Source organism: Streptomyces sp. E11-3, assembly GCF_046540415.1.
Lineage (GTDB): Bacteria > Actinomycetota > Actinomycetes > Streptomycetales > Streptomycetaceae > Streptomyces.
The window spans coordinates 484,029-541,699 of sequence record NZ_JAZGRL010000003.1; the positions used below are offsets into that span (position 1 = coordinate 484,029).

Consider the following 57,671-nt stretch of genomic DNA (forward strand, 5'->3'; position numbering starts at 1 on the left):
GCCGGCCCCGCCCCCGAACTCTTCACCTGGGAGTTCGCCACCGACCCGTACCCCGCCTACGCCTGGCTGCGCGAGCACGCCCCCGTGCACCGCACCCGGCTCCCCAGCGGCGTGGAGGCCTGGCTGGTCACCCGGTACGCGGACGCCAAGCAGGCCCTTGCCGACCAGCGGCTCAGCAAGAACCCCGCGCATCACGACGAGCCCGCGCACGCCAAGGGCAAGACCGGCATCCCCGGCGAGCGCAAGGCCGAGCTGATGACGCATCTGCTCAACATCGACCCACCGGACCACACCCGGCTGCGACGCCTGGTGTCGAAGGCGTTCACTCCGCGCCGGGTCGCCGAGTTCGCCCCGCGCGTGCAGGAGCTGACGGACCAGTTCATCGACGGCTTCGCCGCGAAGGGCGAGGCGGACCTGATCCACGACTTCGCCTTCCCGCTCCCCATCTACGCGATCTGCGACCTGCTCGGCGTCCCGCGCGAGGACCAGGACGACTTCCGCGACTGGGCCGGGATGATGATCCGGCACGGCGGCGGGCCGCGCGGCGGCGTCGCCCGCTCGGTCAAGAAGATCCGCGGCTACCTCGCCGAACTGATCCACCGCAAGCGGGAGAACCCGGGCGACGACCTCATCTCCGGGCTGATCAAGGCCAGCGACCACGGCGAGCACCTCACCGAGAACGAGGCCGCCGCGATGTGTTTCGTCCTGCTCTTCGCCGGTTTCGAGACCACCATCAACCTCATCGGGAACGGCGTGTACGCGCTCTTCCAGAACCCCGAGCAGCGCACCCTGCTCCAGGAGTCACTGGCACGCGGCGAACAGGGCCTGTTGGAGACCGGAGTCGAGGAGCTGCTGCGGTACGACGGGCCGGTCGAGCTGGCCACCTGGCGGTTCGCCACCGAGCCGCTCGCCATCGGCGGGCAGCGGATCGCCTCCGGCGACCCGGTGCTCGTCGTCCTCGCCGCCGCTGACCGCGACCCGGCGCGCTTCACCGATCCCGACACCCTTGACCTCTCCCGCCGCGACAACCAGCACCTCGGGTACGGCCACGGCATCCACTACTGCCTCGGTGCCCCGCTCGCCCGCCTGGAGGGCCAGATCGCCCTGGCGACCCTGCTGACCCGCCTGCCCGACCTTCAGCTCGCGGTCCCTGCCGAGGAGTTGCGGTGGCGCGGCGGGCTCATCATGCGCGGGCTGCGGACCCTGCCCGTCTCGTTCACCGCTCGGTGACGGTTTCGGGGCGTTCGTCTTCACCGCTCAGTGACCGTGTCGGGTCGCTCGTCGCCGCGTACCGCGTCGAGGTACTCGGCCATGGCGTCCCGGTTACGGGTCAGGCAGTTGATGCGCGCGGTCATACGGTCGCGTTCGCGGGTCAGGGTGTCGAGCATCTCCGGGGTCGCGTCGGGGAAGTGGATGACCCGGGGCTTGTCCAGGCAGGGGAGGATCTGCTTGATGAGCCGGGTGGGCAGTCCGGCGTTGAGCAGGTCCCGGATCTGCAGGACCCGGTCCACGAAGCGCTCGTCGTACTCGCGGTAGCCGTTCGGGGTGCGGGCGGCGGTGATCAGCCCCTGCTCCTCGTAGTAGCGCAGCAGCCGACGCGACGTGCCGGTACGGTCCGACAGCTCCCCGATGCGCATGTGCCCCACCTCACAGTTGACCACGTTGACCTTCACATCTATGTGAGGGTTCGAGCATACGGGCATGCGCAACGACACCACACAACTCCCCGTACCCCCCGCGGACTTCCGCGTCGATGCCGGGGGCGCGGGTCAAAAGCTCCCGCTGCCCGCGCTGTTGGCGCTGGCCACCGCCGTCTTTCTCACGGTGCTGACCGAGACGCTGCCTGCGGGTCTGCTGCCCGCGATGAGCGCCGATCTGTCGGTCTCCGAGTCCGCGATGGGGCAGTCCGTGACCATCTACGCCATCGGGACCGCGCTCACCGCGATTCCGCTGACCGCGGCCACCGCGGGGTGGCGGCGCAAGCGGCTGCTGGCGACGGCGATGACGGGGTTCGCTCTTGCCAACACGGTCACCGCGTTCTCCGCGAGTTATGGGCTGACCATGGTGGCCCGGTTCGTCGCCGGTGTGGCCGCGGGGGTGGCCTGGGCGATGCTGGTCGGCTACGCCCGCCGGATGGCGCCGGCCCACCTGCGGGGCCGGGCGATCGCGATCGTGCTGGCGGCCATCCCGATCGCGCTGGCGCTCGGGGTGCCCGCGGGGACGTTCCTGGGCGAAGCGGTCGGCTGGCGGGCGATGTTCGCCCTGATGACCGTGCTCGCGCTCGCCGTGATCGCCGCGGTCGCCGTACTGGCCCCGGACTATCCCGGACAGCGCCCCGAGGGCCGTACCCCGGTGCTGCGTACCCTCGCCCTCCCCGGCGTGATCCCGGTCCTGGTCGTCACGCTGCTTTTCGTCCTGGCCCACACGATCCTGTACACCTATATCGCCACTTTCCTGGGCGAGTTCGGTATGGGCGGCTCAACCGGGCTCGTGCTGCTGCTCTTCGGCGGGGCCTCGATGGTGAGCATCTGGATCGTGGGCGCTCAGATCGACCGTCGACTGCGTTCCCTCACCATCGCCTCCGCCCTGCTGGTCGCTGTGGCGGCCGCCGCGCTGGCCGTCCTGGCCGGCAGTCCCGTACTGGTCTATCTCGCCGCGATCCTGTGGGGACTTGGCTGGGGAGGCGTGCCCACGCTGCTGACCACCGCCGTGGGGGACGCGGGCAGCGAAGCGGCCGACGCGGCCCAGGCGATCCTTGTCACCCTGTGGAACGCGGCCATGGCCGGAGGCGGAGTCGCGGGCGGCGTCCTGCTCGGTATCCTCGGCGCCGCCGCCCTTCCCTGGAGCGTCCTGGCGCTCCTGGTGCCGGTCCTGGTCGTCGTACTCGCCGCCCGTGCGCACGCGTTCCCGGCCAGGCGTCCCAGCAGCAAATCTGACGCACCGTCAAATCTGTGACTTTCGTGTGATCTCCGCTGTATCGACTTGTGACAAGCGTTCGAGTGCGGCTACGTTCGCCGTTCGACTCAACTGTCACTCAGCTGTGTAGTCGCGCGAAAGGCAATCGCATGCTCTCCGGGAACGGCCGTCACCGACGCCCCCGTCAAGCTCCGGCTCTCGTTGTCGCGGCGGGGGTGACCGGATCGGCCATCGCCATCCCGCTGCTCGGCGCCTCCGGCGCGAGCGCCGCCGACGCCTCCACCTGGGACAAGCTCGCCGCGTGCGAGAGCGGTGGCGTGTGGAGCGCCGACATGGGCAACGGGTACTACGGCGGGCTGCAGTTCTCGCAGGACGACTGGGAGGCGTACGGCGGCCTGGACTACGCGCCGCGTGCCGACCTGGCCAGCCGCTCGCAGCAGATAGCCGTCGCCGAGAAGGTACTTGCCGCGCAGGGGCCCGACGCCTGGGCGACGTGTGCGCCGATCGCCGGGCTGGAGAAGGGTGGCGAGACGCCCGACGTGAACCCGGGCCCGACCGCGGACCCCACGCCGTCGCCGTCGGAGTCGGAGTCGGATTCACCGAAGGCGTCCAAGCCGTCGAAGGGCGAGTCCGCGGAGCCCTCGCCGTCCGCCGATCCTTCGGAGGACGCCGCGGATGAGCCGTCAGGTAAGACGCCGGAGGACGAGTCGGGCGAAGAAGGCGAAAGCGGCGTAGGTGGCGTAGGCGACGAAAGCGGCGCCAGTGGCGATGAGGGCAAGTCGGACAACTCCTCGAAGGGTGAGTCGCCTTCGTCTGATTCTTCTGCTTCGCCCACCGAGACCACCATTCCTGACTCCTCCGCCGACCCCTCCGCCGACCCCTCCGCGCCGGAGGAGACCCCTGCCGAGGGCTCAGGGCGCCACCGTGGCGACCGCGCCCCCGAGGAGCTGCCCGACGAGCGCGAGGTCGACGGCTCGGGCCGGCATGCCTCCCGTGGTGGCGACACGGACCGCGATGCCGTCGACGGCGCGTACGTCGTGCGCCCCGGCGACAACCTCTCGGTGATCGCCGACACCCATGGGCTCGACGGCGGATGGACCGGGCTCTACACGGGAAACAAGAAGACCGTCGGCGAGGACCCGGACCTCATTCGCCCTGGCCAAAGCCTCGATCTGGGCGAAAAGTAGCGGCAGTTCGGGCTGAATGTCCGAGTTAAAGGGGCATTGCCGTAAGTGAGAGATGGGTCTCAACGGCCCCGATCGCCTTGGTGTTGAGGGTGGGAGCGTGTTTACCGTCGTGACCGCTCGCCACTGGTGAGCCCCGATGGCCGTCACGCCGAATCCTGCCGGCGGCCGCAGGGAACAGTCGTCGCGTAACGCGCCGTAGGCAGGAGCGGGGGACCCAAGGTTTGCGCCGGGCCCGGCCCTTGAGAGAGGGCGGGGACCGGCTTGGGGTGAAGTTCGTACGGAGACGCGGAAGCTCCGTACGGACCGGGCAACTCACTTGGCCCGAACCCGACAGCTCACCTCGTAGGCGTCGGTGAGGGGATCACTCATGCTGTTTTCCGGCAAGGGCAAGCACCGTCGTCCGTCCAAGACCACCCGGATCGCCACCGCCGCCGGTGTCACCGGCGCCGCCGTGGCCGTCCCGCTGATGGGCGCGACCGGCGCGCAGGCCGCCACCGCGTCCCAGTGGGACCAGGTCGCCCAGTGCGAGTCCGGTGGCAACTGGTCGATCAACACCGGCAACGGCTACTACGGCGGTCTGCAGTTCTCGTCCTCCACCTGGGCCGCGTACGGCGGCACGCAGTACGCCTCGACCGCCGACCAGGCCTCCAAGACGCAGCAGATCGAGATCGCCGAGAAGGTCCTCGCGGGCCAGGGCAAGGGTGCCTGGCCGAGCTGCGGCGTCGGCCTGACCAACGCCTCGTACGACGGTGGCGGCGAGCAGTCCACGCAGCAGAGCGCCCCGAGCACCCCGCAGCAGTCGGCGCCCCAGCCGAAGCAGGAGCAGCCGAAGCCGCAGCCGAAGCAGGAGCAGCCGAAGCAGGCCGCCCCGAAGGCAGAGACCCCCAAGGCCGCGCCCAGCACCAAGAGCGCCAAGACCGTCGAGACCCCGGCCGGTCAGACGGTCAAGAAGGGCGACGGCGAGTACGAGGTGAAGTCCGGGGACACCCTCTCCGAGATCGCCGAGGCGCATGACGTCAAGGGCGGCTGGCTCAGCCTGCACGAGCTGAACAAGGACATCGTCGAGGACGCCGACTTCATCTACCCGGGTCAGCAGCTGCACCTCAGCTGACCCTGACCCGCAGGTCACCGCTTGACCCGCGGGTCACTGACAGGCCCGCAGGTCACCGCCAGACCCGCAGGTCATCCCCAGACCGCCCCGCCCCTGCGCGCTTACCCCCGTGCGCGCCGGGGCGGGGCTCTTTTTGTTCCGTCAAGAAACAATCTATGCTCGGGGTGTCCACGGTCCGGTCGGTCGGCTGGCCGATGCCGCCGAGGCGGTTAGGCTCGTGTCGCAAGGCCATAGAGACCTCGCACTTCTAGCGTCACATCCCAGAAGGAGATGCTCGTGCCGTCCATCGACGTCGTCGTAGCCCGGGAAATCCTGGACTCCCGAGGCAACCCCACGGTCGAGGTCGAGGTTGGCCTCGACGACGGCAGCACGGGTCGTGCCGCCGTCCCCTCCGGTGCCTCCACCGGTGCTTTCGAGGCCATCGAACTCCGTGACGGCGACCCCAGCCGTTACCTGGGCAAGGGCGTGGAGAAGGCCGTCCTCGCCGTCATCGAGCAGATCGGCCCGGAGCTCGTCGGGTACGACGCCACCGAGCAGCGCCTGATCGACCAGGCCATGTTCGACCTGGACGCCACCGACAACAAGGGCTCGCTCGGCGCCAACGCCATCCTCGGCGTCTCGCTCGCCGTCGCGCACGCCGCTTCCGAGGCGTCCGACCTGCCGCTCTTCCGCTACCTGGGCGGCCCCAACGCGCACCTGCTGCCGGTGCCGATGATGAACATCCTGAACGGCGGCTCGCACGCCGACTCCAACGTGGACATCCAGGAGTTCATGATCGCCCCGATCGGGGCGGAGTCCTTCTCCGAGGCCCTGCGCTGGGGCGCCGAGGTCTACCACACCCTCAAGAAGGTCCTGAAGGCCAAGGGTCTGGCCACCGGCCTCGGCGACGAGGGCGGCTTCGCCCCGAACCTGGGCTCCAACCGCGAGGCCCTGGACCTGATCCTCGAGGCCATCAAGGAAGCCGGTTACGCCCCCGGCCAGCAGATCGCGCTCGCCCTGGACGTCGCCGCCTCCGAGTTCTACAAGGACGGCACGTACCAGTTCGAGGGCAAGGAGCGCTCCGCCGCCGAGATGACCGAGTACTACGAGGAGCTCGTCGCCTCGTACCCGCTCGTCTCCATCGAGGACCCGCTGTTCGAGGACGACTGGGCCGGCTGGAACGTCCTGACCGACAAGCTGGGCGGCAAGGTCCAGATCGTCGGCGACGACCTCTTCGTCACCAACCCGGAGCGCCTGGGCCGCGGCATCGAGGAGAACTCGGCCAACGCCCTGCTGGTCAAGGTCAACCAGATCGGCTCGCTGACCGAGACCCTGGACGCCGTCGAGCTCGCCCAGCGCAACGGCTTCAAGTGCATGATGTCCCACCGCTCCGGCGAGACCGAGGACGTCACCATCGCCGACCTGGCCGTCGCCACCAACTGCGGCCAGATCAAGACCGGCGCCCCGGCCCGCTCCGAGCGCGTCGCCAAGTACAACCAGCTGCTGCGCATCGAGGAGATCCTCGACGACGCCGCGGTGTACGCGGGCCGCTCCGCCTTCCCGCGCTTCAAGGGCTGACGCCTCCCAGGCCGACGCCTTCAGGGCCCGAGGGCCCGTCGTACGTACGTCCCCGTACTCGGTCCCGTACCGTGTGCGGGGACGTACGCGCGTGATGGGAAGGCGGGACCATGGCAGGGAACCGGGACCGGTTCTCCACCACGACCAGACTGCGGCTGCTCGGCGAGCAGACCGCGGCCCGTGTCTACCGTTCGCAGACCAAGCGCCAGGCCCGCCGCTCCCGGCTCACCGGCCGGGCCGCGCTGCTCGCGCTGGTCGTCTGCTCGCTGATCGTCGCGCTCGCCTATCCGATGCGGCAGTACGTCGCCCAGCGGGCCGACATCGCCGAGCAGGAGCGGCTGTTGCGCGACGCCAGGGACCAGGCCGAGGACCTGCGGGACGCCAAGGCGCGCTGGCAGGACGACGCGTACGTGGAACGCCAGGCCCGCGAGCGGCTGCACATGGTGCGGCCGGGCGAGACCGCGTTCACGGTGCCCGACCCGGACGGCGCGACCAAGCGCCGCGCGGAGGTGGGCAAGGCGGACCGCCCCTGGTACAGCAACCTCTTCGACGGCGTCGACAAGGCCGACCGCGTACACCGCACCACGGCCGAGTAACCTCCGTAACCCACTTCCCCAGAAAGACACACCCCAGGCATGCACACGCCCCCGCCGCCCACCCCGCGTACCGAGCCGACCGACGCCGACGTGGCGGCCTTCAAGGAGCAGCTCGGCCGCCCGCCGCGCGGTCTGCGGGCCATCGCGCACCGCTGCCCCTGCGGTCAGCCGGACGTCGTGGAGACGGCCCCGCGGCTGCCGGACGGCACCCCCTTCCCGACGCTGTACTACCTGACCTGCCCGCGGGCCGCGTCGGCGATCGGCACGCTGGAGGCCAACGGCGTCATGAAGGAGATGACGGACCGGCTGGCCACGGACCCCGAACTGGCCGCCGCGTACCGCGCGGCCCACGAGGACTACATCCGCCGCCGTGACGAGATCGAGGAGCTGACGGGCTTCCCGAGCGCCGGCGGTATGCCGGACCGGGTGAAGTGCCTGCACGTCCTGGTCGGGCACTCGCTGGCCGCGGGACCCGGTGTGAACCCGCTGGGCGACGAGGCGATCGCGATGCTGCCTGAGTGGTGGGCCAAGGGCCCGTGCGTCACGCCGTGCGCGCCGGAGAGCCAGGACGAGGGCCAGGACGAGGGCGAGGCCCGATGACCCGCGTCGCCGCGATCGACTGCGGTACGAACTCGATCCGGCTGCTCGTCGCCGACGCCGCCCCCGGCACCGGTGAACTGACCGACCTGGACCGCCGGATGCGGATCGTCCGGCTCGGCCAGGGCGTGGACAAGACCGGACGGCTCGCCGCCGACGCGCTGGACCGTACCTTCGAGGCCTGCCGCGAGTACGCCGCCGTGATCAAGGAACACGGCGTCGAGCGGCTCCGCTTCGTCGCCACCTCGGCGTCCCGCGACGCCGAGAACCGCGAGGAGTTCGTCAGCGGCGTCCTGGAGATCCTGGGCGTGGAGCCCGAGGTGATCACCGGCGACCAGGAGGCCGAGTTCTCCTTCACCGGGGCCACCCGGGGTCTCGCCGGCCGGCTGCACCTGCCCAAGCCGTATCTGGTCGTGGACATCGGCGGTGGCTCGACCGAACTGGTCGTGGGCGAGGACCATGTACGGGCCGCCCGCTCCATCGACATCGGCTGTGTCCGTATGACCGAGCGTCACCTCGTACGCGACGGAGTCGTCACTGACCCGCCGACCCCGGCCCAGATCGCCGCCATCCGCGCCGACATCGACGCCGCCCTCGACGAGGCCGAGCGCACGGTCCCGCTCGCCGACGCGCGGACGCTGGTCGGCCTGGCCGGGTCGGTCACCACGGTGGCCGGAATCGCGCTGGGGCTCCCTGAGTACGACTCCACCGCGATCCACCATTCCCGTATCCCGTACGAGAAGGTCGCCGAGATCGCGGCGCACCTGCTGAACGCCACGCACGCCGAGCGCGCCGCGATCGGCGTGATGCACCCGGGCCGGGTCGACGTGATCGCCGCGGGCACGCTCGTACTGCTCGCGATCATGGAGCGCACGGGCGCCGCGGAGGTCGTCGTGAGCGAGCACGACATCCTCGACGGGATCGCCTACCAAGTGGCGGCGGAGATCGAAGAGGACAAGAGGAGCCGCTGACCAACTCTCCTCGACCCTCCTCGATCCTCCTTGCCATCCCGCGTCCGATTGGGTGCGATTTACCGAAGTCCCTCCCGCAATACGCGCAATATCTGATTAATCCGATATGACTGTCGCGTATTCATTCGGGCCGCTTCGCGTGGCTGAACGGGAGGACTAGCGTGGAACGATTGAGAGGCCGGGCTGCGCGAGTGGCACTGGCTGTCGGGGTGCTCTCCAGCATGGCCGTCACGGTCGGGGCGGGGCTGGCAACGGCCTCCCCGACCGCCAACGCCGGTACGGACGACCGGGGTTACGTCTTCGCCACCGACCCCTGCGAGGCGCCGTGGCCCTTCGGGCACGGGCACGACGAGGGGTACGGGCAGGAGGGGCCGGCGCACGAGGGGCCGAAGGACTGCGACAAGCCCACGCCGTCGCATACGCCGACCCCGTCGCATACGCCGACGCCGTCGCACACCCCGACGCCGTCCCACACGCCGACCCCGTCGCATACCCCGACTCCCTCGCATACGCCGACTCCGTCGCATACGCCGACGCCGTCCCACACGCCGACCCCCTCGCATACGCCGACTCCGTCGCATACGCCGACGCCGTCCCACACGCCGACCCCCTCGCACACGCCGACCCCCTCGCATACGCCGACTCCGTCGCATACGCCGACGCCGTCGCATACCCCCACCCCGACCTCCACCCCCACAAAGCCCCCCAAGCTGCCGGACACCGGTGCCTCCTCCGGGCAGCTGCTGGCGATGGGTGCGGTCAGTGCGGGGATGATCCTCGCCGGTGCCGGGATCCCGCTGGTCGTACGGCGGCGGCGCGGCACTATCTAAGGGCATAGAAGGCAGGTCCCTTCGGATCGTCGCTACGGGCGGCTTCTCCGGCGCTTAATGCGTGGAGAAGCCGCCCGCGGCGCGTCGCCCGCAGGAAACTTCGTGAAGTTCTTCACAAGGAAAAGGGGCCCGAAGGGCGAATCTGAGGCCCCGAGGGCCCGAATCGGAGGCCCAAAGGGCCCTGATGCCCGGATCGCAGACGGTTTCGGGGGCCGTCTCGCGGAGGCGGCAAGCGGCAGGACCGGACCCGTGGTCCACCCACGGCGCCGCCCAGACAGGCAGCTCAACGGGGGTCTCAACGGCTCCGCGCACCCCGATGGTTCCCTCACTCGACCATGATCTGGGTCACGCGGGCCGCGGAGTGTAGCAGAGGACCCCGCGACCCTTGTGAAGGGGCTCACGAGCGACCCCCGGCAGGGGGGTGGATACTCGATGGCATGAGCACCACGGAGCGTCCCAGGATCCTCGTTGTAGGCGGTGGGTACGTAGGCCTGTACGCAGCTCGACGCATTCTGAAGAAGATGCGTTACGCGGAAGCGACCGTCACGGTCGTCGACCCGCGCTCGTACATGACGTACCAGCCCTTCCTCCCCGAAGCCGCCGCCGGAAGCATTTCGCCGCGCCACGTCGTCGTCCCGCTGCGACGCGTGCTGCCCAAGGCGGAGGTGCTCACCGGTCGGGTCACCACGATTGACCAGGACCGCAAGGTCGCCTCGATCACCCCGCTCGTGGGCGAGGCGTACGAACTGCCCTTCGACTACCTGGTCATCGCGCTCGGCGCCGTCTCCCGTACCTTCCCGATCCCCGGCCTCGCCGAGCAGGGCATCGGTATGAAGGGCATCGAGGAGGCCATCGGCCTGCGCAACCACGTACTCGAGCAGCTCGACAAGGCCGACTCGACGACCGACGAGGAGGTCCGCCGCAAGGCGCTGACCTTCGTCTTCGTCGGCGGTGGCTTCGCCGGTGCGGAGACCATCGGCGAGGTCGAGGACATGGCCCGCGACGCCACGAAGTACTACAGCAACGTGAAGCGCGAGGACATGCGCTTCATCCTCGTGGACGCCGCGGACAAGATCCTCCCCGAGGTGGGCCCGAAGCTCGGCCAGTACGGCAAGGAGCACCTGGAGGGCCGTGGGGTCGAGGTCTACCTCTCCACCTCCATGGACTCCTGCGTCGACGGCCACGTCGTGCTGAAGAACGGCCTTGAGGTCGACTCCAACACGATCGTGTGGACCGCCGGTGTGAAGCCGAACCCGGCGCTGGCCCGCTACGGCCTGCCGCTCGGCCCGCGCGGCCACGTCGACACCCAGGCCACGCTGCAGGTGCAGGGCACCGACTACATCTGGGCCGCGGGCGACAACGCCCAGGTTCCGGACCTGGTCGGCCGCGCCGCGGGCAACGAGAACGCCTGGTGCCCGCCGAACGCCCAGCACGCGCTGCGCCAGGCCAAGGTGCTCGGTGACAACGTCATCTCCGGCATGCGCGGCTTCCCGCAGCAGGAGTACAAGCACGCCAACAAGGGTGCGGTCGCCGGGCTCGGCCTGCACAAGGGCGTGGCGATGATCGTCATGGGCAAGATGAAGATCAAGCTCAAGGGCCGTCTCGCCTGGTACATGCACCGCAGCTACCACGGCATGGCCATGCCGACCTTCAACCGCAAGATCCGCGTCTTCGCCGACTGGACCCTCGCGATGTTCCTGAAGCGCGAGGTCGTCTCGCTCGGCGCGATGGAGTCGCCGCGCGAGGAGTTCTACGAGGCCGCGAAGCCCGCCCCGGCGGCCCCGGCCCCGGTGGAGGCCAAGGACAAGGCCGCCGCCAAGTCGGCCGAGAAGGCCAAGGCCTGACCCCGGCACCCCGCTGAACCCCGAAGGGGCCGTCCGCCATCCGTGGTGCGGGCGGCCCCTTCGGCGTTCCGCCACCCGGGTCTCGGCGTGCCGCTCGCCCTGCTGGGCGTCGCGGCGCTCCACCGGGTCACCTCCGCGATGGACGCCGACGCGTACGGCCTGGGCTCCCGGACGCTGCTGCGCGGCGGAGGCACGCGGACCTGCCCCTGCCGTGCAGCTGGACCGCGACGACCCGGACTTGACCGGAAGCTGGACGCCCTGCGCGCGCTGACACCGTCCCCAGAAGCTGGCACATCGCCGAACTGGACGACGCGGGCACCCCGGTCCGCCTCGCGGCCGCCCCGGCCGACCTGACCCGCATCATCCGCGAGCTGGGTCACGCGTGGACCGCGGTCACTCGCGGCCGCCGTTCGGAGGGATCTCGTCCGGAATCGGACGTCTGACCGTCAGTGGGACTGCGTGGCGGTCTTGTTGGTGTTTACGTGGGTGTCGGACACTCCGAGAACAGCCGGCCCTCACGGAGGTGCACCATGGCAGACGCCGCGTCGCGGTTGCGGACCCTCGCCGAGCAGTTGCTGGGAGCGCGGCTCCCGATCCGGATCCGCGCCTGGGACGGGAGCGTGTCCGGGCCGCCGAACGGCCCCACCCTCGTCGTGCGCCGTCGGCGCGCCCTGCGCCGCCTGATGTGGAAGCCCGGGGAACTGGGCCTGGCCCGCGCCTGGGTCGCCGGGGACCTCGACATCGAGGGCGACCTGTACCGGGCGCTCGGCCTGATGTCCGGGCTGCTGTGGGAGAACGACGAACCGGGCCGCAGCAAGCGGGAGCTCGCCGCCGACCCCCGTATCCGTACCGCCGCCCGCTCCCTGCTCAGGCTGGCGCGCCCGTTGCCTGCGCCGCCCCCGCCCCGCGAGGAGGTCGGCCGCCGCAGCGGGCCGCTGCACACCAAGATCCGCGACCGGCAGTCCATCAGCCACCACTACGACGTGGGCAACGACTTCTACGCCCTGGTGCTCGGCCCGTCGATGGTCTACTCGTGCGCGTACTGGGAGTCCGAGGACGCCACTCTGGAAGACGCCCAGCGCGACAAGCTCGAACTGGTCTGCCGGAAACTGGCCCTGCGGCCGGGTATGCGGCTGCTCGACGTCGGCTGCGGCTGGGGCTCCATGGCCGTGCACGCCGCACGCGCGCACGGCGTACACGTCGTCGGCATCACCCTCTCCGCCGAGCAGGCCGCGTACGCCCGCAAGCGGGTCGCCGACGAGGGCCTCACCGACCGGATCGAGATCCGCGTCCAGGACTACCGCGACGTCACCGACGGTCCGTACGACGCGATCTCCTCGATCGGGATGGCCGAACACGTCGGCTCCGAGGGTTATCTGGAGTACGCCCGGACCCTGTACGCCCTCCTCAAACCGGGCGGCCGCCTGCTGAACCACCAGATTGCCCGCCGCCCCCAGGACGACGAATTGGCCTACCGCGTCAACGCGTTCATCGACGCCTACGTCTTCCCCGACGGGGAACTCGCCCCCGTCGGCCGCACCACGGCCCAGCTGGAACAGGCCGGTTTCGAGATCCGCGACCTCGAAGCGCTGCGCGAGCACTATGCCCTGACGCTGCGTCAGTGGGTCGCCAACCTGGAGGCACGGTGGCCGGAGGCGGTACGCCTCTCCTCACCCGGCCGCGCCCGCGTCTGGCGCCTGTACATGGCCGCGTCCGCCCTCGCCTTCGAGGGCAACCGCATCGGAGTCAACCAGATCCTGGCCGTCAAACCCCGGGCGACGGGCGCCTCGGGCCTGCCGCTGCGCGCCCGCGACTGGCGCGCGTGAGGGGGGCTCGCGACCGGTCTGCCTCGTGACCGATCCACCCCGGTAGACCGGTATACCTCGCGGCCGGTCTACCGGAGGTCGCCGTACTCGCTCAGCACCCCGGGTGGGGCCAGCGACGTCACGTAGTGGCTCGGCCCGTGGTCCTCGAACGAGTACCGGAACGGCAGGGACCGGGTCAGCGCCAGCTTGACCGCGATGAACGCCAGCGGCGCCATCACGGTCAGCCCGGCCAGACTCGCCATCTGCGGGTAGAGCGCGGGGCGCGTCACCTCCCGCCACGCCTCCTCGTCCGGGCGCAGCAGCCGCCCGGCGGACTCCCCGGTCCGCCGGGCGGCCTCGCGCAGATGGGCCGGTAGCCGGGCCGGGGTGTGCACCAGGACGCTGGGCAGCGTGAGCGCCTCCAGGACGGTGTCGCCGAACAGCGAGAGGGCCCGCTCCACGGTCCCGCGCCTGCGGCGGAAGTGGAACTCCCGCCCGAACGGCGCGAAGGGGCCGATGGGCAGTGGCGGCAGCGCGGGCACCACGTCGCGGTCGTAGATGTACCGGATCACCCGGTCGCGCAGTACCCGTACCCCCTGGCTGTCGGCCGCGCCCTCGCAGGCCAGGGCGAAGTCGGCGCCGCCGAGCATCGGCTGGCCGAAGGTGTAGACGCCCCTGAGCCGTGCGGCGATGCGCTGGTAGCGGGGCTCCTGCGCGAGGACCACGCCCATCAGCGCGGCCATCGCGCCGCCGAGGCTGTGGCCGGTGACGTACAGGGCCTCCAGGCCGCCGCGCGGTTCGGGGTCGGCATCGTCGTCGAGTATCGACTCGCCCCGCAGCGCCCGTTCCAGTGCCCCGATGATGGCGTAGCGGGTGGCCCGCATGTTGCGGTAGAAGCCCGCGTGGACGTCGTAGCGCTGCCCCGACAGATCGACGGCCAGTGTCTCGGGGCGGACGTCGGCGTCGGTGAGGAGACTGATGATGTCCTCGGGCTGGGTGCCCCGGTAGCCGAGGATGACGACCCGTCGGTCGCGGTCCTGCACCAGGTACGCGGCGGAGGTGATGAACATGGCGTCCACCCGCTGCTCGAACACGCGGCAGCGGTTCTCCGCCAGACCCAGCCGGGCCATGATCGTGGCGACGGTCGCCGCGTCGCCCTGCTGTCCGTACCCGGAGTACGCGTACGCGGCGCAGGTCGCCAGCGCGTGCGGGATCACCCCGTCGCGGTCCGGCTGCTCCCTGGCCTCGGCGAGCCGCTCCACGAGGTCGGGATAGACGGGAAAGCCGTCCCGCGCCGGGCGCAGCGGCATCTTGTCGGGCCGGAGCGTGTCGAAGTCGGGGGCCACGGCGCTGTCGTCACGCATGCCGAGACCGTAACGCCGCCGTGCCGCGGTGTACCCGCCGCGCACCGGCCACAACACGATGGCCGGGTGGGGCGGCAGGGGGTGCGGAGAGCCGCCCGAGCGGCTCGCGGCGAGCGCCGCGGCGTCCCGCAGGGCCCTGAAAGGCGAGGTTGCCGACGGACCGACGCCCGACCGCACAGCACCCAAGAGCACATAAACAGTCCGGAAACACGCGCTCCGGACGTCCGGACCGGCCGGTAGCGTCGCTGCCCCTGCCCCGGAAGGACCGGAGGAACGACCGATGGTCGAGACCAGGATTCGTGTGCAGCAGGCATCCCCTCCCTACGAGCGGTACGAGGGCGGAAGCCCCGAGGCGGAGCGGCGGGTCTTCGAGAAGCTGGCCGCTGACATGCTCCACGTGCAGCTGAAGAACATGCGGAGTTCCGGTGCCGCCGGGCCCGCCCGCGCCTTCCACGCGAAGGCCGCGCTGGGCGTGGAGAACGCGCGCCTCAGGTTCCACGACGACCTCCCGCCCGATCTGCGGGTTGGCTACGCCCAGCCGGGCGCCGACTACCCGGCGATCGTGCGGCTCTCGAACGCCGCCGGCACCCGGGACCACGACGCGTCCCCCGATCTGCGCGGCGCGGCCGTACGCGTGGAGGTGTCGGCCGAGGAGACCCACGACCTCCTCGCCACCAACTTCGCGGCCTCGCACGCGAAGGACGCGCATGAGTTCGTCGCCTTCGCCAAGGCCATGGCCGGTGCCGGAAACCCGCTGCAGAAGGCCTTCGGACTGTTCGTCAAGCTTCCGCTGTCGGTCGGCTGGTCGACCGCGGCCCGGATGCGGAACAACGTGCTGAGCGCCACCCGCCGCACGGTCACCAGCCTCGCCCGCGAGACGTACTTCAGCCGCGGCGCGATGCTGTGGGGCGAGGCCGGACCGGTCCGCTACCTGCTGCGGCCCGCCCCCGGCGGGGCCCCCGCACCCGCGCCCGGACGGCACGACCCGGACGTGCTGCGCCATGAGCTCGCCGCCCGGCTCGCCGAGTCCGACATCGCCTTCGACCTGTGCGTACAGCGGTACGTGGACGAGCCGCGCACCCCCGTCGAGGACGCGTCCGTGGAGTGGAAGGAGTCCGTCTCGGCGGCCGTATCGGTGGCCAGGCTCACCGTTCCGCGCCAGGACCTGGACTCCGCCGAGGCGCGCGCCGTGGCCGCCCGGATCGAGGAGCTCTCCTTCAACCCCTGGCACACCACCGACGAGTTCCGCCCCCTGGGCCATATCAACCGCGCCCGCAAGGCGGCGTACGAGGCGAGCAGCGCGTACCGCCAGGGGCTGCGCTTCCTCACGCCCGAGCCGCGCCGCAACACGCTGTTAGGGGGCCCGCTGCGGGCCTTGTTCCGGCTCGTGAACCGGGTGGTGCCCTGGCACCGGCTGCCGGTCTCGATCGGCCTGCTCAACCTGGTGGCACTGCGCCAGCAGCTGCGCCGCGAGAACCTGATCGACACCGAGCCCGGTGAGGCGCCGCCCAAGCCGGGGCCGGTGCAGACGCCCCCGGACGAACACCTGCGTACCGCCCGGTCCTACGACGGGACGTACAACGATCTGTCCGACCCTCAGATGGGTGCCGTCGGTGCCGCCTTCGGACGCAACCTGAAGCCGGAGTACCGGCCCGACCTGTTCGACGAGCCCAACCCCGTCACGGTCAGCCGCCAACTGCTGCACCGCGACCGGTTCCTGCCGGCCACCTCGCTCAACATCCTGGCCGCGGCCTGGATTCAGTTCCAGGTCCACGACTGGGTCAACCATCGGCGCCACCCGAAGGGCGGCCCGTCCGTCGAGGTCCCCATGCCGCCCGGCAGTAGCTGGCACAACACCCCGGACGGACCCGCCGAGAACGTCATGCGCTTCGCCGACGACGACGGCATCCAACTGCCGGGCAACCAGCCGCCGATCCTCTTCGGGAACACCGCGTCGCACTGGTGGGACGGGTCCGAGGTGTACGGCGAGAACGAGGAGACCGCGAAGTTCCTGCGCGAGTGGGACGGCGGCGCCGCCCTGCGCCTGGAGGACGGCCATCTGCCGATGGGCCACGACGGCATTCCGCTGACCGGCTTCAACGACAACTGGTGGCTCGGACTGAGCGCCATGCACACGCTCTTCGCCCGCGAACACAACGCGGTCTGCGCGGCCCTGCGCCAGGAGTACCCGTCGATGAGCGAGGAGCGGGTCTACCACACGGCCCGGCTGGTGGTCTCCGCGCTCATCGCCAAGATCCACACGGTGGAGTGGACCCCGGCGATCCTGGCCACCGAGGCGATCGACATCGGCCTGCACACCAACTGGGAGGGCCCGCCGGACAACTGGCTCACCAAGCTCGGCCTGTGGCTGTTCGAGGCGCACTCCCTCAAGGGCATCCCCGAGACCCTGCCCGACCACCACGGCACCCCGTACTCGCTCACCGAGGACTTCGTCACCGTCTACCGGATGCACCCGCTGATTCCGGACGAGTTCGAGCTGCGCGAGCACCACTTCGGGCGGCGCCTGGAGACCGTGGGCTTCCACGACATCCAGGGCGTGGCGGCCGAGGCCGCGATCCGCAAGACCGGCCTGTCCAACACGCTGTACTCGTTCGGCATCGCCCACCCCGGCGCGATCACGCTGCACAACTTCCCGCGCTCGCTGCAGGCCTTCGAGCGGGACGGCGAGGTCATCGACCTGTCGGTGGTCGACCTGGTACGGACCCGGCGGCGCGGTGTGCCGCGCTACAACGACTTCCGGGCCGGGCTGCACAAGCCGCGTATCCGCAGCTTCGATGAGCTGTCCGACGACCCGGAGACGGTGGCGCGGCTGACGGACGTGTACCGCTCGGTGGACGAGATCGACACCATGGTCGGGCTGTTCGCGGAGAACCCGCCGCGCGGGTTCGGCTTCAGCGACACGGCGTTCCGCATCTTCATCCTGATGGCCACCCGGCGGCTGCAGAGCGACCGGTTCCTGACCGTCGACTACCGGCCCGAGGTCTACACCCCGCTGGGCATCGACTGGGTGGAGCGGGGCGGCATGAACTCCGTGATCCTGCGGCACTGCCCGGAACTCGCCGCCATGCTGCCGCGTGACCGCAGCGCCTTCGCGCCGTGGCGGACCGTGCAGCCGGTACGCGACACCTCTTCGGACGGCTGAGCACCTGCCGGCAGCGCGAAGGGGCCCCGGACGATGGCGAATTCCGGGGTCCCTTCGCACTGACGCGGTGTGCGCTACTCGCTGACGCGGTGTGCGCTACTCGGCCTTGATCGCCGCCAGCATGTTCAGCTTCGCCGCCCGCCGCGCGGGCCACAGCGCCGCGAGCACACCGACCACCGCGGCCATCGCCAGGAACACGCCCATCCGGCCCCACGGCAGGACCAGCTCGTACGTCGAGAGCGTGCCCGCGATCACCTCACCGACCGCCCAGCCGAAGAACACTCCGAGCCCGATCCCCAGCACCCCGCCGAACAGCGAGATCACCAGGGACTCCATGCGCACCATCCGCTTGATGCCGCCGCGGTCCAGACCGATGGCCCGCAGCATCCCGATCTCCTGGGACCGCTCGAACACCGACATCGCGAGGGTGTTGATCACGCCGAGCACCGCGACGATGACCGCCATCGCCAGCAGGCCGTACAGCATGTTCAGCAGCAGTGTGAAGACCTGGGCGATGGACTCCGAGACGTCCTTCTTGTCCTGGACGAGGACGGCCGGGTTGTCCCCCAGCTCCTTCTTCAGCGTGTCCTTGACCGCGGAGCTCGCGCCGTCCGCCGTCTTGACCAGCACCTGGGTGTCGGTGATCTCGCGCTGGTGCGGGGCAAGGGTGTCCTTGTCGAGCATGATCCCGCTCATCATCTCGTTGCCCACGTAGATGCCCGCGACCCCCAGCGTGCCCTTCTTGCCGTCCTCGTAGGTGACGGTGAACCTCGAACCGGCCTTCCAGCCGTGCTCCTCGGCGGTGCCGTCATCCACGATGATCTTGTCGCCGCCCATGGCGTCGAACGAGCCCTGCTCGAAGTCCAGCTGGGTCAACTTGGGGAGGTTCTCGGCGTCGACACCGAAGAGCGACTCGTTCTTGCCCTTGATGTGCGAGGGCGACTCCCGCAGCGGGCTGGTGGCCGTGACCCCGTCGACGCCCGCCAGCTTCTTCTCCACATCCGTGGACAGCGGCGTGAAGTTCGCCATCGAGACGACGTAGTCCGCCGTGAGCGCGTCCGTGGCCATCTTGTCGATGGACTTCTGCACACTGCCCGCGATCACCGTCATCCCGGTGATCAGGGTCAGACCGATCATCAGCGCGGACGCGGTCGCGGCGGTGCGCCGCGGGTTGCGTACGGAGTTCTGCCGGGCGAGCTTGCCGGAGACCCCGAACAGGCGCAGCACCGGGGCCGCGGCCGCGATGATCGGCCGGGACAGCAGCGGGGTGAGGATGAAGACGCCGATCAGCAGCAGTACGGCGCCGAGGCCCATCAGCTGCTTGCCGTCGCCGCCCATGCTGGTGCCGCCCAGGACCGCGGCGGTGCCGCCGGCCGCGAACACGGCGCCGATGGAGTTCCGTACGACCAGCGACTTGGTGCTCGCCGTGGCGTGCACGCTGCTCATCGCCGCCACCGGCGGGATCTTCGCGGCGCGGCGGCCCGGCAGCCAGGCGGCCAGCATGGTGACCACGACACCGACGAGGAGTGCGGTGATGACCGTGCCGGTCGTGAAGACCAGCGGCCCGTCCGGGACGGTGGCGCCGAGGGTGCCCATCAGGCCGCGCAGCCCGGCGCCGATGCCGACACCGGCGGCCAGACCGGTGACGGCCGCGACCGTACCGACCACGAACGCCTCGAACAGCACGGAGCGGGTCACCTGGCGGCGGCTGGCACCGACGGCGCGCAGCAGCGCCAGCTCCTTGGTGCGCTGGGCGACCAGCATGGTGAAGGTGTTGGCGATGATGAAGATGCCGACGAACAGCGAGATGCCGGCGAAGGCGAGCAGCGTGGTGCGGATGCCGCTCATGCCATCGGAGATCTGCTCGGCCTGGTCGTCGGCGAGCTTCTTGCCGGTGGTGGCCTCGGCCTCGTTCTTCGGCAGGATCTTGTCGATCTCCGTCTTGAGCGCGGCCTGGGTGGTCGCGCCCTTGGCCTGGACCTCGATCTCGCTGAACTCGCCCGGCTTGGCGTAGAGCTGCTGCGCGGTCGCGGTGTCGAAGAGCGCGAGGCTGCCGCCGGCCGCGACGTTGCCGTCGTCGGTGGTGAAGACGCCGGAGAGCTTCTGCTCCAGGACCGGCCCGTCCACCGACATCCGTACGGTGTCGCCGACCTTGTATCCGGCGCGGTCGGCGGTCTTGGCGTCCAGGGCGACCTCGTTCGCGCCCTGCGGGGCCTTGCCGTCCTTCATCGGGTAGCGGGCGTCGTCGCCGCCCTTGCCCGGGTAGTAGTTGGCGCCCCGGCTGTCCCAGCCCTCGCCGACGAGCTTGCCGTCCTTGTCGGCGACCGCCGCGAAGCCGGACACGGTACCGGTCGCGGAAGCGGCCCCGGGGACCTGCTCGGCCTTGTCGAGCAGCTCCTGGGTGAGCTTGGGCGCGGCCCCCGGCCTGCCGGTGGCGTCGTCGTCGTTCTCGGGCTTGATGACCACGTCGACGTGGTCGAAGCCCTTGGCTGAACTGTTCTGGTAGGCCTGGGAGATCGTGTTGGTGAACACCAGGGTGCCGGAGACGAAGGCCACGCCGAGCATCACGGCGATCACGGTCATCAGCAGCCTGGCCTTGTGCGCGAGCACATTGCGCAAGGCGGTACGGAACATGGGAAGTCCTGGGGAGAGTTCGGCGAAGCAGGGCGCCCGGACGCGGGCAGGACGGGGTGGGCCGAGGCGGCGCGGCCGGTCGGCGGTGTGACGGGCGGTCAGGTCGGCCGGTGGGCCGGAACCGACGTCAGCCGGTCAGCGGTCAGCTGGTGCGGCCCTTCGCGTCGAAGCGCTTCATCCGGTCGAGTACACCGTCGGCGGTCGGCTCGTGCAGCTCGTCGACGATGCGGCCGTCGGCGAGGAACACGACGCGGTCCGCGTACGAGGCGGCCACCGGGTCGTGGGTGACCATGACGACGGTCTGGCCCAGCTCCCGTACCGAGTTCCGCAGGAATCCCAGGACTTCGGCGCCGGAGCGGGAGTCCAGGTTTCCGGTCGGCTCGTCGCCGAAGATGATGTCGGGCTTGGAGGCCAGCGCGCGGGCCACGGCGACGCGCTGCTGCTGGCCGCCGGAGAGCTCGCTCGGCCGGTGGCTGAGGCGCCCGGAGAGCCCCACCATCTCGATGACCTGCTCCATCCACTGCTTGTCGGGCTTACGTCCGGCGATGTCCATCGGCAGCGTGATGTTCTCCGCCGCGGTGAGCGTCGGCAGCAGGTTGAACGCCTGGAAGATGAAGCCGATCTTGTCCCGGCGCAACTTGGTGAGCTGCTTGTCCTTCAGCGAACCCAGCTCGGTCTCGCCGATCCGTACGGACCCGCTGCTGAACGAGTCGAGCCCCGCCACACAGTGCATCAGCGTCGACTTGCCGGATCCGGAGGGGCCCATGATCGCCGTCAGCCTGGCCTGCTCGAAGTCGACGGTGACCCGGTCCAGGGCGACCACCTGGGTCTCGCCCTCTCCGTAGACCTTCGACAGGTCCGTGGCACGTGCGGCTACGGCAGTTGCCTGGTGGGCAAGGGGGGTGGTGGTCACGGGAGATGTCTCCTGTCAGGGCGACGGCTGTGCGGACCCTTCCATCGTCGGTCCCGATTTCCGCCGCGGAGTCAGCCGCAGCTCCCGTTCTGCGCTTCCTCCCAAGGTTGACGTGGGCCCGCTGGCCTCATACCTGGGTAGGAGACACACCCTGAGACGCGGCCCGGCCCTCCACCGGGCCTCCCGTAGGGGCCTGTGTCGGCCCTGCGCCGGCCCGGTGCCGTTCCGGTCAGGACGGTGGAATCCCGTCAATCCTGGCGCGCGTCCGTGCGACCGGGGAAGGGCCTCTGGCAAGTGCCGATGCCCGTTTCCGATGACTGATGCACCCTCAGGCGCCAATAAAATAAGACAACATCGGGCTGTCCTGCCGCTGTTCGGGGGATCTGCCCGGATAGGCTCTGATCCCATAACGCGGAGCCTACGGCCTGCCCGGATGGTGGAATGCAGACACGGCGAGCTTAAACCTCGCTGCCCCTCGGGGGCGTACCGGTTCAAGTCCGGTTCCGGGCACATCTCCCTCGGCCGACGCGGCGCGCGCGGCCTCGGCGAGGACCATGGCGACTCCGTCGCCGGGCGACCTGTGGTCGCTAACCCCGTATCCCTCGACCTTCCCCTTATCCCCCCCTCGCGGTCGTGTTCCCGCAAACGGTGTGGGAAAGATCCTCCCAGAGCAGTAGGGTGCAACTTTTGCGAAGCCATTACCCTTGAGCCAAGGCCGCACTGGGTGGCCACGGAGGAGTGAAATGAGGAGCAGCAACCCGGTCTTCTCGCGACGGGGGTTCAGCCGCGACAACGGCCACGCGGGCTTCAACGCCGGGCCGCAGGCCGGGGGCCCCGCTTTCGGAACCCAGGGCAACCCGTACGCCCAGGCGCCCCAGGCGCCGACGAACCCGTACGCGCAGCAGGGCGCCCCGCAGGCACCCCCCGCCGCCGGCCGTATGACCATGGACGACGTCGTCGCCCGTACGGGCCTGACGCTCGGTGTCCTGATCGCCGGTGCGACCGTGGCGTGGGTCACGGACATGGGTCTCGGCCTCGCCATCGGTGCCGCGCTGATCGCGATGGTGCTCGGTTTCGCCCAGGCGTTCAAGCGGAAGCCGTCGCCGCCGATGATCATCGGCTACGCGGCCTTCGAGGGCCTCTTCCTCGGCGCGATCAGCAACTACGTCAACACATACGTGGCCGACGGCGCCGCCATGCAGGCCGTCCTCGGCACCATGGCCGTCTTCGGCACCATGCTGTTCCTCTACAAGACGAGGATCATCCGGGTCACCGCGCGCTTCACGCGCTTCCTGATGATCGCGGCCATCAGCTTCATGGTCCTGACGTCGATCAACCTGCTGTTCATGGTCTTCGGCGGCGGTGACGGCCTCGGCTTCCGCAGCGGCGGCCTGGGCATCATCTTCGGCGTCGTCGGTGTGCTGCTCGGCGCGTTCTTCCTCGCCCTGGACTTCAAGCAGGTCGAGGACGGCATCGCGTACGGCGCTCCCCGCGAGGAGTCCTGGCTGGCGGCCTTCGGCCTCACCATGACCCTGGCGTGGATCTACCTGGAGATGCTGCGACTGATCGCCATCCTGCAGGGCAACGACTAAGGCCAGTAGGCACGTCACCGTCACCTGCGTCCTGCGTCAGAAGGGCCCGCGGAGCGATCCGCGGGCCCTTCGCGCTGTCTGTCTACGAGGGTGGTGTTCGGAGCGTGGCGTCCAGGCGGCACAGGCCTCAGCTCAGCCTGCGCGCGGCCCTCCTCATGTCGTACTCATGGATGATCGCCTTGGCGTGCCCGTAGGCGAGGTCGTACTCGCCACGGAGCCAGCTGACCTTCTCCTCGAAACGGAGGAAGGAAGGGCCTTCGTCTACGGCGCGAAGCCAGTCGGAGACTTCACGGCCTGTGCAGTGGGGGATGCGGGAGAGCAGGTTGCGGTGGGTCTCCTCGGAGAAGACAAGGGACATCGGCGCCTCCGGACGCTGTCGATGCAGAAGGGGATACCGGGCCGGGCCGCCAGGGCCTGGCTCGCGGGTCCTTCACGCCACCGTGCCTGAGTGTCGGGGTGTTGGCAACAGTCCCGGTCCGGCGCATAGGGTCGCGGGGTGCTTGATACAACGCCTCTGACCAGTGCCGTGGACCGCTTCGCCGACCGGCTGCGGGCCGCCCCGCAGAGCCGCCTGCAGCGGGGTGCGGCGGCCGAAGCACTGGCGCTGGCCAGGGAGTTGGCGCTCAGAACCCAGCGGATCGAGGCACCCGACGCCCCGGCGCACGAGATGCCGGACGCGGGGATGTTCGCGGCGGCCGACCAAATCGTGGTCGCGGGGCGGGACCTGGCGCTCGTACTCACTGACGAGGGTGAACTCGCCGAGGCGCTGGAGCTGGTGGCGGACGCACAGAAACGCGCGGGCGTGTAGTACGTCCGCGCGTCGGCTTTGGGTGTCTGTGCGTCGGGGGTGGCTGTGGGGGTGTCGGGTCAGGCGCTCGCGATGACGCGGTCGGCCAGGATGTACACGTTCTCGCCGCCGCAGGCGAACGTCAGCGTGTACGCGCCGGAGATGCCGGAGCCGCCGAGCAGTACCGGCGTCTCGCCGTCCCGCAGCGCCGCGGCGAGGCGCTCCGCGGTCTCCCGGTGGCCCGGCGTCATGCAGAGCGTGGTGCCGTCGCTGAAGACGTACACGTCCAGGGTGCCCAGCGGGCCCGGGCGGACGTCGGAGAGCGCCGTGCGGGCCCGCGCCAGCTCGTCGAGCCGGGTCACCGTCAGCTCGTGGTCACCGGCGGCCGAGTCCCGTACCGGCTGCACCGGTACGAAGTCGGGGTGCGAGGGGTGCCGACGGCGGGCCGCGGCCAGCTCGGCCGACTCACCGGCGAACTCCGCGGACTGGTCGGCCTCCGCGAACTGGTCGGCGGGCTCGACAGCGGATTCCACGGCGGATTCGACGGCCTCGCTGAGCAGCTCGCGCTCCATGCCCGCGAAGTCCGCCTGCCGGGGCAGGAACAGCTCCTCGGCGATGCTCGGCGGCAGCCCGGTGAGCAGCGACGGGGCGTCCGCGGCGTCACGGGCCTCCTGCGCGGCCCAGAACGCCCGCGCCTCGGCCAGCTCGCGCTCCCGCTCCTCGGCCAGTGCCTCGGTCACGGCGGAACGTATGGCGGAGGTGTCGGGGGCATTGGACGTGCCCCGGGCGGCGGGCACCGTGGCGGCGTGGCTCTGCTGAGCGGCGAGCTCGGTGCGCAGCGCCGAGATCTGCTTCCGGAGCCCGTACACGGCGTGTACGGCGGCGGCACCCACGGCCGTGGCAGCGGCGGTGGCGAGCAGCAGGGCAAGAGGCATGGCGCTCACTGACGTACTCCCGGTTTCAAGTCGACCCCCGACTTCCTACCTCAGCTTGTCGGAGGCGTCTCAATAGTGTCAGTGCATTAGGTCACGAAATGGACAGGTCTTTCGACCCGGCGTTTACCCCTGGACTGCGCTGACCTGCGGATATGACCCTACTGGGGGACGAAGGTCACATCCTGGAGGAGATTGGGTCACGGCTGGGGCTCGGGAGGCTCCGAGCGCCCTCTGTGGCTGGAAGGCGCCCCCGGGGAGAGCGGGTCGCGCGCCCCCCGGAGGACCTTCAGGGCCTGATTCCGACTCCGCGCCTAGCTCAGGCGCTCGATGACCATCGCCATGCCCTGGCCGCCGCCCACGCACATGGTCTCCAGACCGAACTGCTTGTCGTGGAACTGCAGGCCGTTGATCAGTGTGCCGGTGATCCGGGCGCCGGTCATGCCGAAGGGGTGGCCGACGGCGATCGCACCGCCGTTGACGTTCAGCTTGTCGAGGTCGATGCCCAGGTCGCGGTACGAGGGGATGACCTGCGCGGCGAAGGCCTCGTTGATCTCGACCAGGTCGATGTCGCCGATGCCGAGCCCGGCCCGCCGCAGCGCCTGCTTCGAGGCCTCGACGGGCCCGTATCCCATGATCTCGGGGGAGAGGCCGGAGACGCCGGTGGAGACGATCCGGGCGAGCGGCGTGAGGCCCAGCTCGCGTGCCTTGGTGTCGCTCATGATGACCAGGGCCGCGGCGCCGTCGTTGAGCGGGCAGCAGTTGGCCGCGGTGACCAGGCCGTCGGGGCGGAAGACGGGCTTCAGGCCCTGCACGCCCTCCAGGGTGACCCCGGCGCGCGGGCCGTCGTCCTGGCTGACGACGGTGCCGTCCGGCAGCGTCACCGGGGTGATCTCGCGCTCCCAGAAGCCCTTGGCGATGGCCTGCTCGGCGAGGTTCTGGGACCGTACGCCGAACTCGTCCATGTCCGCGCGGGTGACGCCCTTGAGGCGGGCCAGGTTCTCGGCCGTCTGCCCCATGGCGATGTACGCGTCCGGGACGAGCCCGTCCTCGCGCGGGTCGTGCCAGGTCGCGCCCTCGCTCTCGGCGACCGCGGCGGTACGGGCCTCGGCGTCGGCGAACAGCGGGTTGTGGGTGTCGGGCATGCCGTCGCTCGACCCCTTGACCGAGCGCGACACCATCTCCACACCGGCCGAGATGAAGACATCGCCCTCACCGGCCTTGATCGCGTGCAGCGCCATGCGGCTGGTCTGCAGCGACGAGGAGCAGTAGCGGGTGATGGTGCAGCCGGGCAGGTGGTCCATCCCCATCTGCACGGCGACGATCCGGCCCAGGTTGTGGCCCTGCTCGCCGCCGGGGAGGCCGCAGCCGAGCATCAGGTCGTCGATGTCCTTCGGGTCCAGCTCGGGGACCTTGGCGAGCGCGGCCTCGATGATGGTGGCGGTCAGGTCGTCCGGGCGCAGATCCTTGAGAGAGCCCTTGAAGGCCCGGCCGATCGGGGAACGGGCGGTGGAGACGATCACGGCTTCGGGCATCACGGGCTCCCTGGGGTGTTCGGTGAGTTCGCTGAGATCGCTGAACAGGCACGACCGTGAGGGAAGTTACCTGTACGTACGGCAAAGGTCACCGCTCCCGCACTGTGAGACGGGCCTCTTTTCTAAGCGTACGCTCAGCCGGGCCTCTCGGGGGGCCGCTCGGGGGCCTCCGGGGCGGAGCTGAACGCGGGGACCGCCGCACCCCCGGGAAACCCCGGGGGGCGGGACGACGGCGGTCCCCGCGTAAGACGCGGACGGCCGGGTCAGTACCGGTCTCCACGTCGTGGCGTCCAGGAGGTCCGGGAGCCGCTCCGGAGGTCCTGCTCGCCGCTCGGTGCCGGACGGTGNACCGCCGCACCCCCGGGAAACCCCGGGGGGCGGGACGACGGCGGTCCCCGCGTAAGACGCGGACGGCCGGGTCAGTACCGGTCTCCACGTCGTGGCGTCCAGGAGGTCCGGGAGCCGCTCCGGAGGTCCTGCTCGCCGCTCGGTGCCGGACGGTGGGGCGGGGAGCCGCTCCCGCCCGCGTCCGACACCCTTTAAGGTGCCGGACGCGTGTTAAGCGGGTGCTGCGTGGACGTGTCCGGCCCGTACCGATTCCACGAACCCCGTTCCTGTAGGGGGTTTGCCCTACTTGGCGCCGCGGGCCAGGAACGCCAGCAGGTCCTGACGGCTGACCACGCCCTTCGGCTTGCCCTCGACCAGCACGATCGCCGCGTCCGCCCCCGAGGTGGCGCCGAGCACCGCCATCAGGTCGGCCACCGGCTCACCCGAGCCGACCTGCGGCAGCGGCGCCGACATGTGCTTCTCCAGCGGGTCGTCCAGCGACGCCCGCTGGGCGAACAGCGCGTCGAGCAGCTCGCGCTCCACGACGGAGCCGACCACCTCGGCCGCCATCACGTCCGGGTGCCCGGCGCCCGGCTTGACGATCGGCATCTGCGAGACGCCGTACTCGCGCAGCACCTCGATGGCCTGCCCGACCGTCTCCTCCGGGTGCATGTGCACCAGGCTCGGCAGGCTGCCCTCCTTGTACGTGAGGACATCGCCCACGCTCTCGGACGGACCGGCCTCCTCCAGGAAGCCGTAGTCCGCCATCCACTCGTCGTTGAAGATCTTGCTGAGGTAGCCGCGGCCGCTGTCCGGCAGCAGCACGACCACCACGTCGTCCTCGCCCAGCTCCTCGGCGACCTTCAGTGCCGCCACGACCGCCATCCCGCAGGAGCCGCCGACCAGCAGCCCCTCCTCCTTGGCCAGCCGCCGCGTCATCTGGAAGGAGTCCTTGTCGGACACGGCGACGATTTCGTCGGTCACGTCACGGTCGTACGCGGTCGGCCAGAAGTCCTCACCGACGCCCTCGACCAGATACGGCCGCCCGGAGCCCCCGGAGTACACCGACCCCTCCGGATCGGCGCCCACGATCCGCACCCGCCCGTCGCTGACCTCCTTGAGATAGCGACCGGTGCCGCTGATCGTGCCACCGGTGCCGACCCCCGCCACAAAGTGCGTGATCTTGCCCTCGGTCTGCTCCCAGAGCTCGGGGCCGGTGGTCTCGTAGTGCGAACGGGGGTTGTTGGGGTTGCTGTACTGGTCGGGCTTCCAGGCGCCGGGGGTCTCGCGCACCAGCCGGTCGGACACGTTGTAGTACGAGTCCGGGTGCTCCGGGTCGACGGCGGTGGGGCAGACCACGACCTCGGCGCCGTACGCCCGCAGTACGTTGATCTTGTCGGTCGAGACCTTGTCCGGGCACACGAAAATGCACTTGTAGCCCTTCTGCTGGGCCACGATGGCGAGTCCCACACCGGTGTTTCCGCTGGTGGGCTCGACAATGGTGCCACCAGGCTGAAGCTCCCCGCTGGCCTCGGCCGCCTCGATCATGCGCAGGGCGATGCGGTCCTTCACGGAACCACCGGGGTTGAAGTACTCGACCTTGGCCAGGACGGTCGCCCTGATGCCCTCGGTGACGGTGTTGAGCCTCAGCAGCGGGGTGTTGCCGACGAGACTGATCATCGAGTCGTGGAATTGCACCGTTGTCTCCGGATTCTCGATAGGAATGCGGTCAGCGTAAGCCGAATTCAAGCGAGGAGGCGCACACTCCAGGCGGACTGTGAGGGCGCAGGCGATTGACCGGGCGGCCGTACGGGGCAAGCAGTTGGTGAACGGCTACGAGGAGGTGGCTTCGGTCCATGTCGAGAGCGAGGGTGGCACGGCGCATCGCTGCGGGCGCGGCGTTCGGCGGCGGCGGGATCGGCCTGCTCGGCGCGGCGGCGGTAGGGCTGCTGCTCGCCGAGGTGCAACTGGCGAAACGCTCGGTCGGCGGCGACTCGTCGCGCCCACCGGGCGCTGACGGGCAGTACGGCAGAGGGGTGGCGGACGTACACGCGCCGCTGCGGCTCGCGCTGCTCGGCGACTCGACGGCGGCGGGCCAGGGCGTACGCAGAGCCGGGCAGACGCCCGGCGCGCTGATCGCCCAGGGGCTCGCGGCGGTCGCCGAGCGCCCGGTGACGCTGCGCAACGTGGCGCTGCCAGGCGCCCAGTCCGACGATCTGGACCGCCAGGTCACGCTCCTGCTGGCGAACTCGACGGCCGTCCCTGACGTCTGCGTCATCATGATCGGCGCGAACGACGTCACCCATCGGATGCCGGCGACCACGTCCGTACGCCACCTCGCCGCCGCCGTGCGCCGACTGCGTACCGCCGGGGCCGAGGTCGTGGTCGGCACCTGCCCCGACCTGGGCTCGGTCGAGCACGTCTACCAGCCGCTGCGCTGGCTGGCCCGGCGCGTGTCACGACAGCTGGCGGCGGCGCAGACGATCGGCGTGGTCGAGCAGGGCGGCCGTACGGTGTCGCTCGGCGACCTCCTGGGCCCCGAGTTCGCCTCGAACCCGCGCGAACTCTTCGGCCCGGACAACTACCACCCGTCCGCCGAGGGATACGCGACCGCGGCGATGGCGGTCCTCCCGACCGTCTGCGCCGCGCTGGCCCTCTGGCCGGAGGAGGAGCGCCCCGACGTCTCCCGCGACGAGGGCTTCCTGCCGGTCGCCCGGGCCGCGGCGGCCGCGGCGGCGGAGGGCGGCACGGAGGTCACGGCCGCGATGCCGACGGGGCCGCGGGGCCCGTGGGCACTGCTCAAGCGCCGTCGGCGGCGGCGTATCGAGACGCCGGAGCAGGAGTCGGTGGCGAGGTAGGCGGCGGTGCGGGGTGCGGCGCCTGTGGCCGGCCTCGCCCCACCCGGCACCCCGCACCCGGCCCCGGGCTAGTCCTCCCAGTCCGACTCGGACTTCTCGCGGCGGCTCCGCCCGAAGCGCGGGAACGCGCGCATCGAGTGCACCGTATTGACCCCCACGATCCCGGCCCAGGTCACGAACAGCCCCGCAAGCCCCGCGTTCGCCACCCCGATCGCGGACAGCGGAATCGCCAGGATCAGCGAGACCATGCCGAACCCGAAGCGCTCGCCCCAGCTGTCCACGGACTGCGGGGAGCGCGCACCTCTGGCGTTCGCCATCTGCGCCTCGGCGAGCTGGCGGCGCACACGGCGGTCGACCGTCGTGTTGAGGCGCTGCTCGACCTTCTCCAGGAACGACTCCAGCAGCGCGGACTCGTACTCCGCACCAAGCTCCCTGCGCGTCTGCAGGGTGGCGTCGAGGTCTTTCTTGAGCTCAGCGTCGCGGGCTTCCATGCGTCCAAGGTACGGAGCCGAAGGCCCCGGAGGCAGTGGGGGTAACCCCCCTCTTGTGGCCGGGCAACCCCCAGGGCGGCAGGGCGATCGGCCTGTCCGAGGGGGATCAGCCACCTGAGCCATCGAGTTCGGCCATGATGCAAGCCATCCCTGCCCCACAGTCCCAGAGTCGCGAACTCACCGGACGCACTCAAGAAGGTAGGCGTGATGTCCGGCTCGCTGAAGCTGAGGTATCCCGGTGTTGATGATCTCGGCGCCATGGCCGCTGCGTTGGTGGCCAAGCGGCCGGATCTGCTGCGGCTGCGGGAGCTTGGAGCCTCGCGGGCCGGGCGTCCCCTCTGGCTGCTGAGCGCGGGGCGAGGGGCGCGGCACGTACTCACCGTCGCGGGCGCGCACGCCAACGAGCCGGTCGGGGGCGCGTCCTGCCTGCGGCTCGCGGAGGCCTTCGCGTCCGGGGAGAGCCCGGCCCTTGAGGAACTGGACTGCACCTGGCACTTCCTGCTCTGCCTGGACCCGGACGGCATGCTGCTCGGCAGCGGATGGCCGGGCGCCGGGTCCGGGGGATCACCGGTCCCGTCCCTGCTCCGCTACCACCAGGGCTTCTACCGCCCGCTCTTCGCACGCCAGCCCGAGTTCCTGCCCGGCGCGGGAGACGCCCGGCCGCTGCTGCCCGAGTCGGAGATCCTGCTCGGACTGCTGGACGAACTGCGCCCGGCCGTCCAGTTCTCGCTGCACGGCATCGAAGTGGGCGGCTCCTTCCTTGAGATGACGCATCAGGTGCCCGGTGTGGCGGACGCGTACCGGGGTGTCGCGGCGGAGCTCGACGTCCCGCTCGAGTACCGGCCGTTCGACGGGGTCGACTGGGGCGTCGACAGCCCTGGCGTGCTGGTCCTGCCTGGTGACGAGGTGACGCAGGAGCGCGACCCTTCCGGGTCCTCGACGAGGGTGACGTGGCTGGAACCCCTTCGGTACGGGACCGTCTCGGCCGTCGTCGAGGCGCCCATGTGGGCCGTCGCGGGCGTCAGCGACTCCCGACCGGCCCTCCTTCGGCCGCAGGATGAGCTCCTGAGAGTGAGCGAACTTCTCATGGAGCGCGTCAAGCAGGTCGCGGAGTTGGCCACACCCGAGCCGGGCGAACAGTCCCCCGCGCAGGCCTTGTTCCACGAGGCCGCGTGGGAACTGCTCGATGTCGCGCCCGGCGTGGTGAGCACCTGGGAGGAGTGCGGGCTGCGAGGCGACGGCACGTCCGGGTTCGGCGCCACGAGGGGCAACTGCGTGTCCCTGGGCATCGCCGCCCGCCGTGTGCCGCTGCGGGCGGCGGCGATGATGCGGCAAGCGGCGGCCGGGAAGCGGGAGACGACGGCACTGGACGACCTGGTGGCCGCCTGGCGCCGTGAGCTGGCGGAGTACTGCACACCGCGCTGGGTCCCCGTCGACGTACAGACGCGGCTGCACACCCGGACGATGCTGGAGATCGCGCGGCTGCTGCTGACGTAGGCGATGTGGATGGATCACCACCGATGAGTTTCTGCGCGACCGGCAGTCATAGATCATGGTTGGTGCGCGGTGGCTGCGAGTGCGGTCGAAGCGTGCGGCGACTGAACCACCAAGAAGCCGGACACACATCACGGAGGAACCTCAGATGCGTACTCTGATCAGCACCGCCTTCATCTCGCTCGACGGCGTCGTCGAGGGCCCCGGTGGCGAGCCCGGTTACCGGAACTCCGGATGGACCTTCAAGGACGTGGAGTTCCTTCCCGAGGCATTCGAGATCAAGGGCCGGGAGCAGCAGGAGGCCAGCGCGATTCTGCTGGGCCGGACCAGCTACGAGGCGTTCAGCCCGGTGTGGCCGGACATGGAGGAGTTCGCCGACTACAAGCCGATGCCGAAGTACGTCGTCTCCACCACCCTCACCGAGGGCGACCTGGTGTCGAACTGGGGCGAGACCACGATCCTGCGCTCGCTCGACGAGGTCGCCGCGCTGAAGGAGACCGAGGGCGGCCCGATCATCGTCCACGGCAGCGCCACCCTGAACCAGAACCTCTCGGACGCCGGCCTGATCGACCGCTACCACCTGCTCGTCTTCCCGCTCCTGCTCGGCGCGGGCAAGCGACTGTTCAGCGCCACGGACAAGGACACCCAGAAGCTGAAGCTGGTCGAGCACGAGGCGTACGCCAACGGCCTGCAGAAGAACGTGTTCGACGTCGTCCGCTGACAGGTCCTGACGCCGGGCGCGGAGGCGCACTCGGCTCAGGCGAGTACCTGCTTGGCGGTCTCGTGGACGCTGTCCGTGAAGTCGGAAACGGTGGAGATCCTCTCCGGGGATTCTTCGCCGCCCCGCGTCATGTCGTCGGCGAACCGGGAGCCGTTCAGGAACTCCGCGCGCCAGCGGTCGGTGGTGTGGTGGAAGTGGGGGTTGTCGTGGGCCTCGGTGTGTGTCCCGGCCGGGCCGACCGCGCCGGTCGCGCCGGTCGCGCTGGCTTCCGGGGTGTGGTCGGCGGCCAGGGCCGTGGAGGCGGTCGCGCCGGTCAGGGCCAGTGACGCCGCCACGCCGGTGAGTGCTGTCTTCGCCATGCTGGTGATCTTCATGGCCGGGCTAACGACGTCGTCGGGGGCGCGTCACGCGACGCCGGGCGGGCGGGGGACCGGGCTGCATATGATTATGCAGAGGTCTTGGCAGCTGAATGGTGACGGGGAACGAGGGACATCCGATGAGTGACAGCCCCGCCGCGCGGCTGCAGCAGCTCTTCGACGGGCACCGGCTCACGCCGACGCAGCGCCGTATCGCGCACTGCATGGTGCGGCGCGCCGCCGATGTGCCGTTTCTGTCGAGCGTCGAGCTCGCGGAGCTCGCCGGGGTCAGCCAGCCGTCCGTCACGCGTTTCGCGGTGGCGCTCGGCTTCGACGGGTATCCGGCGCTGCGCAGGCATCTGCGCGAGGTGGCACCGGCCGAGCCGCGGGCGGCGGACGCCGAGTACAACGAGTACCAGCAGGCGGTCGAGGCGGAGATCGAGAACCTGCGGCACCTGGCCGGGGTGCTGGCCGACCCGCGTCCGGTCGAGCGGGCCGGTCGGCTGCTGGCCGCCTCCCGCCCGCTGCCCGTGCTCGGGCTGCGCGCGGCCGCGTCCCAGGCGTACGGCTTCTCGTACTTCGCGGCCAAGGTCCACCCCGACGTCCGGCTGCTCGACGAGGGCGGCACGATGCTCGCCGAACGCATCGACGCGGCGGCCAGGGCGGGCGCGTCCACCCTGCTCTGCTTCGCCCTGCCGCGCCACCCGCGCGAGGTCCTCGACGCCCTGGAGCACGCCCGCGCCGCCGGCCTGACCGTGGTCACCGTCGCCGACAGCGCCTTCGCTCCGGTGGCCAAGGCCTCCGACCTGCTGCTGCCCGCGGCGGTCGGCACCGGCCTCGCCTTCGACACCGCCTGCGCGCCGATGCTGCTCGGGCGGGTCCTGCTGGAGGCGATGGCCGACGGGCTGCCGGACGCGCAGGCGCGGCTGGAGGAGTTCGACGCGCGGGCGGCGGCCAGCGGCCTGTTCGTGGAGTGAGGCGGCCCGGACCTCAGAGCCTGTATTTGAACCCCCGCCTGCGCCCCGACGCCCGGCACGCACTCTCGCCGCACGGAGCCACAGGACAGGTGGCTCCTTCCCCAAGCTCTCGGCTTCGCTCGAGCAAGGGAGACCCCATTCATGACCTGCGACGCCGCACGCCGAGAGCACGCACCGACCGCCGCTGCGCCCGCGCTCCGCGCGGACGACGGGGGTTCAAAGACAGGCTCTCAGGCCAGCGCCCCGCCATGCGCCCCGCCCGACTCCGCGACCAGTTCGTCCAGCGTCTGCGGGGTGCGTACGGTCGCGAAGCGCGTCCCGGCGCCGGGCGCGTACNCGCCGCTGCGCCCGCGCTCCGCGCGGACGACGGGGGTTCAAAGACAGGCTCTCAGGCCAGCGCCCCGCCATGCGCCCCGCCCGACTCCGCGACCAGTTCGTCCAGCGTCTGCGGGGTGCGTACGGTCGCGAAGCGCGTCCCGGCGCCGGGCGCGTACGCGAAGCCGTAGATCCCGGGCCTGGCAAGGCTGTTGTACGCGTAGTGGTGGGCGAAGTAATACGCGCCCGTGTCCGGGACCGCCACCAGATCGCCGGGTTCCAGGCGGGCCAGTGGGCGGTTCTCGGCAAGGAGGTCGCCCGCGAAGCAGGCCGGGCCCGCGACGTCCTGGGGGACGGTCGGGCCGGGCTTGGGGTGGCCCTTCGCGTCGTAGGCGAGGATGCGCAGCGGCCAGGATTCGGGCTGGTAGACGGTGCGGGTGGCGATCTGGACTCCGGCGTGGGTGATCGCGATGGGGCGGCCGCCGGACTGCTTGGTGTACTCGACCCGGGCCAGGACCGTGCCGTGCTTGGCGAGCAGGGAGCGGCCGAACTCGGTGACCAGGCCGTACCGTCCGTCGAAGAGTCCGGGGACGCGCTGCTTCAGGATGCGGGCGTAGTCGGCGTGGGTCGGACTCGTCGCGTCCGAGGCGAAGTTGACCGGCAGGCCGCCGCCGATGTCCACGGTGTCGATCTGCTGGCGGCCGACGCGGGCGTTGATCTCCTCGGCCAGTTCGTACGCCGCCCGGACGCCCTCGGCGAGCAGGTCGAGGGGGATGCCCTGGGAGCCCGTGTGGGTGTGCAGCCGGGTCAGCCAGGGCCGGTCGGCGTACGCGCGTACGACCCACTCGCGGGCCCCCGCGTCCCGTAGCGCGACCCCGAACTTCGAGGTCGAGGTGGCCGTCGAGAGCGCGTCGATGGAGCCGCCGCCGATCTGCGGATTGACGCGTAGACCGATCGGCGACCGGGTGGGCGCGGAGCTCACCAGCGTGTCGATACGGGCCAGCTCCTGCGGGTTGTCCGCGTTGACGGCGATACCGAGCGCCAGGGCCTGGCGCAGTTCGGCGGGGGTCTTGGCGGGGGAGTCGAGCACGGTGCGGGTGGGCGGCACACCGGCCGCCTGGGCGAGGGCCAGCTCGCCGGGGCTGGCGACCTCGGCGCCGATGCCTTCCGTGTGGAGCAGGCGCAGTACGGGCACCAAGGGCGTCGCCTTCACGGCGAACGTGTGCCGTACGGGTGCGGTCGTGACCTGCGCGAACGCCGCCCGCAGCGCGGCGGCCGCGGCCCGGATGCCGGTGCTGTCCAGCAGGCCGATGATGGGGGCGTCGGGGCCGATCAGCCCTTGCTCGACGGCCGCGCGGACGGAGTCGTCGCGCCGGGCGGCGGCTTCGGACCCGGCGTTTTCGGGCCCGGCGGTCTCGGGCCCGGCGTTTTCGGCTCCGCCGGTCTCGGACCCGGCGGCGTCCGTACTGACGGTTTCGGATTCAGCTGCGCTCTCAGCTATGCCCATGTGATCCAGCCAATCACAGCGTGGGCCGCGCCTCACGGGCACGCCGGAGCGTCGCGCTATTGACTAGATCTATTCAGCCGCGCAGGATGTGAATATCCAGGTTCCATGCGAGGAGGCAGACCATGTCAGGACCCCGCCCCGTACGCGCGCCGCGCGGCACCGAACTCAGCGCCCTGGGGTGGCAGCAGGAGGCCGCCCTGCGGATGCTCCAGAACAACCTCGACCCCGAGGTCGCCGAGCACCCCGACAAGCTCGTCGTCTACGGCGGCACCGGCAAGGCCGCCCGCGACTGGCGCTCCTTCGACGCCATGGTCCGTACCCTGCAGACCCTGAAGCAGGACGAGACGATGCTCGTCCAGTCCGGCCGCCCGGTCGGCGTCATGCAGACCCACGAGTGGGCGCCGCGCGTACTCATCGCCAACTCCAACCTGGTCGGCGACTGGGCCAACTGGGAGGAGTTCCGGCGCCTGGAGGCCCTCGGGCTCACCATGTACGGCCAGATGACGGCCGGTTCGTGGATCTACATCGGCACGCAGGGGATTCTGCAGGGGACGTACGAGACGTTCGCCGCCGTCGCCGCGAAGCAGTTCGGTGGGACCCTGGCCGGGACCATCACGCTCACCGCCGGGCTCGGCGGCATGGGCGGCGCCCAGCCGCTCGCCGTCACCATGAACGACGGCGTCGCGATCTGCATCGACTGCGACCCGCGCGCCATCGAGCGCCGCATCGAGCACCGCTACCTCGACGTACGCGCCGACTCTCTGGAGCACGCCCTCCAGCTGGCCACGGAGGCACGCGACGCCCGCCGCCCGCTCTCCATCGGTCTGCTCGGCAACGCGGCGGAGCTGCTGCCGCGCATGCTCGCCGAGAGCGCGCCGATCGACATCGTCACCGACCAGACGAGCGCCCACGACCCGCTGGCGTACCTGCCGGTGGGCGTCGACTTCGACGACATGGCGGCCTACGCGGCGAAGGACCCGGCCGGGTTCACCACCCGCGCCCGCGAGTCCATGGCGCGCCACGTCGAGGCGATGGTCGGCTTCATGGACGCGGGCGCCGAGGTCTTCGACTACGGCAACTCAATTCGGGGTGAGGCCCAACTGGCGGGCTATGACCGCGCGTTCGCCTTCCCCGGCTTTGTGCCCGCGTACATCCGGCCGCTGTTCTGCGAGGGCAAGGGCCCGTTCCGCTGGGCGGCGCTGTCGGGAGACCCCCAGGACATCGCCAAGACCGACCGGGCGATCCTCGATCTCTTCCCCGAGAACGAGTCCCTGCACCGCTGGATCAAGATGGCGGGCGAGCGGGTCCACTTCCAGGGCCTCCCGGCACGCATCTGCTGGCTCGGCTACGGCGAGCGCGACCGCGCGGGCGAGCGCTTCAACGACATGGTGGCCAGCGGGGAACTGGCCGCGCCCCTCGCGATCGGCCGCGACCACCTGGACTGCGGCTCGGTGGCATCCCCGTACCGCGAGACCGAGGCCATGCTCGACGGCTCGGACGCGATCGCCGACTGGCCGCTGCTGAACGCCATGGTGAACGTCGCGTCGGGTGCCTCCTGGGTCTCGCTGCACCACGGCGGTGGCGTCGGCATGGGGCGCTCGATCCACGCCGGTCAGGTCTCGGTCGCGGACGGCACGAAGCTGGCGGGCGAGAAGATCCGCCGCGTGCTGACGAACGACCCGGGGATGGGCGTCATCCGGCATGTCGACGCCGGGTACGAAGCCGCTGACGCGGTGGCTTCGGAGCGCGGGGTTCGCATCCCGATGCGAGAGGGTGACGGCGCGTGAGTGAGTGTTTCCCCACCCCGCCCCTTCCCGGAGGGGCTGAAAATCAGCCCCTCCGGCGCTTGAGGAGCGGGGTCCGGGGCGGAGCCCCGGGAAACGGAGAAAGGGCGGGGCAGGGGCAAACACCCCCCACCTTCCACGAGATGTGGCGGGACCTGGCTCCCATCGGCCGTGCCGCCGACTCCGGCGGGTACCGGAGGTACGCCTGGACGGCGGCCGACGCCGACTGCCGCGCCTGGTTCAAGGCGCAAGCCGAGTCCCGCGGCCTCACCTACGAACTGGACCGCAACGGCAACCAGTGGGCCTGGCTGGGCGACCCGGCCGCGGGCGGCGCCGTGGTCACCGGCTCGCACCTGGACTCCGTACCCGACGGCGGCGCCTTCGACGGCCCCCTCGGCGTCGTGTCCTCCTTCGCCGCCCTGGACGAACTCCGCAGGAGGGGAGCGGAGTTCACCAAGCCCCTCGCCATCACCAACTTCGGCGACGAGGAGGGCGCCCGCTTCGGCCTCGCCTGCGTAGGCTCCCGCCTCGCCGCCGGACAGCTCACCGTCGACAAGGCGTACGAGCTCCGCGACGCCGACGGCATCACTCTCCCGCAGGCCATGGAGCGCGCCGGGTACGACCCGACGACGATCGGCCCGGACCCGGACCGCCTCGCCCGCATCGGCGCGTTCGTCGAGCTGCACGTCGAGCAGGGCCGTGCCCTGGACCTCACCGGCAACCGCGTCGGCATCGCGAGCGCCATCTGGCCCCACGGCCGCTGGCGCTTCGACTTCCGTGGCGAGGCGAACCACGCGGGCACCACCCGCCTCGCCGACCGCCGCGACCCGATGCTGTCGTACGCCGAAACCGTCCTCGCCGCCCGCCGCGAGGCCGAACTCGCGGGCGCGGTCGCCACCTTCGGCAAGATCTCCGTCGAGCCGAACGGCGTCAACGCGATCCCGTCCCTGGTACGCGGCTGGCTCGACTCCCGCGCCGCCGACCAGCAGTCACTCGACACGGTGGTCGCGGGAGTGGAGAAGGCCGCGAGGGAGTACGCGGACCGGCACGGCATCGACCTCGACGTCGTACGGGAGTCCTTCACGCCCGTAGTCGAGTTCGAGCACACGCTGCGCGACGAACTCGCCCGCATCCTCGGCACCGACACACCCGTCCTGGGAACGGGCGCGGGACACGACGCCGGAATCCTCTCCGCGTCCGTCCCGACCGCCATGCTGTTCGTACGCAACCCCACGGGCGTCTCGCACTCCCCGGCCGAGTACGCGGCCGAGGACGACTGCCTCGCGGGGGTCGCGGCACTCGCCGACGTACTGGAGGGCCTGGCGTGCAGCAGCTGACGCGGAAGACGTACTGGGCGGAACACGCCTGGCTGGACACCCGTGTCGAGCCAGGCGTGGCCCTGGACGTGTCGGACGGCCGGATCACGGCCGTACGCACCGGAGTCGACGCCCCACCCCCCGGCGCCGAGATCCTGCGCGGCCTGACCCTGCCCGGCCTCGCCAACGCCCACTCGCACGCCTTCCACCGGGCCCTGCGCTCCACCGTCCAGGTCGGCTCCGGCACCTTCTGGACCTGGCGCGAGGTCATGTACGAGGCGGCGGCGCGGCTGACCCCCGACTCGTACTACGCGCTCGCGCGCGCCGTGTACGCGGAGATGGCACTGGCGGGCATCACGTCCGTCGGCGAGTTCCACTACCTGCACCACGCGCCGGGCGGTACGCGCTACGACGACCCGAACGCGATGGGCGAGGCACTGCTCGCGGCGGCGGCGGCCGCGGGCATCCGGATCACCCTCCTCGACACGGCGTACGTCGCTTCAGGCTTCGGGGAGCCGCCGAACTCACACCAACTGCGGTTCAGCGACGGGTCGGCCGAGGCGTGGGCCGAGCGCGCCACGCTCCTGAAGGACCGCGAGGGCGTCCGGATCGGCGCGGCGATCCACTCCGTACGGGCCGTGTCCGCCGACCAGTTGGGCACTGTCGCGCAGTGGGCGGCCGAGCGGTCCGCGCCGCTGCACGTCCACCTCTCCGAGCAGACCGCCGAGAACGACGCCTGCCAGGCGGCGCACGGCTGTACGCCGACGAGGCTGCTGGCCGACCACGGGGTGCTGGGCGCCCGTACCACCGGCGTGCACAACACCCACCTCACGGAGGCGGACATCGCGCTCCTCGGTTCGTCCGCCACCGGCACCTGCATGTGCCCGACGACGGAACGGGACCTGGCGGACGGGATCGGTCCCGCACCCGCGCTCCAGCGCGCGGGCTCCCCGCTCTGTCTCGGCTCCGACAGCCACGCCGTGATCGACCTCTTCGAGGAGGCGCGCGCGATGGAGCTCAACGAGCGGCTGCGGACGCGGACGCGGGGGCACTGGACGGCGGCGGCGCTGCTGCGTGCCGCCTCTGCCTCTGGTCACGCGGCGCTCGGGTGGCCCGACGCGGGCGTGCTGGTCCCTGGCGGCCTCGCCGACTTCACGACGGTCGCGCTGGACTCGGTGCGGACGGCTGGGGCGTTGCCGCGCCTCGGCGCCGAGACGGCGGTTTTCGCGGCGACGGCGGCGGACGTCCGCTCCACGGTGGTGGGCGGCCGTCAGGTCGTCCGCGACGGCGTGCACGCGCTGGTCCCTGACGTCCCGTCCGCGCTGTCCGCCGCGATCGCCGAGCTGCGTGGCGGCTGAGGTCAGAGCCTGGACCTTCCCCAATCCCGCCCCTTCCCGAAACTGGGGGCAAGCCCCAGACCCCGAACGCCCTTCGGGCGTGTCCTCAAACGCCGGACGGGCTGAGATGCAAATCTCCAGCCCGGCCGGCGTTTGAGGCCTTTCGGGAAGGGGCGGGGTGGGGGACCAATCTCTGACCCGCACCACCCCCCACCGAGAGGAACCCCGAAACCCGTGACCACCACCCTCATCCACAACATCGCCAGCCTCGTCACCAACGACCCCACCCTCGGTGACGAAACCCCCCTCGGCCTCATCCAGGACGCCGCCGTCGTCCTCGACGGCGACCGCGTCACCTGGGTCGGCCCCACCGACAAGGCACCGGCCGCCGACACCGCCCACGACGCCGACGGCCGAGCCGTCATCCCCGGCTTCGTCGACTCCCACTCGCACCTCGTCTTCGCGGGCGACCGCACCCAGGAGTTCAACGCCCGTATGTCCGGCCGCAGTTACAGCGCGGGCGGCATCCGTACCACCGTCGCCGCCACCCGCGCCGCGACCGACGCCGAGCTGGACGCCAACGTCGCCCGGTACCTCCGCGAGGCGCTCCGGCAGGGGACGACCACCTTCGAGACCAAGTCCGGTTACGGGCTGACCACCCACGACGAGGCCCGCGCTCTGCGTATCGCGGCCAGGCACACCGACGAGGTGACGTACCTCGGCGCGCACATCGTGTCGCCCGACTACGCCGACGACTCGGCCGCCTACGTCGACCTCGTCACCGGCGAGATGCTCGACGCCTGTGCGCCGTACGCCCGTTGGGTCGACGTGTTCTGCGAGAAGGGCGCCTTCGACGGGGACCAGGCCCGCGCCATCCTCACCGCCGGCCAGGCGAAGGGACTCACCCCCCGCGTCCACGCCAACCAGCTCTCCTACGGCCCCGGGGTCCAACTGGCCGTGGAGCTCGACGCGGCGAGCGCGGACCACTGCACCCACCTGACGCCGCAGGACGTGGATGCCCTCGCGCAGGGCAACACCGTCGCCACGCTCCTCCCCGGCGCCGAGTTCTCCACCCGCGCCGAGTGGCCCGACGCCCGCCGTCTCCTGGACGCGGGCGCCACGGTTGCCCTGTCCACGGACTGCAACCCCGGCTCGTCGTTCACGTCCTCGATGGGCTTCTGTATCGCCCTGGCCGTACGGGACATGGGCATGACCCCCGACGAGGCCCTCTGGTCCGCCACAGCGGGCGGCGCGGCCGCCCTGCGCCGCACTGACGTCGGCTGCCTCACCCCGGGCGCCCGCGCCAACCTGGCCCTCCTGGACGCCCCGAGCCATGTCCACCTGGCGTACCGCCCAGGCGTCCCGCTGGTCGCGGCCGTCTGGCGGGACGGCGAGCCGGTCGCCGTGGCCTGAAACGGCGATTGGGCGGTATGGGACACCCAGGGGGCCGATACTCACGGCCCTTTGGTTGTCCCATACCGCCCAATACCGCGTAAGTGCTCGCGCGATACCGTGCAGTGCCGCCCCGATCGCAGGGCTCGTTGCCGGTCTACTCCTCCACGGTCAGGCCCTTGCGGAGCCGTACCAGGGTGCGCGAGAGCAGCCGCGAGACGTGCATCTGGGAGATGCCCAGCTCCTCGCCGATCTCGGACTGCGTCATGTTCGCGACGAAGCGCAGCGAGAGGATCTTCCGGTCACGCGGCGGGAGTTCGGCGATCAGCGGCTTCAGGGACTCGACGTACTCGATGCCTTCGAGGCCGTTGTCCTCGTAGCCGATACGGTCCGCGAGCGCGCCCTCGGAGTCGTCCTCCTCCGGCTGGGCGTCCAGCGAGCTCGCGGTGTACGCGTTGCTCGCGGCCATGCCCTCGACCACCTCGTCCTTGGTGATGCCGAGTCGCTCCGAGAGCTCGCCCACCGTCGGCGCGCGGTCGAGCTGCTGAGCGAGTTCGTCACCGGCCTTGGCGAGGTCCAGGCGCAGTTCCTGCAGACGGCGCGGTACCCGTACCGACCACGAGGTGTCGCGGAAGAAGCGCTTTATCTCGCCGACGATGGTCGGCATGGCAAAGGTCGGGAACTCGACGCCCCGGCTGAGCTCGAAGCGGTCGATGGCCTTGATCAGGCCGATGGTGCCCACCTGGATGATGTCCTCCATGGGCTCGCTGCGGGAGCGGAACCGGGAGGCGGCGAACTTGACCAGGGCGAGGTTCAGTTCCACCAGGGTGTTACGGACGTACGCGAACTCGTGCGTGCCTTCCTCAAGCGACTCAAGGCGCCCGAAGAGGGTCTTGGAGAGGGCCCTTGCGTCCAGCGGACCGACTTCGTCGTAGGGCGGGATCTCTGGGAGATCTATCAGCCCTTCGAGGGCGTCCCGGTCGTCGGTGATGGCCGTGAGCTCGGGGATCTCGGTCGCGAAGTGTTCCGTTGGTGGTGTCGACGTCGCTGTTGCACCGGGCGATGCGTCGATCCGGGGTGACATGGTGTCCTCCATCGTTCTCGGCATATGGCTGCCGATGCCAATACGTGCTCTGCGTGAGATGTGCGGCGCCTCCGTAGCCGGCCGTGTGGAAACTGTCCCTACTAGGCCTACCCGCTGACGACGTCAGCTTGCAAGTGTGCTACGTCACTAAATGTCCGTTTCCAGGGGGATGTTCGGGTACCCGGTCGTGCAGGGAAGGCGTAATGTTCAAGGGCGTCAATCATTGGCTTCTAGACGTTCGGAAGAGAGACGGCATGGACCGCGGGACGGTCGGCAGCGCAAACCGGGGGCGCCTTCGGGTGGAGGTGCGTCACGAGGGGCGAAGTGCCGTCGTGGCTCCTACGGGTGAGCTGGATCACCACACCGCTGATCTGTTGCGAGAAGCGCTGGAAGCCTGTGTGGACGGGGGCAGGGCGCGTCTGGTCGTCGACTGCTCGCGGCTGGAGTTCTGTGATTCGACCGGACTGAACGTGCTGCTTGGCGCCCGCCTCAAGGCGGAGGCCGCGGGCGGCGGGGTCCATCTGGCGGGGATGCTGCCGGTCGTGGCCCGGGTCTTCGAGATCACCGGGGCGGAAGCGGTCTTCACGGTGCATGATTCGCTCGAAGCCGCACTGGCCGACTGATGATGCGCTGATCGCGCGAAGTTACAGCAGAGTTGTCCTGGCGTGATCGCCTCGTGACCCATACGTAACCGGTATCACACCGTCCATGACGAAGAAGTGGGTGTTCTCACGGTTCGGCCGGGCAGGAGACTGCTGCTGGGCTAGCTGAACGGTGGGGGCGGTGGTGAGCGGTGGTGAACCGAACGCGGCGCTGTCGACGTCCTTCGTTCAGAGTCCGCTGTCTCGAATATTCTTGCGTAGTACTGGTCAATCGGTGAGGTGAAAGCGCTGATGAGCACCACCCGGCCCCTGTCGCCGGGCGACCGCGGCCCGGAGCCGGGTGAGCGCGGCCCGCAGCCGGGCACCGGCGCGCCGGACGCGCGCACCGGACACCAGGTGCGCAGGCTGTCCCTGAACGGCGCGAGCGGCATCGTCCCGCTGGCCCGTGACTTCACCCGCCAGGCGCTCCACGACTGGGGCTGGCTGCCCGCGGCCAACGCCGACCAGCGGGCGGCCGCCGAGGATGTCCTGCTGGTCGTCTCGGAGCTGGTCACCAACGCCTGCCTGCACGCCGAAGGCGCCGACGAGCTGTGGGTCGGCTGTGACGGCAAGGTGCTGCGCCTGGAGGTCTCCGACCGCGGTACGGGCCAGCCGGCGCCGCGTACCCCGCACCGGGCCGGGCGGCCCGGTGGCCACGGCATGTTCATAGTGCAGCGGCTCTGCCTGGACTGGGGAGTCGTACGGACCCCCGACGCGGCGGGCAAGACCGTGTGGGCGGAGCTCGGCGCGCCGGGGTAGCCGCGCTCGCGGTCCGGTAACTGGCGGTTCGAACTCACTTCACTCAGGTTCGCCTGGCCATGTTCACGTCGACCGACCCGACCGGCCTGTTTGTCCGGCTGGGGGTCCGGGGGTTATCCCCCGGAAAAACGCAGCAAGCCTCCTTCGACAGCCCGCGATCCGGGCTGTCTTTTGTCTTCCCTCCACACGGCCCCCGGCGTACCTTGAGCGCCCAATCTGATGTGCCGTCAGTAACTGAGGGGAAGTTCAGGTGTCTTACCGGAAACACTCAGCCCCGCTCGCGCTCGGCGCGGTTCTGGCCGGTTCTGTGGTGCTCATCGGCGCCCCCGCCGCCCACGCCGACGTCGTGGACGTCGACTACATGTGCAAGACGCCGATCGGTGACAAGGGAGCCGTCTCACCGATCGACATCAAGGCGGAGAAGAGCGGCAGCGGCTACAAGCTGACCATGTCCTTCGAGAAGGGCGTCTCGGAGAGCCCGGTGGAGTTGGGCAAGGGCGCGATGGAGCCCAGTGCGGTGATCAAGCTGGGCGGCGCGGAGAGCGGCACCGTTCCGGTCAAGGGCCCGGCGAACGCGGCGGCACTTCCGGCCAACACGCCCATCAAGATCAACGACCTGACCGGTACGTACACCCCGAAGGGCACCGGCAAGGTCACCTTCACCGCGTCCACGCTCACCATCAAGGCGCTGGGGACGACCACCACCTGCACCCCGAAGAACAACCCGAAGCCGTCGCTGTCGCTCGACGTCAAGGGCTCGGGCGGCGGCGGCACCGGGGGCTCCGGCGGCGGCAGCACCGGGGGCTCCGACGGCGGCTCCAGCGGGGACTCCGAGGGCGCATCCGCGGGCAGCAGCGAGCTGCCTCAGACCGGCCCTCAGGACAACGCGATCGCGCTCGGCACCCTGGGCGGCACCGTGCTGCTGACCGGCGCCGCGGGCGTGCTCTGGCTGACCCGGCGCAACCAGGCGCGCCAGTAGCCGCCAGGCGCACCAGTCGCCGCCGGTCGCCGCCAGTCGTCGACCGCGGAGACCCAAGCCCCCGCACCACCAGCACCTGGAGCCGCCGATGCCGTCCGGTCCCCGTGTCACCGTCACCTGTCTGCTGGCGGTGGCGGGTCTGCTCGCCCTGCCCGCGCCGTCCTCGTCGGCGGCCTACGGAGCCGACCCGGACGGCGGCAGCCGCTGGTCCGTCGCCCCCGCCACGGGGGACACGGCGAGAACCGCGAAGGACGGGCGGCCCTCCTTCTACCTGGAGGGAGCGCCGGGGACCGTACTCCAGGACACCGTGACGGTGACCAACCCCGGCGACAAACCCCGGACGGTGCGGCTGCGCGGGGCGGACGCGGACAACACCGGCGACGGGTCCCTCGCGGTGAGCGACACGGGCGAGTCGCGGGACAGCGGCGCGTGGATCACCCCCGCGCGCGAGAAGGTGAAGGTGCCGCCGCGCACCCGCGCAGAGATCCCGTTCACCGTGACCGTCCCGGTGGACGCGGTGCCCGGCGACCACCCCGGAGCGATCGTCGCCAGCTCCGGTGGCCGCGACGCCGGGGTGCGGCTGCATCTGCGGGTCAGCGGGCCGACCCTGTCGGCGCTCACGGTGGAGAAGGTACGGGTCGGCGGCCAGGGCATCGCGTACGACCTGGTCAACCGCGGCAACACGGTGCTGCGCCCCAAGCTGGCGGTGCGCGCCGATGGGGTCTTCGGCGAGCGGCTCGACCGCGGCCCGCGCGACCTGTCCGTAGAACTGCTCCCCGGCCGTCGGGTCGAGCTCTTCGAGCCCTGGTCGGGCGCGGCACCCGCGCTCGACTCGGTGGACGTGAAGCTCACCGTGACGGCGGGCGGTGGAGCGCGGGACGAGGCCACGGGGTCGGCCGCCTTCGTGCCCTGGGGCGCGCTGGCGGGCGCGGGCGGCGGGCTGCTCGTGGTGGCGGGCGCGGCGCTGTGGTTCGTACGCCGCCGTAGGCGCGCACGCGCACTTGACCAGGACGTACGGGAGTCGGAAGACGCACCGCAGTTGGTGTCGGCAGGGACGGGGGAGTCACCGTGAACGTCCACCAGGCCCGCCACGGCCGTCGCGGGCGCCCCGCGTGGGGTGCGCTGACCGTCCTCGCCGCCGTGCTCGCCCTCGCCCTGGCCCTGCCGCCCACCCTCTCCGCGCCGAGCGCGACCGCCGCCGAGCAGCCCACCATCGAGCTCTCCAAGACGGAGGCGGGCAAGGGCGGTTCGGTTACCGTCAAGGGCGAGGGCTGGCGCCCCACGACCCTGTTGACCCTGCTGATCTGCGGGCAGAACATGATCGGCGGCACCAACGCCTGCGCCAACGCGGACGGTCTCGCCGTCACCACCGACGCCAAGGGCCGCTTCAGCAAGAAGCTGCCCGTCGCCGAGCCGCCCAAGCCGTGCCCGTGCGTGGTGCATGCCGCGACGGTCACCGGCGCGAAGGCCTCCGCGCAGGCGGAGCTGAAGGTGGCCGGCCACCCGGTGAAGCCGCTCCCGAAGCCGGAGGGCGGCGAGAAACTCCAGGTGCTGGCCGCGACCCGGCTCGAAGGGTCGAGCGGCATCCTCACCTGGTTCGGCGCGCCCGCCTCGCGCCGGCTCGTGGTCACGATCGGCAACCTCGGTACGGCGCCCGTCGAGAACCCCGTCTTCAAGGTCGGCACCTCGCATGGCGTGTTCGCCCCGCAGTGGGAGGAGCAGCAGTGGCGCGGCACCATCGCACCGGGCAAGAAGGCCCAGGTCAAGCTGCCGGTCCAGTTGAACGCGGGGGCGCACGGCGACTATCTGGTCTCGCTGCGGTACGGCGGGAAGGTGCTCGCCGAGCAGCCCTGGGAGGTGGGGCGGCCCTGGGGCGTGACGCTCTTCTGGATTCTGCTCGGCCTGGTCGTACCGGCGGCGGTCTTCCGGATCGGGATGGCGGTCGTCGACCGGGTGCGGCCGCGCGGGCGCACCGGTGGCCATCGCGCGCTGCGCTCGCGGCGGTTGGCCCTGCGGCTGCCGAAGGCGCTGGCGCCGCTCGGCTCGGTCACGCAGCGACGCCCGTCTTCCACCCCCGACCCCGCCGACGACCCACCCCGTAAGACCAGCACCAGCACCGGCACCAGCACCAGTACCACTGCCCTGCCGTGGTTCACCCCGGACACCGCGCCGGGGGCACCAGCACGCGACGCACCAGCACACGAATCACCAGCGCATGACGCACCACTCTCCGCACCGTCCAAGGACCGCCCGACGGCACCAGGAAAGAGGAGAAACACGTGATCACGCATCGGAGAGTGAGTGCGGCTTCCGTCGCGCTCATGCTCGGCGGCGCGGGCATTCTGCTGGCCGCGAGTCCCGCACAAGCCGCCGAAGTCTCGTACGCGACCGAGTGCATTCCGCCCCCGATCTCCGGTATGCCGCCCGTGCAGGGCACCACCACCGTGGACATCACGGCACCGGCCGATGCGAAGGTCGGCGACGAGGTCGAGGTCGTCTGGAAGACCGTCGAGGCCGCGTCGAAGAACCCGGACGTGCTCGACCTGGACGCGGACACGGTCAAACCGACCGGTGTACTCAAGGTGGCCGGGGCGCAGACCGAGGACCTGGCGATGGAGGGCGAGCGCAAGAACCCGCCGATCCCCAAGAACAGCCCGATGGTGCTGTCCGACATGAAGGCCACCCTGACGCTGACGGCGGCGGGCGAGGTCACGCTCACCCCGGACACGTACAACATCAACGTCAGCAAGCCGATCTCGACGGACACCAAGTGCGCGCCGACGGAGGAGGTCGAGGCCGCGGCGACCATCAACGTGACGGAGGGCGGAGGGAGTTCGGGCGGTACGGGTGGTGACACGGGTGGAGACACTGGTGGGACCGGCGGTGACACCGGAGGCGACACGGGTGGAGACACCGGTGGGACCGGAGGCGACACCGGCGGCGACATCGGCGGCGACTCAGGTGGTACGGGCGGCGACGACAGCGGCGGCACCACGGGCGGCGGCGACGGCGAGACCGACTTCCCCGGCAAGGAGGTCACCGTGGCCTTCGCCTGCGAGTCGCCAGGACCCGACAGCATCGAGTCGGCCGTGACGATCAACGCCAAGAAGAACGGCGGCGGTTACGACCTCACGGTCGCCACCGCCGACGGCGTGATGGACAGCCCGGCCCCGCTGCCCGCGAACGCCCTCACCCCGTCCATGGACGTGACGGTCGGCGGCTCCGACAAGGGGGCGGTCAAGGTCACCGGACCGCCCAACAAAGAACCCCTGGAACAGGGCAAGCCGGTCAACCTCCCCGACATGACGGGAACCTACAAGCCGGGCGCCACCGGAAAGGCCACTCTCGCTCCCGGCACGCTCACCATCGAGGTGTCCCTGGGGGGCCAGGACATCACGATCCCGTGCGAGGTGCAGGGCGAGGCCCCTGTCTCACTGGAACTCGACGTCGAAGACGAGGGCGGCGTCACCGGCGGCACGACCAGCGGCGGCACCTCCGGGGGGTCCGACGGCGGGTCCCCCGGCTCCACCGGAGGCTCCGCAGGCGGCTCCACCTCCACCGGCGGCGGCCTCGCCGAAACCGGCGCCGACGACAACGGCGGCCTCCGCGCCCTCGCCCTGGTCGCGGGCACGGTGATCCTGCTCGGCGGCGCGGTCTTCACGTTCATGCCGAGGCGGCGACTGCGCTGACTCCCCGCGCTCGTGGCGGTCGACTCCGGTGCGGCATGCTGCTGATGCCAAGTCCCGCGGGCGGGACACCGCGGAGCGAGAGGGAACAGAATGCGGCCGCTGGTCTATGACCTGAGGTTTCGGGAGCGCGCGCAGCGCGACCGCGGCACGGGGCTTGTGCTGCTCCTGATCGCCGTGGGGTTGTGGTTCGTCTGTGTCTGGCAGTTGTTGATGCCGTACGACTCGACGTACCGCGGCAAGTGCGACGGGCCGCTCTTCGCCGACGACGCCCGACGGACGGCCACCGTGTGCGACACCGGCAGGCGCCTGGCATGGCCGCTGGGCCTGCTGGCCCTGTCGGTGCCGGTCTCGCTCACTGGCGGGGTGCTCTACACGGGTGCCACGACACGGCTGGTGATGAGCGAGCACGCGGCCGAGATGGAGCGGCTCGCTCAGCTCCACAAGGAGTGACCTCGGGGCGCCGACCCAGGTCCCCGATACGCGAGGGGCCGCCGCACCAACCGGTGCGGCCCGCCGCACCAACCGGTGCGGCGGCCCCTCGCCGTACTGACGTGCGGCGCGTGCGTCAGTGCACGTCGCCCATCAGCGCCACGATCTTCTTGCGGTACATGTACACCGCGAAGCCCGCGAGCACGGCGAGCGCTGCCTCGGCCGCGACGACCGACGTACCGCTCAGATCCACGCCCGCGATGGAGAGCAGACCCGTGACACAGTCACCGGCCGTGACGGCCAGGAACCAGACACCCATCATCTGGCTGGCGTACTTGGCCGGGGCCAGCTTGGTGGTGAGGGACAGGCCGACCGGGGAGAGGCACAGCTCACCGATCGTCTGGATCATGTAGATCGACACCAGCCACATCGGGCTGACCTTGGAGCCGTCATCGGCCATCAGCATCGGCACGACGAAGACGAAGAACGATCCGCCGATCAGCACCAGCGCCTGGGCGAACTTCACCGTCGTGCTGGGCTCCTTGCCCTTGCGGGCCAGCGCCAGCCACATCCAGGCGAAGACCGGGGCCAGCGCCATCACGAACAGCGGGTTCAGCGACTGGAACCAGGTCGCCGGGAAGTCGAAGCCGAAGACCTCGCCCGAGGTGCTGCCCTTGGCGAAGACGGCCAGCGTGGAACCACCCTGGTCGTAGATCATCCAGAAGACGGCGGCGGCCACGAAGAACCAGATGTAGCTGGACATCTTGGTCTGCTCGGTGGCGGTCAGGTCCTTGTCGCGCTTGATCCGGACCAGCACGGCGGTCGGAATGAGCAGACCGGCGACCGTGATCGGGATCAGGGCCCAGTTGAGCGTGAAGTGACCGGTCAGACCGACCAGGGCGTAGAAGGCGGCGGCGACGGCCAGCCAGACCAGGCCCTTGCTCAGGGCGGACTTGCGCTCCTGGACCGTCAGCGGGTTCGGGACCATGCTGCTCTTCGGCGACAGGTGCTTGGTGCCGAGCAGGAACTGGATCAGGCCCAGGGCCATACCGATTCCGGCGAGCGCGAAGCCGAAGTGCCAGTTGATCTTCTCGCCGACGGTGCCGATGACGAACGGGGCGACGAAGGCACCGAGGTTGATGCCCATGTAGAAGACGGTGAAGCCGCCGTCCCGGCGCGGGTCGTCCGGGCCGTCGTAGAGCTGGCCGACCATCGTGGAGATGTTGGCCTTCAGCACACCCGAGCCGAGCGCCACCAGCGCCAGGCCGACGAAGAACATCGCGGTGCCGGGCAGCGCGAGCGTGAGGTGTCCCGCGACGATGATGACGCCCGCGACGGTCACGGCCTTGCGCGGGCCCCAGACGCGGTCGCCGAGCCAGCCGCCGGGCATCGCCAGCAGGTAGACCATCGCCAGGTAGACGGCGTAGATCGACGAGGCCGCCGCCATCGTCATCGCGAGGCCGCCGCCGTGCAGCCCCTCCTTCGTGCCGTCGGCACCGCCCGAGATCAGGTAGTACACGAGCAGTGCCCGCATGCCGTAGAAGCTGAAGCGCTCCCACATCTCGGTCATGAAGAGAGTGGCCAGTCCGCGGGGGTGGCCGAAGAAGGTCGTCTCGGTGCCAGGGTTACTGGCCGAGCCCTTCGTCAGGCTGGACGCCATGTCGATCCTTGTTCGCTCGGGGCACGCACCAACTCACCAAGGGTCATGGTTGTTTCGTGCGCATAAAAGAGACCTTCGGCAGGAAGAGCGAGCCAAAGGTCTCGACATACGGATTTACGCGTTCGGACACCATACGGCACGGCAATGCGGCATTTGGAAGAGTATGAGAGATGGATCACAGGAGGTTTCGGAACTGTTCCATGCATTCGAAGGTGACTCATCGAATTTCTCCGTATGTCCGCAGGGCTGACCTGGCGCCCTCCGCCCGCCGGGGCTCGCGGACTACCATCACCCCATGACCCGTGTACTGCTCGCCGAGGACGACGCGTCCATCTCGGAGCCACTGGCCCGCGCACTGCGCAGGGAGGGTTACGAGGTCGAAGTGCGCGAGGACGGACCCACCGCACTGGACGCGGGGCTGCAGGACGGCATCGACCTGGTCGTACTCGACCTGGGGCTGCCCGGTATGGACGGCCTTGAGGTGGCCAGACGGCTGCGTTCCGAGGGGCACACCTTCCCGATCCTCGTGCTCACCGCCCGCGCGGACGAGGTGGACACGGTCGTCGGACTCGACGCGGGCGCCGACGACTACGTCACCAAGCCCTTCCGGCTCGCCGAGCTGCTCGCCCGGGTGCGCGCCCTGCTGCGCCGCGGCGCGACCGAGCCGACCCCGCCGCCCTCCACCCACGGCGTACGGATCGACGTCGAGTCGCACCGCGCCTGGATGGGCGAGGAGGAGCTCCAGCTCACCGCCAAGGAGTTCGACCTGCTCCGGGTCCTGGTGCGGGACGCGGGCCGGGTCGTCACGCGCGAGCAGCTGATGCGCGAGGTCTGGGACACCACCTGGTGGTCGTCGACCAAGACCCTGGACATGCACATCTCCTGGCTGCGCAAGAAGCTCGGCGACGACGCCGCCAACCCGCGCTTCATCGCCACCGTGCGGGGCGTCGGCTTCCGCTTCGAGAAGAGCTGAGCACCCCACCCCGCCATGCGCCGCCGACTCATCACCTCCACGCTGGCCGTGGTGCTCGTCGTGATCTCCGTCTTCGGGGTCTCCGTGGTGCTCGTGGAGACCCGGACGATCACCAGCGCCGCCCAGGACCGGGTGGAGTCCGAGGCGCTGCGCCTGGTCTCCATCGTCGACAGCCGGATGATCGGCGACGACCGGATCACCGCGGGCATCCTGCGGGACCAGGTCGGCGACGAGCGGTACGCGCTGATCGAGATCCCCGGCCGGGCCCCCATCGAGGTCGGCAGCAAGCCGGACGGCGATGTCATCCAGCACGTCGAGCAGGGCGACCAGGGCGAGACCATCACGGTCCAGGAGCCGCGCTCCACGGTCACCACGGAGGTCGGCCGGGTCCTGCTGGTCATCGCCGGAGTGGCGTTGCTCACGATCGTCGCCGCGGTCGTACTCGCGGTGCGCCAGGCCAGCCGCCTCACCTCGCCGCTCACCGACCTCGCCGAGACCGCCGAACGCCTCGGCTCCGGCGACCAGCGCCCCCGCCACAAGCGGTACGGAGTGCCGGAGCTGGACCGGGTCGCGGACGTACTGGACAACAGCGCCGAGCGGATCGGGCGGATGCTCACCGCCGAGCGCCGGCTGGCCGCGGACGCCTCGCACCAGCTCCGTACGCCGCTGACCGCGCTGTCCATGCGGCTGGAGGAGATCACGCTCACCGACGACCCGGAGACCGTGAAGGAGGAGGCGACCATCGCGCTCACCCAGGTCGAGCGCCTCACCGACGTCGTCCAGCGGCTGCTCACCAACTCCCGCGACCCGCGCACCGGCTCCGCCGTGACCTTCGACCTGGACGAGATCGTCAAGCAGCAGATCGAGGAGTGGCGCCCGGCCTATCGAGGCAAGGGCCGCGCCATCGTCAGTTCGGGCAAGAAGGACCTCAAGGCCGTGGGCACGCCGGGTGCGGTCGCCCAGGTGCTGGCCGCGCTGATCGAGAACTCCCTGATGCACGGCGGCGGCACGGTCGCGCTGCGTACCCGGGTCACCGGGAACCAGGTGGTGGTCGAGGTCACGGACGAGGGTCCAGGGGTGCCGCCCGACCTCGGCGCGCGGATCTTCGAGCGCACGATCAGCGGCCGTAACTCCACCGGGATCGGTCTCGCGGTGGCGCGGGATCTGGCGGAGGCGGACGGCGGGCGTCTGGAGATGCTGCAGACGAAGCCGCCGGTGTTCGGCCTGTTCCTGTCGCGTACGACGTCGTCCACGCCGCCGCCCAGGCCGTCGCCGCGGCCGGAGGACGAGACTCCGACGGTCAGGTGACCCGCTGCGAGGGGTCGCTCTGTTCGGTGTCCTGCTTGGTGCCCTGCTTGGTGTCCTCGGGGACAGGGGTGGCGGCGGGGGCCTTCAGGAACGATTCTGCGTCCTTCACGGGCAGTGCCCGGAACACCCAGGTGCGATAGGACCAGAACCGGAACAGCGTCGCGATCCCGATGCCCAGGAACTTGAAGATGTTGCTCTGCAGCGGGCTGTCCCAGTGGAACCCGTACGTCGCCGTGAACAGCACACCGTTCTCGATCACCAGCCCGGCCACGCTGAACAGCAGGAAGAGCGTCATCTCCCGCGTACGGCGATTCTTGTCGCGGTCGCGATACGCGAAGTATCGGAACCCTATGTAATTGCAGCAGATCGCGATGGCCGTGGCCGCTATGGAGGCCCGCACCACCGGGATCTCCGTGGTGCCCCGCAGCAGGTTGAAGACGCCCAGATTGACCAGGATGCCGACCCCGCCCACCGCCCCGAACTTGGCGATCTCCCGCAGGAGCTGGTCGAGTCTTCCCCGCAGTGGGCGGTGCTGCGTCATGGTGTGGGCTCAACCCCGTCAGGTCGGTTCGTCGGCGCTTCGCCGATGGCACGTCGATTCGTCGACCTGACCCATGTTATCGAGCGCCCGCGATCGGTGCCTCGGCAGTGATCGCGGACTCGTCGGTAGCTACGACCCGGGGGCTCGTCGTTACCTACGACGCGGACGCGGATACCCTGGACGATGTGACGTTCCCGGTAGTCGGCATGGTCGGCGGGGGTCAGCTCGCTCGTATGACACACGAGGCGGGCATCCCGCTCGGCATCAAGTTCAAGCTCCTCAGTGATACTCCCCAGGATTCGGCGGCCCTGGCCGTCGGCGATGTCGTCGTCGGCGACTATCGCGATCTGGACACACTGCGGGCGTTCGCCCGTGGCTGCGATGTGATCACCTTCGATCACGAGCATGTGCCCACCGAACACCTGAGGGCCCTGGAGGCGGAGGGTATCCCCGTACGCCCAGGCCCGGACGCGCTGGTGCACGCCCAGGACAAGGGCGTGATGCGCGCGCGCCTCGACGAGATCGGCGTGCCGTGTCCACGCCATCGGATCGTGAGCGACCCGGCCGACGTGGCGGCCTTCGCTGCCGAAGGCGAAGGTTTCCCCGTGATCCTCAAGACGGTCCGCGGTGGCTACGACGGCAAGGGCGTGTGGTTCGTACGATCCGCCGAAGACGCCGCCGAGCCGTTCCGCGCCGGGGTGCCGGTGCTCGCCGAGGAGAAGGTCGACTTCGTCCGCGAACTGGCCGCGAACGTGGTGCGCTCCCCGCACGGCCAGGCCGTCGCCTACCCCGTCGTGGAGTCGCGGCAGGTGGACGGCGTCTGCGACACCGTGATCGCCCCCGCGCCCGGCCTGCCCGACGACCTCTCCCTCCAGGCGCAGGAGCTCGCCCTGCGCATCGGCAAGGAGCTCGACGTCGTCGGCCACCTGGCCGTCGAACTCTTCGAGACCCGCGACGGCCGCATCCTGGTCAACGAGCTCGCCATGCGCCCGCACAACTCCGGCCACTGGACCCAGGACGGGGCCGTGACCTCGCAGTTCGCCAACCACGTACGGGCCGTACTGGACCTGCCGCTCGGCGACCCGCGCCCGCGCGCCAAGTGGACCGTGATGGCCAACGTCCTGGGCGGCGACTACCCGGACATGTACTCCGCGTATCTGCACTGCATGGCCCGTGACCCCCAGCTCAAGATCCACATGTACGGCAAGGACGTGAAGCCGGGCCGCAAGGTGGGCCACGTCAACACCTACGGCGAGGACCTGGACGACGCCCTGGAGCGCGCCCAGCACGCGGCCGGCTACCTGCGAGGAACGATCACCGAATGAGCGCAAGTCCCAGCCCTCTGGTCGGCATCGTCATGGGCTCCGACTCCGACTGGCCCGTCATGGAGGCCGCCGCCGAGGCACTCGCCGAGTTCGAGATCCCCTACGAGGTGGACGTCGTCTCCGCGCACCGGATGCCGCGCGAGATGATCGCGTACGGCGAGGAGGCAGCCGAGCGCGGCCTCAAGGCGATCATCGCGGGCGCCGGGGGAGCGGCCCACCTGCCGGGCATGCTCGCCTCGGTCACCCCGCTGCCGGTGATCGGCGTCCCGGTGCCGCTGAAGTACCTGGACGGCATGGACTCGCTGCTCTCCATCGTGCAGATGCCGGCCGGCGTGCCGGTGGCCACGGTCTCGGTGGCGGGCGCCCGCAACGCGGGCCTGCTCGCGGCCCGGATGCTCGCCGCACACGACACCGAACTGCTCGCCCGGATGCGGGAGTTCCAGCAGGAGCTGAACGAGCAGGCGACCGAGAAGGGCAAGCGGCTGCGGGCGAAGGCGGAGGGCGCGGGCTCCTTCGGCTTCGGCAACTGACCGCGCCGTGAGTGCCATGGAGCCGTATCTCGCCCGCGCCCGCGAACTCCTCGCGGCCGCCCCGATCGTCGACGGCCACAACGACCTGCCGTGGGCGCTGCGCGAACAGGTCGGCTACGACCACGCGCGGCGCGACATCGCCACCGACCAGAGCGCCCACCTGCACACCGACATCGCCCGGCTGCGCGCGGGCGGCGTAGGCGCACAGTTCTGGTCGGTGTACGTCCGCAGCTCCCTCTCCGGCGACGCGGCGGTCAGCGCCACGCTGGAACAGATCGACTGCGTCGACCAGCTGCTGGCCCGCCACCCGGACGCGCTGGCGCCCGCGCTCACGGCCGACGACATGGACAAGGCCCGCGCCGAGGGCCGTATCGCCTCCCTCAAGGGAGCCGAGGGCGGCCACTCGATCAACAACTCCCTCGCCACGCTACGGGCGTTGTACGCGCTGGGCGTCCGCTATATGACGCTCACCCACAACGACAACCTCGCCTGGGCGGACTCGGCGACGGATGCTCCGCAGGTGGGCGGCCTGTCGCCGTTCGGCCACGAGGTGGTCCGGGAGATGAACCGCACCGGCATGCTGGTGGACCTCTCGCATGTGGCGGCGACGACGATGCGCGACGCCCTGGGCACGACGGCAGCGCCGCTCATCTTCTCCCACTCCTCCTCCCGCGCGATCTGCGACCACCCCCGCAACATCCCGGACGACGTCCTGGAGCGGCTGCCCGCGAACGGCGGCGTGGCGATGGCCACCTTCGTCCCCAAGTTCATCCTCCCGGCCGCCGTGGAGTGGACCGACCGCGCCGACGCCAACCTGCGCGCGCACGGCTTCGACCACCTGGACACCACCCCGGCGGCGATGGCGGTCCACGCCGCGTTCGAGGCGGCGCAGCCGCGCCCCGTCGCCACCGTGTCGACCGTCGCCGACCACCTCGACCACATGCGCGAGGCCGCGGGCATCGACCACATCGGCATCGGCGGCGACTACGACGGCACGGCCTTCACCCCGGACGGCCTCGCCGACGTCTCCGGCTACCCGAACCTGATCGCAGAGCTTCTGCGTCGCAACTGGTCGTCCGCCGACCTGGCCAAACTCACCTGGCACAACGCGGTCCGGGTCCTGCGCGCGGCGGAGGACGTCGCGCGGGACCTGAGCGCGCAGAGGGCCCCGTCCAACGCGACACTCACCGACCTGGACGGCTGACTCACCGGGAGCCGGGCCCGGTCGTAGCCCGGCAGGTCAGGTCCTTGGCGGGGAGCCTGCCCGTGGTCAGGTAGACCGTGACGGCCTTGTCCGCGCAGGGAGTGCTGTCCGGCGCGTAGAGGACGCCGTGTCCCTCGCCGCCGGCGACGGTGAGCATCCGGGAGCCGCGCAGGGCCCGGTGCATGGCCCGAGCGGCGAAGAGGGGCGTCTGAGAGTCCCACTCGTTCTGCGTGATCAGCGCACCGACCTTGTTGTCAATCTTCGTCTGCGGCTCGCTGCCCTGCTCCCAGAAGGCACAGGGTGTGATGGCGGCCGCGAAGTCGCCGTACAGCGGATACCGGGCCTTGTCGCGGATCGCCTCGCGGCGGTACTCCTCAGGGCCGTGCGACCAGGTGCGGGTGTCAGCGCACATGAAGGACCAGGCGATGGAGGGGTAGTTGTCGTCGGGCTCCTGGACCTGACCGGGCGTGCCGGACGGAGCCGGGTCCTTGCCCTTGGCCGCCTTCTTCAGCCCGGCGATCCGTTCGGCGGCCTTCTGGACGTGGAAGAACGTGCTGTTGTCGCCACGGATGCCGTCGCCGGTGAGGGGCTGTCCCTCAAAGAAGATGGGCTTGCGGTTCGCCCGCGCGATCAGGTCCCAGTAGGTCTTGCGGACCTTGGCCGGAGTGTCGCCCAGTTTGTAGGTTGCGTGCCGACGGGCGGTCCACGCGGTCCAGCGCGTGAACGCCTGCTCGGCCGCCTTCGCCATGTCCTGGAACATCCCCCGGTAGATCCGGGTGGGGTCGGTTGCGCTGTCCAGCACGATCCGGTCGGCCCGCTGGGGGAACAGCTGCATGTAGACGGCGCCGAGGTAGGTGCCGTAGGAGATCCCCAGGTAGGAGATTCTCTTCTCGCCCAGCGCGGCGCGGATGACGTCCATGTCACGGGCGTTGTTGCGGGTGGTGAGATGCGGCAGCTTGTCACCCGCCCTGGCCCGGCACTTCCCGGCGACGGTACGGACCCGGTCCACGTCCTTCGCGAAGGTCTCCGCCTTGTACGGATGGTCGGCCTGTTCCTCGGCGGTCAGCCCGCAGCTGACGGGAGAGCTCCGCCCGACGCCCCTCAGGTCGAAGCCGACGAGGTCGTACCGCCGCTTCACTTCCGCGGGGAACTTCAGGCGCGGGTCGACAGGCAGCCGCAGTCCCGGTACGCCGGGGCCGCCCGGGTTGAGCAGCAGAACGCCGTGACGTGCCTTCGCGCTACCCGCCTTCAGCCGGGATAGCGCGAGGCCGATCGTCCTGCCGCCGGGGTCGCTGTAGTCCAGCGGCACCTTGAGCGTCGCGCACTGGAAGGTGGCGGGG

At 70.6% G+C, this 57,671-nt stretch carries 49 protein-coding genes, 1 tRNA gene and 1 riboswitch (1 of these 51 only partly in view); of the genes, 35 read left to right on the plus strand and 15 right to left on the minus strand.

What is annotated here, in order from left to right; translation table 11 throughout:
* Positions 1-1,230: cytochrome P450 family protein (locus U9R90_RS31760; protein WP_411060445.1), on the plus strand; the 1,230-nt coding region annotated here is incomplete at its 5' end.
* Between the two features lie 20 nt (positions 1,231-1,250).
* Here U9R90_RS31760 and U9R90_RS31765 read toward each other — a convergent pair.
* Entirely contained in the window at positions 1,251-1,637 is a 387-nt protein-coding gene (locus tag U9R90_RS31765; protein WP_411060447.1) for a MerR family transcriptional regulator, read from the minus strand.
* A gap of 64 nt (positions 1,638-1,701) precedes the next feature.
* On the opposite strand from U9R90_RS31765, the gene U9R90_RS31770 reads away from it, so the two are divergent.
* The 10 genes from U9R90_RS31770 (at position 1,702) to U9R90_RS31815 (ending at position 13,435) form a co-directional block, all read left to right on the plus strand.
* A complete protein-coding gene (locus tag U9R90_RS31770) occupies positions 1,702-2,955 on the plus strand; it encodes an MFS transporter (protein ID WP_411060448.1) in 1,254 nt (417 codons plus the stop codon).
* Positions 2,956-3,065: 110 nt separating this feature from the next.
* Positions 3,066-4,103, plus strand: coding sequence for a transglycosylase family protein (locus tag U9R90_RS31775; protein ID WP_411060449.1), 1,038 nt, complete (start codon positions 3,066-3,068; stop codon positions 4,101-4,103).
* A 181-nt stretch (positions 4,104-4,284) separates the two neighbouring features.
* Positions 4,285-4,467, plus strand: a riboswitch (cyclic di-AMP (ydaO/yuaA leader).
* Positions 4,468-4,470: 3 nt separating this feature from the next.
* On the plus strand, positions 4,471-5,214 hold the full coding sequence (locus tag U9R90_RS31780) for a transglycosylase family protein (RefSeq protein WP_411060450.1): 744 nt from the start codon (positions 4,471-4,473) through the stop codon (positions 5,212-5,214).
* Positions 5,215-5,490: 276 nt separating this feature from the next.
* On the plus strand, positions 5,491-6,771 hold the full coding sequence (gene eno, locus U9R90_RS31785; RefSeq protein ID WP_411060451.1) for a phosphopyruvate hydratase: 1,281 nt from the start codon (positions 5,491-5,493) through the stop codon (positions 6,769-6,771).
* A 110-nt stretch (positions 6,772-6,881) separates the two neighbouring features.
* Positions 6,882-7,367 carry an FtsB family cell division protein gene (locus U9R90_RS31790; RefSeq protein WP_411060452.1) on the plus strand — a complete coding sequence of 162 codons (486 nt, stop codon included), beginning with the start codon at positions 6,882-6,884 and terminating at the stop codon, positions 7,365-7,367.
* A gap of 39 nt (positions 7,368-7,406) precedes the next feature.
* On the plus strand, positions 7,407-7,967 hold the full coding sequence (locus U9R90_RS31795) for a DUF501 domain-containing protein (protein ID WP_411060453.1): 561 nt from the start codon (positions 7,407-7,409) through the stop codon (positions 7,965-7,967).
* Positions 7,964-8,935: an exopolyphosphatase gene (locus tag U9R90_RS31800; RefSeq protein ID WP_411060454.1), complete on the plus strand. Its 972-nt coding sequence runs from the start codon at positions 7,964-7,966 to the stop codon at positions 8,933-8,935. The genes U9R90_RS31795 and U9R90_RS31800 overlap by 4 nt, the downstream gene beginning before the upstream one ends.
* Positions 8,936-9,126: 191 nt before the next feature.
* Positions 9,127-9,765, plus strand: coding sequence for an LPXTG cell wall anchor domain-containing protein (locus U9R90_RS31805; protein ID WP_411060455.1), 639 nt, complete (start codon positions 9,127-9,129; stop codon positions 9,763-9,765).
* Positions 9,766-10,202: 437 nt separating this feature from the next.
* A complete protein-coding gene (locus U9R90_RS31810; RefSeq protein WP_411060456.1) occupies positions 10,203-11,609 on the plus strand; it encodes an NAD(P)/FAD-dependent oxidoreductase in 1,407 nt (468 codons plus the stop codon).
* A 530-nt stretch (positions 11,610-12,139) separates the two neighbouring features.
* Positions 12,140-13,435, plus strand: a complete 1,296-nt coding sequence (locus U9R90_RS31815) for a class I SAM-dependent methyltransferase (protein ID WP_411060457.1) — start codon at positions 12,140-12,142, stop codon at positions 13,433-13,435.
* A gap of 68 nt (positions 13,436-13,503) precedes the next feature.
* On the opposite strand, the gene U9R90_RS31820 is transcribed toward U9R90_RS31815, so the two are convergent.
* Positions 13,504-14,778 carry a lipase family protein gene (locus U9R90_RS31820; protein ID WP_411060459.1) on the minus strand — a complete coding sequence of 425 codons (1,275 nt, stop codon included), beginning with the start codon at positions 14,776-14,778 and terminating at the stop codon, positions 13,504-13,506.
* A 280-nt stretch (positions 14,779-15,058) separates the two neighbouring features.
* On the opposite strand from U9R90_RS31820, the gene U9R90_RS31825 reads away from it, so the two are divergent.
* Positions 15,059-17,941: a peroxidase family protein gene (locus tag U9R90_RS31825; RefSeq protein WP_411060461.1), complete on the plus strand. Its 2,883-nt coding sequence runs from the start codon at positions 15,059-15,061 to the stop codon at positions 17,939-17,941.
* 96 nt (positions 17,942-18,037) lie between these two features.
* On the opposite strand, the gene U9R90_RS31830 is transcribed toward U9R90_RS31825, so the two are convergent.
* On the minus strand, positions 18,038-20,575 hold the full coding sequence (locus U9R90_RS31830) for an ABC transporter permease (RefSeq protein WP_411060462.1): 2,538 nt from the start codon (positions 20,573-20,575) through the stop codon (positions 18,038-18,040).
* 142 nt (positions 20,576-20,717) lie between these two features.
* Entirely contained in the window at positions 20,718-21,488 is a 771-nt protein-coding gene (locus U9R90_RS31835) for an ABC transporter ATP-binding protein (protein WP_411060464.1), read from the minus strand.
* Between the two features lie 427 nt (positions 21,489-21,915).
* Here U9R90_RS31835 and U9R90_RS31840 point away from each other — a divergent pair.
* Together U9R90_RS31840 and U9R90_RS31845 are read left to right on the plus strand one after the other, a co-directional pair.
* Positions 21,916-21,998 (plus strand) — tRNA-Leu (locus U9R90_RS31840).
* A 233-nt stretch (positions 21,999-22,231) separates the two neighbouring features.
* Positions 22,232-23,080 carry a Bax inhibitor-1/YccA family protein gene (locus tag U9R90_RS31845; protein ID WP_411060466.1) on the plus strand — a complete coding sequence of 283 codons (849 nt, stop codon included), beginning with the start codon at positions 22,232-22,234 and terminating at the stop codon, positions 23,078-23,080.
* A gap of 127 nt (positions 23,081-23,207) precedes the next feature.
* Here the strand turns inward: U9R90_RS31845 and U9R90_RS31850 are convergent, their stop codons facing one another.
* Entirely contained in the window at positions 23,208-23,438 is a 231-nt protein-coding gene (locus tag U9R90_RS31850) for a DUF4287 domain-containing protein (protein ID WP_411060467.1), read from the minus strand.
* A gap of 138 nt (positions 23,439-23,576) precedes the next feature.
* On the opposite strand from U9R90_RS31850, the gene U9R90_RS31855 reads away from it, so the two are divergent.
* Entirely contained in the window at positions 23,577-23,888 is a 312-nt protein-coding gene (locus U9R90_RS31855; protein WP_411060468.1) for a hypothetical protein, read from the plus strand.
* A gap of 59 nt (positions 23,889-23,947) precedes the next feature.
* On the opposite strand, the gene U9R90_RS31860 is transcribed toward U9R90_RS31855, so the two are convergent.
* From U9R90_RS31860 to U9R90_RS31870, 3 genes are all read right to left on the minus strand, one after another.
* Complete coding sequence (locus tag U9R90_RS31860) at positions 23,948-24,802, minus strand: hypothetical protein (RefSeq protein WP_411060990.1); 855 nt, start codon at positions 24,800-24,802, stop codon at positions 23,948-23,950.
* Between the two features lie 311 nt (positions 24,803-25,113).
* On the minus strand, positions 25,114-26,334 hold the full coding sequence (locus U9R90_RS31865; protein ID WP_411060470.1) for an acetyl-CoA C-acetyltransferase: 1,221 nt from the start codon (positions 26,332-26,334) through the stop codon (positions 25,114-25,116).
* A gap of 630 nt (positions 26,335-26,964) precedes the next feature.
* Complete coding sequence (locus U9R90_RS31870; RefSeq protein WP_411060471.1) at positions 26,965-28,359, minus strand: cystathionine beta-synthase; 1,395 nt, start codon at positions 28,357-28,359, stop codon at positions 26,965-26,967.
* Between the two features lie 158 nt (positions 28,360-28,517).
* Between U9R90_RS31870 and U9R90_RS31875 the strand changes: the two genes are divergently transcribed.
* Entirely contained in the window at positions 28,518-29,519 is a 1,002-nt protein-coding gene (locus tag U9R90_RS31875) for an SGNH/GDSL hydrolase family protein (protein ID WP_411060473.1), read from the plus strand.
* A 68-nt stretch (positions 29,520-29,587) separates the two neighbouring features.
* On the opposite strand, the gene U9R90_RS31880 is transcribed toward U9R90_RS31875, so the two are convergent.
* A complete protein-coding gene (locus tag U9R90_RS31880; protein ID WP_411060474.1) occupies positions 29,588-30,010 on the minus strand; it encodes a hypothetical protein in 423 nt (140 codons plus the stop codon).
* Positions 30,011-30,217: 207 nt separating this feature from the next.
* Here U9R90_RS31880 and U9R90_RS31885 point away from each other — a divergent pair, with 207 nt between their 5' ends.
* Positions 30,218-31,507 (plus strand): M14 family zinc carboxypeptidase, encoded by a 1,290-nt coding sequence (locus tag U9R90_RS31885; RefSeq protein WP_411060476.1) that lies wholly within the window; start codon positions 30,218-30,220, stop codon positions 31,505-31,507.
* A 145-nt stretch (positions 31,508-31,652) separates the two neighbouring features.
* Positions 31,653-32,225 (plus strand): dihydrofolate reductase family protein, encoded by a 573-nt coding sequence (locus U9R90_RS31890; RefSeq protein WP_411060478.1) that lies wholly within the window; start codon positions 31,653-31,655, stop codon positions 32,223-32,225.
* A 35-nt stretch (positions 32,226-32,260) separates the two neighbouring features.
* Here U9R90_RS31890 and U9R90_RS31895 read toward each other — a convergent pair whose 3' ends face one another.
* Positions 32,261-32,584, minus strand: coding sequence for a hypothetical protein (locus U9R90_RS31895; RefSeq protein WP_411060480.1), 324 nt, complete (start codon positions 32,582-32,584; stop codon positions 32,261-32,263).
* Between the two features lie 137 nt (positions 32,585-32,721).
* Here U9R90_RS31895 and U9R90_RS31900 point away from each other — a divergent pair, with 137 nt between their 5' ends.
* Positions 32,722-33,558, plus strand: a complete 837-nt coding sequence (locus U9R90_RS31900; protein WP_411060481.1) for a MurR/RpiR family transcriptional regulator — start codon at positions 32,722-32,724, stop codon at positions 33,556-33,558.
* A 388-nt stretch (positions 33,559-33,946) separates the two neighbouring features.
* On the opposite strand, the gene U9R90_RS31905 is transcribed toward U9R90_RS31900, so the two are convergent.
* Complete coding sequence (locus U9R90_RS31905; protein WP_411060483.1) at positions 33,947-35,380, minus strand: diaminopimelate decarboxylase; 1,434 nt, start codon at positions 35,378-35,380, stop codon at positions 33,947-33,949.
* Positions 35,381-35,502: 122 nt separating this feature from the next.
* Between U9R90_RS31905 and hutU the strand changes: the two genes are divergently transcribed.
* The 4 genes from hutU to hutI all read left to right on the plus strand — a co-directional run bounded on the left by hutU (position 35,503) and on the right by hutI (position 41,230).
* Positions 35,503-37,167 carry a urocanate hydratase gene (hutU, locus tag U9R90_RS31910; protein WP_411060484.1) on the plus strand — a complete coding sequence of 555 codons (1,665 nt, stop codon included), beginning with the start codon at positions 35,503-35,505 and terminating at the stop codon, positions 37,165-37,167.
* Between the two features lie 140 nt (positions 37,168-37,307).
* Positions 37,308-38,501, plus strand: coding sequence for an allantoate amidohydrolase (locus U9R90_RS31915; protein WP_411060486.1), 1,194 nt, complete (start codon positions 37,308-37,310; stop codon positions 38,499-38,501).
* Positions 38,489-39,838 (plus strand): formimidoylglutamate deiminase, encoded by a 1,350-nt coding sequence (locus U9R90_RS31920; protein WP_411060488.1) that lies wholly within the window; start codon positions 38,489-38,491, stop codon positions 39,836-39,838. The genes U9R90_RS31915 and U9R90_RS31920 overlap by 13 nt, the downstream gene beginning before the upstream one ends.
* 213 nt (positions 39,839-40,051) lie before the next feature.
* Positions 40,052-41,230, plus strand: coding sequence for an imidazolonepropionase (gene hutI / locus U9R90_RS31925; RefSeq protein ID WP_411060490.1), 1,179 nt, complete (start codon positions 40,052-40,054; stop codon positions 41,228-41,230).
* Between the two features lie 136 nt (positions 41,231-41,366).
* On the opposite strand, the gene U9R90_RS31930 is transcribed toward hutI, so the two are convergent.
* Positions 41,367-42,293, minus strand: coding sequence for an RNA polymerase sigma factor SigF (locus U9R90_RS31930; protein WP_411060492.1), 927 nt, complete (start codon positions 42,291-42,293; stop codon positions 41,367-41,369).
* 254 nt (positions 42,294-42,547) lie between these two features.
* Between U9R90_RS31930 and U9R90_RS31935 the strand changes: the two genes are divergently transcribed.
* From U9R90_RS31935 to U9R90_RS31965, 7 genes are all read left to right on the plus strand, one after another.
* Positions 42,548-42,916, plus strand: a complete 369-nt coding sequence (locus U9R90_RS31935; RefSeq protein WP_411060493.1) for an STAS domain-containing protein — start codon at positions 42,548-42,550, stop codon at positions 42,914-42,916.
* A 270-nt stretch (positions 42,917-43,186) separates the two neighbouring features.
* Complete coding sequence (locus U9R90_RS31940; RefSeq protein WP_411060494.1) at positions 43,187-43,693, plus strand: ATP-binding protein; 507 nt, start codon at positions 43,187-43,189, stop codon at positions 43,691-43,693.
* Between the two features lie 250 nt (positions 43,694-43,943).
* On the plus strand, positions 43,944-44,672 hold the full coding sequence (locus tag U9R90_RS31945) for an LPXTG cell wall anchor domain-containing protein (RefSeq protein WP_411060496.1): 729 nt from the start codon (positions 43,944-43,946) through the stop codon (positions 44,670-44,672).
* 88 nt (positions 44,673-44,760) lie between these two features.
* A complete protein-coding gene (locus U9R90_RS31950; RefSeq protein WP_411060497.1) occupies positions 44,761-45,744 on the plus strand; it encodes a WxL protein peptidoglycan domain-containing protein in 984 nt (327 codons plus the stop codon).
* On the plus strand, positions 45,741-46,955 hold the full coding sequence (locus U9R90_RS31955) for a neocarzinostatin apoprotein domain-containing protein (RefSeq protein WP_411060498.1): 1,215 nt from the start codon (positions 45,741-45,743) through the stop codon (positions 46,953-46,955). Before U9R90_RS31950 ends, U9R90_RS31955 begins: the two co-directional genes overlap by 4 nt.
* 14 nt (positions 46,956-46,969) lie before the next feature.
* Positions 46,970-48,361 carry a hypothetical protein gene (locus U9R90_RS31960; protein WP_411060500.1) on the plus strand — a complete coding sequence of 464 codons (1,392 nt, stop codon included), beginning with the start codon at positions 46,970-46,972 and terminating at the stop codon, positions 48,359-48,361.
* 90 nt (positions 48,362-48,451) lie between these two features.
* Entirely contained in the window at positions 48,452-48,811 is a 360-nt protein-coding gene (locus tag U9R90_RS31965; RefSeq protein WP_411060502.1) for a hypothetical protein, read from the plus strand.
* A 115-nt stretch (positions 48,812-48,926) separates the two neighbouring features.
* Here the strand turns inward: U9R90_RS31965 and U9R90_RS31970 are convergent, their stop codons facing one another.
* Positions 48,927-50,450 carry a peptide MFS transporter gene (locus U9R90_RS31970; protein ID WP_411060503.1) on the minus strand — a complete coding sequence of 508 codons (1,524 nt, stop codon included), beginning with the start codon at positions 50,448-50,450 and terminating at the stop codon, positions 48,927-48,929.
* Positions 50,451-50,745: 295 nt separating this feature from the next.
* Between U9R90_RS31970 and U9R90_RS31975 the strand changes: the two genes are divergently transcribed.
* Positions 50,746-51,423, plus strand: coding sequence for a response regulator transcription factor (locus U9R90_RS31975; RefSeq protein WP_411060505.1), 678 nt, complete (start codon positions 50,746-50,748; stop codon positions 51,421-51,423).
* Between the two features lie 15 nt (positions 51,424-51,438).
* Positions 51,439-52,731: an ATP-binding protein gene (locus U9R90_RS31980; protein ID WP_411060507.1), complete on the plus strand. Its 1,293-nt coding sequence runs from the start codon at positions 51,439-51,441 to the stop codon at positions 52,729-52,731.
* Here the strand turns inward: U9R90_RS31980 and U9R90_RS31985 are convergent.
* Positions 52,724-53,272 carry a GtrA family protein gene (locus U9R90_RS31985; RefSeq protein ID WP_411060508.1) on the minus strand — a complete coding sequence of 183 codons (549 nt, stop codon included), beginning with the start codon at positions 53,270-53,272 and terminating at the stop codon, positions 52,724-52,726. The genes U9R90_RS31980 and U9R90_RS31985 overlap by 8 nt on opposite strands.
* A gap of 185 nt (positions 53,273-53,457) precedes the next feature.
* Between U9R90_RS31985 and U9R90_RS31990 the strand changes: the two genes are divergently transcribed.
* The 3 genes from U9R90_RS31990 to U9R90_RS32000 are packed head-to-tail and all read left to right on the plus strand — an operon-like array spanning position 53,458 to position 56,331.
* The gene (locus U9R90_RS31990) at positions 53,458-54,597 is read left to right on the plus strand and encodes a 5-(carboxyamino)imidazole ribonucleotide synthase (RefSeq protein WP_411060509.1); all 1,140 of its coding nucleotides are present in this window, start codon (positions 53,458-53,460) and stop codon (positions 54,595-54,597) included.
* Complete coding sequence (gene purE, locus U9R90_RS31995; RefSeq protein ID WP_411060510.1) at positions 54,594-55,127, plus strand: 5-(carboxyamino)imidazole ribonucleotide mutase; 534 nt, start codon at positions 54,594-54,596, stop codon at positions 55,125-55,127. Before U9R90_RS31990 ends, purE begins: the two co-directional genes overlap by 4 nt.
* Positions 55,128-55,143: 16 nt before the next feature.
* Entirely contained in the window at positions 55,144-56,331 is a 1,188-nt protein-coding gene (locus U9R90_RS32000) for a dipeptidase (RefSeq protein WP_411060992.1), read from the plus strand.
* 1 nt (position 56,332) lies between these two features.
* Here the strand turns inward: U9R90_RS32000 and U9R90_RS32005 are convergent, their stop codons facing one another.
* Positions 56,333-57,671, minus strand: the 3' portion of a protein-coding gene (locus U9R90_RS32005) for an alpha/beta hydrolase (protein WP_411060511.1). It continues 179 nt past the right edge of the window; 1,339 of the gene's 1,518 nt are visible here — the last part of the coding sequence; its start codon lies off the right edge, out of view — the gene reads right to left on this strand; the stop codon is at positions 56,333-56,335.

Bases quoted from the DNA above. Each gene is read 5' to 3' on its own strand.
- U9R90_RS31765 (WP_411060447.1), bottom strand. From the start codon at position 1,637: ATGCGCATCGGGGAGCTGTCGGACCGTACCGGCACGTCGCGTCGGCTG.
- U9R90_RS31770 (WP_411060448.1), top strand. From the start codon at position 1,702: ATGCGCAACGACACCACACAACTCCCCGTACCCCCCGCGGACTTCCGC.
- U9R90_RS31775 (WP_411060449.1), top strand. From the start codon at position 3,066: ATGCTCTCCGGGAACGGCCGTCACCGACGCCCCCGTCAAGCTCCGGCT.
- U9R90_RS31780 (WP_411060450.1), top strand. From the start codon at position 4,471: ATGCTGTTTTCCGGCAAGGGCAAGCACCGTCGTCCGTCCAAGACCACC.
- U9R90_RS31790 (WP_411060452.1), top strand. From the start codon at position 6,882: ATGGCAGGGAACCGGGACCGGTTCTCCACCACGACCAGACTGCGGCTG.
- U9R90_RS31795 (WP_411060453.1), top strand. From the start codon at position 7,407: ATGCACACGCCCCCGCCGCCCACCCCGCGTACCGAGCCGACCGACGCC.
- U9R90_RS31800 (WP_411060454.1), top strand. From the start codon at position 7,964: ATGACCCGCGTCGCCGCGATCGACTGCGGTACGAACTCGATCCGGCTG.
- U9R90_RS31810 (WP_411060456.1), top strand. From the start codon at position 10,203: ATGAGCACCACGGAGCGTCCCAGGATCCTCGTTGTAGGCGGTGGGTAC.
- U9R90_RS31815 (WP_411060457.1), top strand. From the start codon at position 12,140: ATGGCAGACGCCGCGTCGCGGTTGCGGACCCTCGCCGAGCAGTTGCTG.
- U9R90_RS31820 (WP_411060459.1), bottom strand. From the start codon at position 14,778: ATGCGTGACGACAGCGCCGTGGCCCCCGACTTCGACACGCTCCGGCCC.
- U9R90_RS31825 (WP_411060461.1), top strand. From the start codon at position 15,059: ATGGTCGAGACCAGGATTCGTGTGCAGCAGGCATCCCCTCCCTACGAG.
- U9R90_RS31830 (WP_411060462.1), bottom strand. From the start codon at position 20,575: ATGTTCCGTACCGCCTTGCGCAATGTGCTCGCGCACAAGGCCAGGCTG.
- U9R90_RS31845 (WP_411060466.1), top strand. From the start codon at position 22,232: ATGAGGAGCAGCAACCCGGTCTTCTCGCGACGGGGGTTCAGCCGCGAC.
- U9R90_RS31850 (WP_411060467.1), bottom strand. From the start codon at position 23,438: ATGTCCCTTGTCTTCTCCGAGGAGACCCACCGCAACCTGCTCTCCCGC.
- U9R90_RS31860 (WP_411060990.1), bottom strand. From the start codon at position 24,802: ATGCCTCTTGCCCTGCTGCTCGCCACCGCCGCTGCCACGGCCGTGGGT.
- U9R90_RS31865 (WP_411060470.1), bottom strand. From the start codon at position 26,334: ATGCCCGAAGCCGTGATCGTCTCCACCGCCCGTTCCCCGATCGGCCGG.
- U9R90_RS31875 (WP_411060473.1), top strand. From the start codon at position 28,518: ATGTCGAGAGCGAGGGTGGCACGGCGCATCGCTGCGGGCGCGGCGTTC.
- U9R90_RS31880 (WP_411060474.1), bottom strand. From the start codon at position 30,010: ATGGAAGCCCGCGACGCTGAGCTCAAGAAAGACCTCGACGCCACCCTG.
- U9R90_RS31885 (WP_411060476.1), top strand. From the start codon at position 30,218: ATGTCCGGCTCGCTGAAGCTGAGGTATCCCGGTGTTGATGATCTCGGC.
- U9R90_RS31890 (WP_411060478.1), top strand. From the start codon at position 31,653: ATGCGTACTCTGATCAGCACCGCCTTCATCTCGCTCGACGGCGTCGTC.
- U9R90_RS31895 (WP_411060480.1), bottom strand. From the start codon at position 32,584: ATGGCGAAGACAGCACTCACCGGCGTGGCGGCGTCACTGGCCCTGACC.
- U9R90_RS31900 (WP_411060481.1), top strand. From the start codon at position 32,722: ATGAGTGACAGCCCCGCCGCGCGGCTGCAGCAGCTCTTCGACGGGCAC.
- U9R90_RS31905 (WP_411060483.1), bottom strand. From the start codon at position 35,380: ATGGGCATAGCTGAGAGCGCAGCTGAATCCGAAACCGTCAGTACGGAC.
- hutU (WP_411060484.1), top strand. From the start codon at position 35,503: ATGTCAGGACCCCGCCCCGTACGCGCGCCGCGCGGCACCGAACTCAGC.
- U9R90_RS31915 (WP_411060486.1), top strand. From the start codon at position 37,308: ATGTGGCGGGACCTGGCTCCCATCGGCCGTGCCGCCGACTCCGGCGGG.
- U9R90_RS31930 (WP_411060492.1), bottom strand. From the start codon at position 42,293: ATGTCACCCCGGATCGACGCATCGCCCGGTGCAACAGCGACGTCGACA.
- U9R90_RS31935 (WP_411060493.1), top strand. From the start codon at position 42,548: ATGGACCGCGGGACGGTCGGCAGCGCAAACCGGGGGCGCCTTCGGGTG.
- U9R90_RS31940 (WP_411060494.1), top strand. From the start codon at position 43,187: ATGAGCACCACCCGGCCCCTGTCGCCGGGCGACCGCGGCCCGGAGCCG.
- U9R90_RS31950 (WP_411060497.1), top strand. From the start codon at position 44,761: ATGCCGTCCGGTCCCCGTGTCACCGTCACCTGTCTGCTGGCGGTGGCG.
- U9R90_RS31965 (WP_411060502.1), top strand. From the start codon at position 48,452: ATGCGGCCGCTGGTCTATGACCTGAGGTTTCGGGAGCGCGCGCAGCGC.
- U9R90_RS31970 (WP_411060503.1), bottom strand. From the start codon at position 50,450: ATGGCGTCCAGCCTGACGAAGGGCTCGGCCAGTAACCCTGGCACCGAG.
- U9R90_RS31975 (WP_411060505.1), top strand. From the start codon at position 50,746: ATGACCCGTGTACTGCTCGCCGAGGACGACGCGTCCATCTCGGAGCCA.
- U9R90_RS31980 (WP_411060507.1), top strand. From the start codon at position 51,439: ATGCGCCGCCGACTCATCACCTCCACGCTGGCCGTGGTGCTCGTCGTG.
- U9R90_RS31985 (WP_411060508.1), bottom strand. From the start codon at position 53,272: ATGACGCAGCACCGCCCACTGCGGGGAAGACTCGACCAGCTCCTGCGG.
- purE (WP_411060510.1), top strand. From the start codon at position 54,594: ATGAGCGCAAGTCCCAGCCCTCTGGTCGGCATCGTCATGGGCTCCGAC.
- U9R90_RS32000 (WP_411060992.1), top strand. From the start codon at position 55,144: ATGGAGCCGTATCTCGCCCGCGCCCGCGAACTCCTCGCGGCCGCCCCG.